The sequence below is a fragment of the Stenotrophomonas maltophilia group sp. Smal12 genome (genome assembly GCF_037079935.1).
Lineage (GTDB): Bacteria > Pseudomonadota > Gammaproteobacteria > Xanthomonadales > Xanthomonadaceae > Stenotrophomonas > Stenotrophomonas sepilia.
On the sequence record NZ_JBAWUK010000006.1, the window covers coordinates 54,156 to 110,942 of the forward strand.

The 56,787-nt window shown below is 66.6% G+C and carries 51 protein-coding genes and 4 pseudogenes (2 of these 55 running past the window's edge); 22 read left to right on the forward strand and 33 right to left on the reverse strand.

From position 1 onward, the window contains the following. The 4 genes in view from WDC87_RS04200 to WDC87_RS04215 are tightly spaced (at most 53 nt apart) and all read right to left on the reverse strand, a layout consistent with a single transcriptional unit that may run on beyond the window. A protein-coding gene (locus tag WDC87_RS04200) for a glycoside hydrolase family 3 protein (protein ID WP_252744986.1) crosses the window boundary here: on the reverse strand, positions 1–992 show its 5' portion. Its footprint begins 1,702 nt before the window's first position; 992 of the gene's 2,694 nt are visible here — the first part of the coding sequence; the start codon lies at positions 990–992; its stop codon lies beyond the left edge, outside the window. Continuing rightward, on the reverse strand, positions 989–2,683 hold the full coding sequence (locus WDC87_RS04205) for a glycoside hydrolase family 43 protein (protein WP_252744987.1): 1,695 nt from the start codon (positions 2,681–2,683) through the stop codon (positions 989–991). The genes WDC87_RS04200 and WDC87_RS04205 overlap by 4 nt, the downstream gene beginning before the upstream one ends. 53 nt (positions 2,684–2,736) lie before the next feature. Beyond that, positions 2,737–4,725, reverse strand: a complete 1,989-nt coding sequence (locus WDC87_RS04210) for a sialate O-acetylesterase (RefSeq protein ID WP_252744988.1) — start codon at positions 4,723–4,725, stop codon at positions 2,737–2,739. After that, a complete protein-coding gene (locus WDC87_RS04215; protein WP_336331286.1) occupies positions 4,722–6,881 on the reverse strand; it encodes an alpha-glucuronidase family glycosyl hydrolase in 2,160 nt (719 codons plus the stop codon). Before WDC87_RS04215 ends, WDC87_RS04210 begins: the two co-directional genes overlap by 4 nt. 107 nt (positions 6,882–6,988) lie before the next feature. Here WDC87_RS04215 and WDC87_RS04220 point away from each other — a divergent pair, with 107 nt between their 5' ends. Further along, complete coding sequence (locus tag WDC87_RS04220) at positions 6,989–8,047, forward strand: LacI family DNA-binding transcriptional regulator (RefSeq protein WP_252744990.1); 1,059 nt, start codon at positions 6,989–6,991, stop codon at positions 8,045–8,047. A gap of 8 nt (positions 8,048–8,055) precedes the next feature. Here the strand turns inward: WDC87_RS04220 and WDC87_RS04225 are convergent, their stop codons facing one another. From WDC87_RS04225 to WDC87_RS04260, 8 genes are all read right to left on the reverse strand, one after another. Then, entirely contained in the window at positions 8,056–10,614 is a 2,559-nt protein-coding gene (locus tag WDC87_RS04225) for an exo 1,3/1,4-beta-D-glucan glucohydrolase (RefSeq protein ID WP_252744991.1), read from the reverse strand. Beyond that, a complete protein-coding gene (locus WDC87_RS04230; RefSeq protein WP_252744992.1) occupies positions 10,611–12,020 on the reverse strand; it encodes a sugar porter family MFS transporter in 1,410 nt (469 codons plus the stop codon). The genes WDC87_RS04225 and WDC87_RS04230 overlap by 4 nt, the downstream gene beginning before the upstream one ends. 49 nt (positions 12,021–12,069) lie before the next feature. Next, the gene (xylA, locus tag WDC87_RS04235) at positions 12,070–13,404 is read right to left on the reverse strand and encodes a xylose isomerase (RefSeq protein WP_111128083.1); all 1,335 of its coding nucleotides are present in this window, start codon (positions 13,402–13,404) and stop codon (positions 12,070–12,072) included. 43 nt (positions 13,405–13,447) lie between these two features. Continuing rightward, positions 13,448–14,941 carry a xylulokinase gene (gene xylB / locus WDC87_RS04240; RefSeq protein WP_252744993.1) on the reverse strand — a complete coding sequence of 498 codons (1,494 nt, stop codon included), beginning with the start codon at positions 14,939–14,941 and terminating at the stop codon, positions 13,448–13,450. Between the two features lie 166 nt (positions 14,942–15,107). After that, on the reverse strand, positions 15,108–16,640 hold the full coding sequence (locus tag WDC87_RS04245; RefSeq protein WP_069138495.1) for a tryptophan halogenase family protein: 1,533 nt from the start codon (positions 16,638–16,640) through the stop codon (positions 15,108–15,110). Positions 16,641–16,651: 11 nt separating this feature from the next. Beyond that, positions 16,652–17,674 (reverse strand): cupin-like domain-containing protein, encoded by a 1,023-nt coding sequence (locus WDC87_RS04250; RefSeq protein ID WP_188240996.1) that lies wholly within the window; start codon positions 17,672–17,674, stop codon positions 16,652–16,654. 3 nt (positions 17,675–17,677) lie between these two features. Next, complete coding sequence (locus WDC87_RS04255) at positions 17,678–18,436, reverse strand: SapC family protein (RefSeq protein ID WP_252744994.1); 759 nt, start codon at positions 18,434–18,436, stop codon at positions 17,678–17,680. Between the two features lie 130 nt (positions 18,437–18,566). After that, complete coding sequence (locus tag WDC87_RS04260) at positions 18,567–21,695, reverse strand: TonB-dependent receptor (protein ID WP_188240995.1); 3,129 nt, start codon at positions 21,693–21,695, stop codon at positions 18,567–18,569. 423 nt (positions 21,696–22,118) lie between these two features. Here WDC87_RS04260 and WDC87_RS04265 point away from each other — a divergent pair, with 423 nt between their 5' ends. After that, entirely contained in the window at positions 22,119–22,679 is a 561-nt protein-coding gene (locus tag WDC87_RS04265) for a fasciclin domain-containing protein (protein ID WP_227836728.1), read from the forward strand. Between the two features lie 97 nt (positions 22,680–22,776). Here the strand turns inward: WDC87_RS04265 and WDC87_RS04270 are convergent, their stop codons facing one another. Then, a complete protein-coding gene (locus tag WDC87_RS04270) occupies positions 22,777–22,989 on the reverse strand; it encodes a hypothetical protein (protein WP_252744995.1) in 213 nt (70 codons plus the stop codon). A 106-nt stretch (positions 22,990–23,095) separates the two neighbouring features. After that, a pseudogene (locus WDC87_RS04275) lies at positions 23,096–23,326 on the reverse strand (penicillin-binding protein); the annotation flags it as partial. Between the two features lie 461 nt (positions 23,327–23,787). Here WDC87_RS04275 and WDC87_RS04280 point away from each other — a divergent pair. After that, complete coding sequence (locus tag WDC87_RS04280; RefSeq protein ID WP_072167088.1) at positions 23,788–25,035, forward strand: arsenic transporter; 1,248 nt, start codon at positions 23,788–23,790, stop codon at positions 25,033–25,035. Between the two features lie 24 nt (positions 25,036–25,059). Here the strand turns inward: WDC87_RS04280 and WDC87_RS04285 are convergent, their stop codons facing one another. From WDC87_RS04285 to WDC87_RS04305, 5 genes are all read right to left on the reverse strand, one after another. Next, complete coding sequence (locus tag WDC87_RS04285) at positions 25,060–26,493, reverse strand: porin (RefSeq protein ID WP_252744996.1); 1,434 nt, start codon at positions 26,491–26,493, stop codon at positions 25,060–25,062. A 134-nt stretch (positions 26,494–26,627) separates the two neighbouring features. After that, positions 26,628–27,404: an ABC transporter permease gene (locus WDC87_RS04290; protein WP_005409726.1), complete on the reverse strand. Its 777-nt coding sequence runs from the start codon at positions 27,402–27,404 to the stop codon at positions 26,628–26,630. Then, complete coding sequence (locus WDC87_RS04295) at positions 27,388–28,221, reverse strand: ABC transporter ATP-binding protein (RefSeq protein WP_049467258.1); 834 nt, start codon at positions 28,219–28,221, stop codon at positions 27,388–27,390. Before WDC87_RS04295 ends, WDC87_RS04290 begins: the two co-directional genes overlap by 17 nt. A gap of 14 nt (positions 28,222–28,235) precedes the next feature. Beyond that, a complete protein-coding gene (locus WDC87_RS04300; RefSeq protein WP_072167148.1) occupies positions 28,236–29,294 on the reverse strand; it encodes an ABC transporter substrate-binding protein in 1,059 nt (352 codons plus the stop codon). 75 nt (positions 29,295–29,369) lie between these two features. Continuing rightward, positions 29,370–30,491 (reverse strand): 4-oxalomesaconate tautomerase, encoded by a 1,122-nt coding sequence (locus WDC87_RS04305; protein WP_252744997.1) that lies wholly within the window; start codon positions 30,489–30,491, stop codon positions 29,370–29,372. 109 nt (positions 30,492–30,600) lie between these two features. Between WDC87_RS04305 and WDC87_RS04310 the strand changes: the two genes are divergently transcribed. Then, on the forward strand, positions 30,601–31,503 hold the full coding sequence (locus WDC87_RS04310) for a LysR family transcriptional regulator (RefSeq protein WP_010485668.1): 903 nt from the start codon (positions 30,601–30,603) through the stop codon (positions 31,501–31,503). A 61-nt stretch (positions 31,504–31,564) separates the two neighbouring features. Here WDC87_RS04310 and WDC87_RS04315 read toward each other — a convergent pair whose 3' ends face one another. From WDC87_RS04315 to WDC87_RS04330, 4 genes are all read right to left on the reverse strand, one after another. Continuing rightward, positions 31,565–31,945, reverse strand: coding sequence for a hypothetical protein (locus WDC87_RS04315; protein ID WP_111007746.1), 381 nt, complete (start codon positions 31,943–31,945; stop codon positions 31,565–31,567). Between the two features lie 108 nt (positions 31,946–32,053). Further along, on the reverse strand, positions 32,054–32,581 hold the full coding sequence (locus tag WDC87_RS04320) for a DUF6622 family protein (protein ID WP_111007747.1): 528 nt from the start codon (positions 32,579–32,581) through the stop codon (positions 32,054–32,056). A gap of 88 nt (positions 32,582–32,669) precedes the next feature. After that, positions 32,670–33,554, reverse strand: coding sequence for a methylenetetrahydrofolate reductase (locus WDC87_RS04325; RefSeq protein ID WP_252744998.1), 885 nt, complete (start codon positions 33,552–33,554; stop codon positions 32,670–32,672). Beyond that, positions 33,554–34,468: a LysR family transcriptional regulator gene (locus WDC87_RS04330; protein ID WP_072167094.1), complete on the reverse strand. Its 915-nt coding sequence runs from the start codon at positions 34,466–34,468 to the stop codon at positions 33,554–33,556. The genes WDC87_RS04325 and WDC87_RS04330 overlap by 1 nt, the downstream gene beginning before the upstream one ends. Before the next feature lie 75 nt (positions 34,469–34,543). On the opposite strand from WDC87_RS04330, the gene msuE reads away from it, so the two are divergent. From msuE to WDC87_RS04345, 3 genes are read left to right on the forward strand one after another with little or no spacing between them, the layout of a single operon-like run. Beyond that, positions 34,544–35,131, forward strand: coding sequence for an FMN reductase (gene msuE / locus WDC87_RS04335; RefSeq protein WP_252744999.1), 588 nt, complete (start codon positions 34,544–34,546; stop codon positions 35,129–35,131). Positions 35,132–35,187: 56 nt separating this feature from the next. Further along, positions 35,188–36,165: a DUF1852 domain-containing protein gene (locus WDC87_RS04340; protein ID WP_252745000.1), complete on the forward strand. Its 978-nt coding sequence runs from the start codon at positions 35,188–35,190 to the stop codon at positions 36,163–36,165. A gap of 39 nt (positions 36,166–36,204) precedes the next feature. Continuing rightward, a complete protein-coding gene (locus WDC87_RS04345) occupies positions 36,205–37,239 on the forward strand; it encodes a methionine synthase (protein ID WP_252745001.1) in 1,035 nt (344 codons plus the stop codon). Here the strand turns inward: WDC87_RS04345 and WDC87_RS04350 are convergent. Then, complete coding sequence (locus WDC87_RS04350; protein ID WP_227836732.1) at positions 37,196–37,753, reverse strand: hypothetical protein; 558 nt, start codon at positions 37,751–37,753, stop codon at positions 37,196–37,198. The two genes, WDC87_RS04345 and WDC87_RS04350, sit on opposite strands and share 44 nt — an antisense overlap. A gap of 106 nt (positions 37,754–37,859) precedes the next feature. Continuing rightward, complete coding sequence (locus WDC87_RS04355) at positions 37,860–38,072, reverse strand: hypothetical protein (RefSeq protein ID WP_111007751.1); 213 nt, start codon at positions 38,070–38,072, stop codon at positions 37,860–37,862. Between the two features lie 67 nt (positions 38,073–38,139). On the opposite strand from WDC87_RS04355, the pseudogene WDC87_RS04360 reads away from it, so the two are divergent. Both WDC87_RS04360 and WDC87_RS04365 read left to right on the forward strand, forming a co-directional pair. Further along, positions 38,140–38,406 (forward strand): annotated as a pseudogene (locus WDC87_RS04360) (arsenic transporter); the annotation flags it as partial. Continuing rightward, positions 38,396–38,748 (forward strand): annotated as a pseudogene (locus WDC87_RS04365) (LysR substrate-binding domain-containing protein); the annotation flags it as partial. The pseudogenes WDC87_RS04360 and WDC87_RS04365, both read left to right, overlap by 11 nt. A 65-nt stretch (positions 38,749–38,813) precedes the next feature. Here WDC87_RS04365 and WDC87_RS04370 read toward each other — a convergent pair. Then, on the reverse strand, positions 38,814–40,028 hold the full coding sequence (locus WDC87_RS04370; RefSeq protein ID WP_070489134.1) for a hypothetical protein: 1,215 nt from the start codon (positions 40,026–40,028) through the stop codon (positions 38,814–38,816). Between the two features lie 185 nt (positions 40,029–40,213). Between WDC87_RS04370 and WDC87_RS04375 the strand changes: the two are divergent. Then, positions 40,214–40,510, forward strand: a pseudogene (locus WDC87_RS04375) (PfkB family carbohydrate kinase); the annotation flags it as partial. A 60-nt stretch (positions 40,511–40,570) separates the two neighbouring features. Beyond that, positions 40,571–41,500, forward strand: a complete 930-nt coding sequence (locus WDC87_RS04380; protein WP_252745003.1) for a DUF6708 domain-containing protein — start codon at positions 40,571–40,573, stop codon at positions 41,498–41,500. Between the two features lie 4 nt (positions 41,501–41,504). Here the strand turns inward: WDC87_RS04380 and WDC87_RS04385 are convergent, their stop codons facing one another. Next, positions 41,505–43,079 carry an alpha/beta fold hydrolase gene (locus WDC87_RS04385; RefSeq protein WP_252745004.1) on the reverse strand — a complete coding sequence of 525 codons (1,575 nt, stop codon included), beginning with the start codon at positions 43,077–43,079 and terminating at the stop codon, positions 41,505–41,507. Between the two features lie 159 nt (positions 43,080–43,238). Between WDC87_RS04385 and WDC87_RS04390 the strand changes: the two genes are divergently transcribed. Further along, entirely contained in the window at positions 43,239–44,252 is a 1,014-nt protein-coding gene (locus WDC87_RS04390; protein WP_301655160.1) for a DUF4034 domain-containing protein, read from the forward strand. Between the two features lie 311 nt (positions 44,253–44,563). After that, positions 44,564–45,304 (forward strand): DNA/RNA non-specific endonuclease, encoded by a 741-nt coding sequence (locus WDC87_RS04395; RefSeq protein ID WP_072167103.1) that lies wholly within the window; start codon positions 44,564–44,566, stop codon positions 45,302–45,304. Between the two features lie 16 nt (positions 45,305–45,320). Here the strand turns inward: WDC87_RS04395 and WDC87_RS04400 are convergent, their stop codons facing one another. After that, on the reverse strand, positions 45,321–45,509 hold the full coding sequence (locus WDC87_RS04400; protein WP_146257819.1) for a hypothetical protein: 189 nt from the start codon (positions 45,507–45,509) through the stop codon (positions 45,321–45,323). Positions 45,510–45,640: 131 nt separating this feature from the next. Between WDC87_RS04400 and WDC87_RS04405 the strand changes: the two genes are divergently transcribed. Then, positions 45,641–46,336 carry an HAD family phosphatase gene (locus tag WDC87_RS04405; RefSeq protein ID WP_088497583.1) on the forward strand — a complete coding sequence of 232 codons (696 nt, stop codon included), beginning with the start codon at positions 45,641–45,643 and terminating at the stop codon, positions 46,334–46,336. Positions 46,337–46,343: 7 nt separating this feature from the next. On the opposite strand, the gene WDC87_RS04410 is transcribed toward WDC87_RS04405, so the two are convergent. Genes WDC87_RS04410 through WDC87_RS04425 form a run of 4 tightly spaced genes read right to left on the reverse strand, consistent with a single transcriptional unit; the run spans position 46,344 to position 48,391 of the window. Then, on the reverse strand, positions 46,344–46,574 hold the full coding sequence (locus tag WDC87_RS04410) for a hypothetical protein (RefSeq protein ID WP_005416635.1): 231 nt from the start codon (positions 46,572–46,574) through the stop codon (positions 46,344–46,346). Further along, a complete protein-coding gene (locus tag WDC87_RS04415; protein WP_005416636.1) occupies positions 46,571–46,996 on the reverse strand; it encodes a VOC family protein in 426 nt (141 codons plus the stop codon). The genes WDC87_RS04410 and WDC87_RS04415 overlap by 4 nt, the downstream gene beginning before the upstream one ends. A gap of 10 nt (positions 46,997–47,006) precedes the next feature. Then, a complete protein-coding gene (locus WDC87_RS04420; protein ID WP_252745005.1) occupies positions 47,007–47,468 on the reverse strand; it encodes an AraC family transcriptional regulator in 462 nt (153 codons plus the stop codon). Continuing rightward, a complete protein-coding gene (locus WDC87_RS04425; protein WP_252745006.1) occupies positions 47,465–48,391 on the reverse strand; it encodes a LysR substrate-binding domain-containing protein in 927 nt (308 codons plus the stop codon). The genes WDC87_RS04420 and WDC87_RS04425 overlap by 4 nt, the downstream gene beginning before the upstream one ends. A 91-nt stretch (positions 48,392–48,482) precedes the next feature. Between WDC87_RS04425 and WDC87_RS04430 the strand changes: the two genes are divergently transcribed. Beyond that, positions 48,483–49,523: a hypothetical protein gene (locus WDC87_RS04430; RefSeq protein ID WP_072167107.1), complete on the forward strand. Its 1,041-nt coding sequence runs from the start codon at positions 48,483–48,485 to the stop codon at positions 49,521–49,523. Continuing rightward, complete coding sequence (locus WDC87_RS04435; RefSeq protein ID WP_180890332.1) at positions 49,520–50,401, forward strand: PD40 domain-containing protein; 882 nt, start codon at positions 49,520–49,522, stop codon at positions 50,399–50,401. The genes WDC87_RS04430 and WDC87_RS04435 overlap by 4 nt, the downstream gene beginning before the upstream one ends. A gap of 7 nt (positions 50,402–50,408) precedes the next feature. Here the strand turns inward: WDC87_RS04435 and WDC87_RS04440 are convergent, their stop codons facing one another. Next, the gene (locus WDC87_RS04440) at positions 50,409–51,764 is read right to left on the reverse strand and encodes a sigma-54 dependent transcriptional regulator (RefSeq protein ID WP_072167109.1); all 1,356 of its coding nucleotides are present in this window, start codon (positions 51,762–51,764) and stop codon (positions 50,409–50,411) included. Positions 51,765–52,161: 397 nt separating this feature from the next. Between WDC87_RS04440 and WDC87_RS04445 the strand changes: the two genes are divergently transcribed. From WDC87_RS04445 to WDC87_RS04470, 6 genes are all read left to right on the forward strand, one after another. Further along, the gene (locus tag WDC87_RS04445; protein ID WP_227836738.1) at positions 52,162–52,692 is read left to right on the forward strand and encodes a hypothetical protein; all 531 of its coding nucleotides are present in this window, start codon (positions 52,162–52,164) and stop codon (positions 52,690–52,692) included. Continuing rightward, on the forward strand, positions 52,689–53,306 hold the full coding sequence (locus WDC87_RS04450) for a hypothetical protein (RefSeq protein ID WP_252745007.1): 618 nt from the start codon (positions 52,689–52,691) through the stop codon (positions 53,304–53,306). Before WDC87_RS04445 ends, WDC87_RS04450 begins: the two co-directional genes overlap by 4 nt. A 42-nt stretch (positions 53,307–53,348) precedes the next feature. Next, positions 53,349–54,665 carry an adhesin gene (locus WDC87_RS04455; protein WP_252745008.1) on the forward strand — a complete coding sequence of 439 codons (1,317 nt, stop codon included), beginning with the start codon at positions 53,349–53,351 and terminating at the stop codon, positions 54,663–54,665. Positions 54,666–54,765: 100 nt separating this feature from the next. Next, positions 54,766–55,470: a C39 family peptidase gene (locus WDC87_RS04460; protein ID WP_072167149.1), complete on the forward strand. Its 705-nt coding sequence runs from the start codon at positions 54,766–54,768 to the stop codon at positions 55,468–55,470. Positions 55,471–55,483: 13 nt separating this feature from the next. After that, positions 55,484–56,233, forward strand: a complete 750-nt coding sequence (locus tag WDC87_RS04465; RefSeq protein ID WP_252745009.1) for a hypothetical protein — start codon at positions 55,484–55,486, stop codon at positions 56,231–56,233. A gap of 49 nt (positions 56,234–56,282) precedes the next feature. Then, positions 56,283–56,787, forward strand: the beginning of a protein-coding gene (locus WDC87_RS04470; protein WP_252745010.1) for a transporter. 800 nt of this gene lie beyond the right edge of the window; only the first 505 of its 1,305 coding nucleotides appear in the window; the start codon lies at positions 56,283–56,285; its stop codon lies beyond the right edge, outside the window.

The following is a 56,787-nucleotide window of genomic DNA, read 5'->3' on the forward strand; positions in this document are numbered from 1 at the left end:
GCTTCGCTGATCAGCCCCTGGCGCACTGCCGCAGGCAGCGTTGCGTACTCCTGGCCGCATTCCAGCTCGGTGCCGTTCCTGACCGCCAGCGCCGCGGCGGCTTCGCGCGTGGCGACGATACGGTGGTGCTTCCAGATGTCGACGATGGCCCAGCAGTCCGAGACCACGTAGCCCTTGAAGCCCCAGTCGCGTCGCAGCAGATCACGCAGCAGGAAGCGGCTGGCGCTGGCGGACTCGCCGTAAACGCGGTTGTAGGCGCCCATGACCGCATCCACTTCGCCTTCCTTCACCAGCGCCTCGAACGCCGGCAGGTAGGTGTCGTAGAGGTCGCGCCGGCTGGGGCGTGCATCGAAGTGATGGCGGTCGGCCTCCGGCCCGCTGTGCACGGCCAGGTGCTTGGCGGTGGCGTCCAGCTTGCGGTAGACGGGGTCGTCGCCCTGCAGGCCGCGTACGAAGGCCACGCCCATGCGCGCGGTGAGGTAGGGATCCTCGCCGTAGGTCTCCTGTCCGCGCCCCCAGCGCGGGTCGCGGAAGATGTTGACGTTCGGCGACCAGAAGGTCAGGCCCTGGTAACGGCCATGCGCGCCTTCGCGGAGGAACTGGTGGTGCTTTGCGCGGGCCTCGTCGCTGATGGTCGCGGCCACCTGCCCCATCAACGGTACATCGAAGGTCGCGGCCAGGCCGATTGCCTGCGGAAACACCGTGGCCTGCCCTGCCCGTGCCACGCCATGCAACCCCTCATTCCACCAGTCGTAGGCGGGCACGCCCAGCCGTTCGATTGCCGGCGCGGCATTCTGCATCTGCGCGGCCTTCTCTTCCAGGGTCATCTGCGCGACGAGTGCGGCGGCCCGTTGCTCGAAGCTTGCCGAGACATCCAGCCAGGGCCGTGGCGCGGCCGCGGATGCGGCGGCCGCCACGCAGCTCAGGACGAACACGGTGGCCCGTCCACGCCACGTACGGCGGCGGGCCCTGGACGAAATCGACAGTCTCATTTGCTTCTCCCGGTGCGCTCGTCGCGCGCGAAGGGACCCAGCAGTGCGCCCACGAAGCCGCCTGCCCGGTCCGTACTCAGAACGGTGCCGTCCACGTCGCCTGCGAGCAGTTGCCAGCCCTGCCCGTCGCCGATGTCGAACGAGAACGCGTAGTCGCCCTCGTTGCCGGCAATCTTCAGGCGCAGCGCTGCAGACGCCGGCACGTCATGGCTGGCCAGCGTCCGCGTGCTGCCACCCCCGTCACGCGCTTCGAGGAAGAGCGAGAGGCGCCCCCCGCCAAGGTCACGAACGCCGAGGAAGTACCAGTACGCCTCGCTCTGGAACGCCGCCAGACCGGCGGCGACACCGGGGGCTGGCGGGGTCATCGCGGTGCTCGCCTCGAAGCGCAGATGCTGCTGGCGCCGGCCGAGAAATGCCGGATTGCGCAACGTGTCCAGATCCTCGGCAAGCGGGTGCACGGCCAGCATGCCGGGGCGCTTGTGCAGGTCAGCCCAGGCATGCCTGGGCACGCGCACGCGCAGCCACTGGCGATCGAGCGCTGGGCCATCAAAATTGTCGCGCGCCACGAAATTGCCGGTCGACGGGGCCTGCGATGCCTCGCCCTGCATCCATGACGGCGCCTCGGCCACGTAGGGAATGGCCTGGTCGGTCGGCAGGATCTGCGGCCAGCCATCCTGCCATCGCACCGGCAACAGGTAGGTCTCGCGCCCGGTGTTGTAGTGGCGCTTCTGATAGTTGCGGCTGGCCAGGAACACCGCCCACCACGAGCCATCCGGGCCTTCGACCAGATCGGCGTGGCCGGCATTGGTGATCGGCAGCGGACGGTCGTCCGGCAGCTCGCGCTGGGTCAGGATCGGATTGCCCGCATAGGGAACGTAGGGTCCCCACACCGCGCGGCTGCGCAGCACCACCTGCGAATGCTGCGGCCCGGTACCCCCTTCAGCGTCGGACAGGTAATACCAGCCCTCCCGCTTGTAGATGTGCGGTCCCTCGATCCAGATCGGATTCTTCGCCGGCTCCACGCCTCCATCAACCAGCACCCGGCGTGGCCCAACCGGCTTGAACGCCGGCAGATCGATCTGCTGCATCCAGATGGCGCGGTGCCCGTCGTAGCGCGGCGGACCGGGCGGTGCATCGTTGTTGATCAGGTAGACCTTGCCGTCGTCATCGAAAAACAGTGATGGATCGATGCCATCGATGCCGGGCAGCCAGTGCGGATCGGACCACGGCCCGGCCGGGTCGCGCGCCGTGGCAATGAAGTTGCCACCGCTGTCGGTGGCGGTGGTGACGACGTAGAAGGTGCCGTCGTGGTACTCGATGGTGGGGGCGAAGATGCCGCGCGACACGCTCAGCCCGTCGAAATCCAGCTGCGTGGGGCGGTCAATCACGTTGCCGATCTGCTTCCAGTGCACCAGGTCAGCACTCTCGAACACCGGAATGCCCGGGAAGTAGGTGAAGCTGGAATTGACCAGATAGAACCGGCCGTTCGCGCGCACGATGCTGGGATCGGCATGGAAGCCGGCCAGTACCGGATTGCGGTAGTGCCCGGCCGGCAGCGGCACTTCAAACGCCTGGTCATTGCCGCGGTACTCGAACCAGTCGAAGTACACCGGCGGAGCGTCCGGCGGCGCGCTGGCCCGGGCGGCTGCGGCCGACAGCAGGAACACTGCCGCCAGCAGCCGGCGCGCCATGGATCTCAGGCCGGCCCTGTCGCGGGCCACAGGGGACTGCGTGGACAACGTCATCATCGTCGGGCCTCGGCTTCGGCAATGGGGAGTTCGAACGGGCCGGCCGGCGCCCCGCTGCGATCGCGCAGCGTGCACACCGGGCCATCGGCCCAGCAGTAGCGGACGTGCGTTGCGTGCGTCGACCGCGGGCCGCGCAGCAGGATCCGGCGCGCATCCAGTTCGGCTTCGGCGTACTCGCAGTGGTGCGCATGGCCCCTGGCCTCGCACAGTTCAAAGCCGATCGGACGCAGTGCGCCGGTCGCGGTGAGCGCGCCTTCGACATCCTCGAACGCAATGGCGACGGCCGTGGGCGTCCGCACGGCGGTGACCGCCCGCGGCCCTGACGGTGCCAGACCCTGCTCGCCGTACACCACCTGGCGGGCCACGCGCGCCAGGCGGCGCCCGAGCTCCTGCTTGTTCGGTGGGTGGATGTCGTAGGCATCTCCGATGTCGATGGCGATGGCGAGCCCGCTCTGCGCATCCTCGGCGGCGACGCGCCGCTGCGACTCGCGCACCTGCGCCCAACCGCTGTCGGCGGGCGCAACCGGTGGCTGGCCATAGCTGGCCAGCTGCACGAGCAGCAGTGGCGTGCGCGCACCGAACTGACGCCGCCAATCGTCGCGCAGCGCACGCAACCGCGCCGCGTACGCCGCGCCATCACCGGTGTTCGATTCACCCTGGTACCACAGCATGCCGCGCAGCCCGAAAGCGCCGAGCGGTGCGATCATTCCGTTGTACAGCGTCGACAGCCCGGTGGCGGCCTGCCAGGGGGCAAATGGCGGCGCCTGTTGGCCCGGCGCGACCCGGTACTTCCACGGACCCTGCAGTGCCACCCGCTCACCGTTGTCGAACTGCAGGCCGTATGCCGTGGCGGGGCCGGCCAGGCCGCCTTCGCCGTAGGTGTCCAGCACGTTGACCGCAATGCTGTTGGATCCTGCCTTCAGCAGGCCACGTGGCAACGGGTAGCGCCTCTTGCCGGCGCCGTACTGGCTGCCGACGGCGACCCCGTTCACCCAGGTCACGTCCACCTCGTCGGCCGATGCCAGCTCCAGGGTCGCGCCGCGTGCAGCCTGTTCAGCGCTCAGCATCACCTGCGTGCGATACCAGACCATGCCGTTGTAGTCGGCAAGCGCGGGCTCGTTCCAACGCTCCCATGCGCCCAGTGTGGCCGGTGCGCGCGGCCATCCTCGGTCATCGGCATCCGCGCGCCATGGGGCGTCGCCGGGCGGCGTGCCCTCGCGTGTGGCCCACCAGTGCTGCCAGTAGCGGCCCCAGGCTGCGCGTGCCTCCAGCGGATCACGCGCAGACCGCGCGAGGATATCGAGGGGCTCGTCCAGGCCACCCTGCTCTCGCAGTGCACCCACGCTGGTCCAGGCCTCGATCCGAGAGCCGCCCCACGCCGCCTCGATCAGCCCCATCGGCACGTCGACGGTGCGCTGCAGTTCGCGCGCGAAGTAGAAGCAGGTAGCGGAGAAATCGCGCACCGTATCAGGCGTTGCCGATGTCCAGGCAGTGCTGCCGTTGAAGCTCTCCTGTGCCTGCACGGCGGCGTGCTGCGGCACGGTGAACAGCCGGATCCGTGGCATCGTGGCTGCGGCGATCTCGCTGGCTGCGTTGAGCGAGCGCCACACCGGCAGCTCCATGTTCGACTGGCCCGAGCACAGCCACACGTCGCCGACCAGCACGTCGCGCGCCATCTCCCGACGTGTCCCAGCGTTTACCTCCAGCGTGTACGGACCGCCCGCGGCCACCGGGGGCAGCGTCGCCTGCCAGCCGCCTGCGGCGTCCGTCCGGGTGCTTACCGCCTGCCCGGCAAACGTCACGGAAACCGGCTGCCCGGGGCTTGCGTGCCCCCAGACCGCAATGGGCCGGTCACGCTGCAGGACGGCGTGATCGCTGAACAGCGGATGCAGCAATCCCTTCACTTCCCGCGCCGCAGCCGGCACCGCAAACCCGGCCATGGCCACCAGCATCAGCGCATGACCAACCGCTCCGAACCTGCTCATCGGCCATCCCCCGGTGCGAACGGAAACTGCAACGCCTGGTAGTACGACAATGGCTGCGGCGGTGGCCGTTCGCCGACGGGCAGCGGCCGTCCGCTGAGTGACTGGAAGTACGCCACGCTGGCGTCACGCCACCATTGTGCTTCGTCGTGCTGGATCTGCAGGAACGCCGCGACGTGCCGATGCCGCTGCGGATCGATCCGGTCGCGCAGGCCGGCCCAGGTCGCCTGCATCGACTGCACCTGGCGCACGCCGCGCGAATAGCGCCCGACCAGTTCCTCCCAGAGCGTCCTGCCCGAGCGCATGCGGCGGTCCCACGGCACATGATGGAACCACAGCAGCAGCGACTCGGGCACCCGCTCGGGGTCGCCATAGACCTCGGCGACCTGCGGGGCGTACTGGCCCACGGCGTTGCTTCCGCTGGCGCTGCGGTCAAAGCCGATGCCCTTGCTATCGGCTCGGTGGTAGTAGACCGACGTCCAGTCCGCACGCGGGCCGCCGTCCACCCAGGGGCCGGGGCCGTAGTGATGGCCGCGTGCCATGAGGTGATGCAGGCCCAGCGGCGTCATGTAATCCACTGCCGCCTCGCGCGAGTCCATCATCATCCGCACGATCGGGCCGGTCACCTGCGGGTCGGGCGAGAAGGTCAGCGCTGCCCAATCTTCGGCAATCGCGCGCGCGGATTGCTGCGGGTTCCATGCCAGTCTGCCGAAGGCGTACCAGTTGGCCTGGTCGAAGTGCGAGCCACTCCAGGTACGGTCCATGCCGATGTTGGCGACGCCGGCGATACCGGTCAGTGCGTGGCCCTCCAGCGAACCATCGACCACGCGGGCAACGGTGGAGCCTTCGCCGCGGGCATGCGTGTCGGCCTGCAGCACTTCCTCGTAGAGCGTTCCCAGGTAGACCAGGTGCGTCGCAAAACCCAGGTATTCCTTGGTGATCTGCAGTTCCATCATCAGCGGCGTGCGTGGCATCGCGCCGAACAGCGGATGGAACGGCTCGCGCGGCTGGAAGTCGATGGGGCCGTTCTTCACCTGCACGATCACGTTGGGCCGGAAGGCGCCGTCCAGCCCGACAAACTCGCTGTACGCCTGCTTGGCACGATCCTCGGGGACCTCGTGCGAATACACGAAGGCCCGCCACATCACCACGCCGTTGTAGGGCGCCAGCGCGTCGGCCAGCAGGTTGGCGCCGTCGGCATGGGAACGACCGTAATCCTGCGGGCCGGGTTGCCCCTCCGAGTTCGCCTTGACCAGGAAGCCGCCGAAATCCGGAATGCGCGCATGGATCTCATCGACCTTGTCGCGCCACCAGCGCCGCACGCCGGGATCCAACGGGTCAGCCGTCGCCAGGCCGCCGAGCTCGATGGGCGCACTGAAGCGTGCGCTCAGGTAGACGCGGATGCCATAGGGGCGGAACAGGTCAGCCAGCGCGGCGGCCTTGGCCAGATAGGCCGGTGACAGGCTCAGCGCACTGGCGTTGACGTTGTTGAGGACGGTGCCGTTGATGCCGAGCGAAGCGTTGGCACGGGCGTAGTCGGTGTAGCGCGGGTCACGCCATTGCGGCAACGTCTGCCAGTCCCATAGCGAGCTGCCCGCATAGCCACGCTCGACGTAGCGGTCCAGGTTGTCCCAATGGTCGAGCACGCGCAGTGCGACCCGCGGCGACTCCCGCACGTCCAGGCCCTGCAGCGGCATGCCACGCTGCAACAGGCGCAGCAGGTGGAACATGCCATACAGCACGCCTACATCCCGGCGTGCCGCCAGCAGCAGCACATCGCGCCCCCCGGTCCGGACCTGCCGGATCAGGAAGCCCTCGTCGCCCAACGTGGCGATCTCGTTGCCGAACGCGGCAACCAGCGCCGAAGACTGCGGCGTACCCAGCACCAGGGCATGGTCAGTAGTGATTGCCGTTCGCATTGGTGGGGCCGTTCCCAGCAATCCAGAAAGGCTCCGCGCAAGCTCGTCGCGGGTGGCGCGCTGCATCGGCGTGCCATCCGGGGCCACCACTTCGGCCAGCTGCCGCCGGTAGACGGCAGCGACCGTTGTGGCAACCGGCTGGTAGCGCATCCACAGCCTGTAGCCATCCTCCGCCCGTGCCCCGCCAGCACAGGCCAGCAGTGCGAGCACGGCGCACAGGCGCGTGCCGACAGCACGCAACAACGGCGTTAACATGCGCCTTTGTAAACTACGTTCGGGCCCAGGGCAGCGCATCATCGTCCCTCGCACCCGCGCGGCAGCGCCACCAAGAACAAAGGGATCGTGCATTGGACAAGCCGAAGAAGTCGGTTCGCCGCAGAACCGCAGGCGTGACGATCGACGAGGTTGCGGCCCTTGCCGGCGTTTCGCCGATGACCGTGTCGCGGGTGATCAACCAGGGCAAGGTGCGCGACGTCACCCGCGAGCGCGTGCTGCGCGCCGTGCGTGAGCTGGGCTATACGCCCAATCTTGCCGCCAGTTCGCTGGCCGCCGCACAGCACACGCGCATTGCGCTGATCTACACCAACCCCAGCGGCGCCTACTTGCGCGAACTGCTGGTGGGCCTGCTGCGCGTCGCCTCCAGTTCCGCCATCCAGCTGGTCATCGACTACTGGGACAACCTGGATGCCGAATCCGAACGCAAGGCGGCGCGTGCGCTCGCCGGACGCGTCGACGGGGTGATCCTGCCGCCACCCCTGTGCGAATCGCAGGCCGCCGTAAGCGAACTGGTCAAGGCAGGCATTCCGGTCGTGGCCATCGCATCGGGGCGCCTGAGCGAGGCCCTGTCCTGCGTCCGCATCGACGATTTCAGTGCCGGCAAGGAAATGACCGATCACCTGCTTCGGCAGGGACACACCCGCATCGGTTTCATCCGTGGGCGCGATGACCTGAGCGCAAGTGCGCTCCGCTACGACGGCTTCGTCACCGCCCTGCGCGAGGCCGGGCTGGCGGTGGAGCCTGGCCTGGTCCAGCACGGTGACTACACCTACCGGTCCGGCCTGGCTGCCGCCGAAAAGCTGCTGTCCCAGCGCCGGCCACCGACCGCGATTTTCGCCAGCAACGACGACATGGGCGCTGCCGCGATCTCCGTCGCGCATCGGCGCGGGCTGGAAGTGCCGCGCGACCTGTCGGTCGTGGGTTTCGATGACACCTCGGCCGCCACCACCGTGTGGCCGGAACTGACCACGATCCACCAGCCCATCGCCTCGATGGCCAACGCGGCCGTCGACATCCTGCTGCGCACCATCCGCCGTCCGGCGGCGGACGCAACGGTGCTGCGCGATCATGTGATGCCGCATCGGCTGATCGCACGCGATTCGGTCACCGCGCCGCCCCGGCGGCGGTAGCGCAGGCATCATGCTCCGCATCCGAGGGTGACCTCGGCTTCGTTCAGCGCACCCAGCGCGACGCGTGACACCGAGATCGTCATCGCATCGCCCGTCACCACCGACCACGGTCGGTCGATCGCGTCCATCCTTGCACCCGCCCTGGCCAGGCACTTCAGCGGCACGCCGACACGCTTCCACTGGCCCTGTGGAAGCGCCGCCAACGCCGGCCCGATGGCGACGCGCGCCGAGCAGCCCGCACTGCAGCTCACCGACAGCCACGCTTCACCCTGCGGCGCAGCGTCCACCCGCAGCGTGGTCAGCAGCATCAGGTCGCCGTTCGATTCACGCCGCAGGTCCAACGCCGTGTGCGACTGCAGTGCCGCGGCGGCTTCGCCCTTGCCCGACCAGGCCAGGCGTCGCCCGTCCTCCTGCGCCAGATGATCCACGCCGGTGATCTTCAGCCGGTCACCGGGCAGTGCGTCCGGTACGCGGGTCACGGTCAGGCCCTGGCCAGCGGCATCCTCGAGCCGCAGTGCCATGCCAGGGCCTGCGTCACCACGCGCGAAGAAGACGCCGGTCGCGCCTTCGTTGCCGGTCACGCCCGATGCCTCCGGCAGCGCGGCCAGGTCGCCGTTATCGGCGTAGGTCAGGCCGAAGCCGAACGCAAACAATGGATCGTAGCCCTTTTGGCCCACGTTGTTGGCGTACTGGGTGGCAGTGCGCGGCCAGCTGAAGCTGAGCTTGCCCTTGAAGTCGTGCTGCACCCGGCCATCGCTCCCGCGCAGCAGCACATCGGCAATGCCGGCGCCTTCCGAGCCCGGCAGCCACGCGGCCACGAAGGCATCGGCGGCATTGATTTCCCGGTTCACCCAGAGCGGCCGCCCGCTCAGGAAAACCGCAACAACCGGTATACCTTCGGCCTTGAGCCGCTTGAGCAGCGCCAGGTCCGTTTCGTTGCCGGGCTTGTAGGCCAGCGTCGGCCGGTCTCCCTGGAACTCGGCATAGGGGTCTTCGCCAAACACCACTACCGCCACATCGGGCTTCACTGCATAGCGTCCGTCGACGGCAAGCACGGCTTCACCACCGGCCGCCCTGGCCTGGCGCGCGATGCCCTCATAGATCGTGTCCGCATTGGGGAAGTCCTTGCGGGTGGTGCCGGTGCCCTGCCAGTTGAGCGTCCAGCCGCCGGCCTGCTTGCCGACATCGTCGGCACCGTCGCCGGCCACGAGGATCCGCTGCTTCGGCGACAGCGGCAGGAGGCCGTTCTGGTTCTTCAGCAGGACCAGCGACTCGCGCACGGCCTGCCGGGCAACCGCGCGATGTGCCGGCGCGCCGATCAGTGCGAACTGCCCGCCGACGGCCCGCGTGGATGGCCTGCCGGCCTCGAACAGCCCAAGGCGGAACTTGACCCGCAGGATCCGGCGCACCGCATCGTCCAGGCGTTGCGGCGTGATCCGCCCATCCTTCACCGCAGCCAGCGTCGTCTCGTAGAACCCCTTCCAGCTGTCCGAGGCCATCGCCATGTCCAGGCCCGCGTTGATCGTGGCCGGGCAGTCTGTGGTGGTGCAGCCCTTGACCTGTCCATGACCATTCCAGTCACCCACCACGAAGCCACCGAAGTTCATGCGGCCCTTGAGCACATCGGTGAGGTAATGCCGGTGCCCATGCATCTTTTCGCCGTTGACACTGTTGAACGACGCCATCGCGGTCTGCGCGCCGGCAGCGATTGCCGGCGGATATCCGGCGGCGTGGATGCGCACCAGATCTGACTCGCTAATGCGGGTGTCGCCCTGGTCCTTGCCGTCGGTGGTGCCGCCATCACCGAGGAAGTGCTTCACCGAGGCGATCACATGGCGGCCATCGAGGAACTCCGGCGTTCCCACCCTGCCCTGCAATCCCTCCACCATGGCGGCGGCATAGCTGGCCACCACCTCCGGCGATTCGGAGTAGCCTTCGTAGGTGCGTCCCCAGCGATCATCCTGGGGTACGGCAACGGTCGGCGCGAACGTCCATTCCATGCCGGTAACGCGGGTCTCCAGCGCGGTGATGCCACCGATCTGCCGAAGCAGCTCCGGATTGCGCGTGGCGCCCAGCCCGCTGTTGTGCGGGAACAACGTGGCGCCAATGATGTTGCTCTGCCCGTGCACGGCATCGATGCCGAACAGCAGCGGAATGGCCTTGCCGCCTTTCGAAGTGTCCATCGAGGCGTCGTAGAAGGCGTCGGCCAGCGCCAGCCATTCGGCCGGCGACGCGTCATAGCGGCCACCGGGATCGGAGTTGCCACCGGCCAGGATCGAGCCGAGCCGGTAGCGGCGCACATCGTCGGGGGTGACGCTGGCGATGTCACCCTGCACCAGCTGGCCGACCTTGTCCTCCACCGTCATGCCGGCCATCAGGTCGGTGATCCGCTTCTCCAGCGCAGGATCCGCGGCCAGTGGCCAGGTGACCTGCGGCCACGGATCGCTGGCGGTTCCCGCAGTGGCGGCGGGCCGGTCCTGCCCGTGGCAACCGAGCAATCCCAGCATCACTACCGCGAGCAGCGTGCCGCTGCGGGATAAGGAGGTCTGCGATGTCATGGCGCTCATCCTTCCATCTGCTCCAGTTCCTTGCCCTTGGTCTCGTGCACATGCCGGACCACGAAAACCACCGAGATGATCGCCGCCACCAGGTAGATGCCGTAGGTGGCTGCCAGCCCTGCCGCGGCCAGCAGCATCGGGAACGTCACCGTGACCACGAAGTTGGAGGTCCACTGCGCCGCGCCGGCGACCGCCAGTGCCGAACCCCGGATCTGGTTCGGGAACATCTCGCCCAGCATCACCCACATCACCGGCCCCCAGGACAGATTGAAGAACACGACGTAGGCATTGGCCGCCACCAGCGCCAGCGTGCCCATGCGACCGGGCAGCTGCAGATGCCCGTCGGCCAGCGAACCGCTGGCAAACGCCACCACCACCAGTGCAAGCGACAGCGACATCCCGGCCGAGCCGAACCACAGCAGGGGCTTGCGGCCGATCCGGTCAATCAGCAGCACGGTGACCACGCAGGCGCCGATGCTCAGTGCGCCGGACAGCACGTTGATCAGCAGCGCGTCGTTCTCGGAAAAGCCGACCGCCTGCCACAGCACGGCGCCGTAATAGAACACCACGTTGATGCCGACCAGCTGCTGGAAGCAGGCCAGCCCGACGCCGACCCACACGATCGGGCGGATCCGCCCGGTCAGCGTGCTCTTCAGGTCCGACAGTCGCGGGCGATGATGGTCGTTGGACAGCGAGGCATCGATCTCCTCGAGCGTGGCCCTGGCCTTGTCGCTGCCCAGCAGCCGGGTCAGTATCCGCAGCGCGTCGTCCTTGCGTCGTTTCACCACCAGGTAGCGCGGGCTCTCCGGAATGGTCAGCAACAGCAGCAGGAACACCAGTGATGGCGCGGCCTGCATCCAGAACATCCAGCGCCAGGCGGCCTGCCCGCCCCACAGCGGTTCGGTCGACGCGCCCGCTGCGGCTGCCAGCAGGTAGTTGGACAGGAACGCGGCGGTGAGGCCGGTGATGATCGCGATCTGCTGCACGGTAGCCAGGCGTCCGCGGTAACGGGCCGGAGCGACCTCCGCAATGTAGGCCGGCGAGATCACGCTGGCCGCGCCGACCGCGAATCCACCCACCACCCGCGCGGCAATGAACCAGGCCGACGAGACCGCCGCGCCGGCACCGAGTGCCGACAGCAGGAACATCACTGCCGACAGGATCAGCACGTTGCGGCGGCCCAGGCGATCGGCCAGCCGGCCTGCACTGAACGCGCCCACCGCACAGCCCAGCAGCATCGACGCGATCTCGAAGCCCTGCATCCATTCACCGGACCGGAATGCTTGGTGCAGGCCATCCTGGGTGCCGTTGATCACGCCGCTGTCGAAGCCGAACAGAAAACCGCCAATCGTTGCCACCACGCTGATCAGTACGATCAGCCGCGTGTTCTCACCGCTGCCTGCTGCCTGGTTCATGCCCGTCCCCTTGAGTGCACCGTTGCCGCCGTTGGCCTGCGTGCCGCGTTCAACGCAGCAGGTACTGGTTGAGCAGGTTTTCGTAACGCTCCTGCTTGCCGCTGGCCTGGCGCGGTTCGCCGAGGCGGGCGGCCAGTGCCGCAAGGTCCGGCAGGCTGAGCGTGCCACGCTCGAAATCCTGGCCGGCGCCGGAATCGAAGCTTGCGTAGCGCTGCGCACGCCATTGCTCCCACGGCGACTCGGTCAGCAGTGCATGGGCAACCTCCAGCCCGCGTGCGAACGCATCCATGCCGCCGATATGGGCAATGAACAGATCCTCCAGGTCGGTCGACTCACGGCGCACCTTCGCATCGAAGTTCAACCCGCCCTCCAGCCCGCCCTGGCGCAGCACGACCAGCATTGCGCCCACGGTGTCGTACAGATCGCTGGGGAACTGGTCGGTGTCCCAGCCGTTCTGGGCGTTGCCGCGATTGGCATCGATGCTGCCGAGCAGGCCATGATCGGACGCGACCTGCAGGTCGTGCTCGAAGGTATGGCCGGACAACGTGGCGTGGTTGGCCTCGATGTTGAGCTTGAAGTCCTTGTCCAGCCCGTGTTCCTTCAGGAAGCCCACCACCGTGGCACTGTCGAAGTCGTACTGGTGCTTCATCGGCTCCATCGGCTTGGGCTCGATCAGGAAGTTGCCCTTCAGGCCGATGCTGCGGCCATAGTCGCGGGCCATGGTCAGGAAGCGTGCGAAGTGCTCGATCTCGCGCTTCATCTGCGTATTGGCCAGCGACGCATAGCCCTCGCGCCCGCCCCAGAACACGTAGTGCTCGCCACCGAGTTCGACCGTGGCCTCCAGGGCGGCCTTGACCTGCACGGCTGCACGCGCGACCACCGCGAAGTCGGGATTGGTCGATGCGCCGTTCATGTAGCGCGGGTGCGAGAACAGGTTGGCCGTGCCCCACAGCAGCTTGACGCCGGTGGCCTCCTGGCGTGCCTTGGCCAGGCCCACCATATGCGAGAGGTTCTTCTGGTACTGGCCGATGTCGTCGGCATCCGGCGCCAGGTCGATATCGTGGAAGCACCAGTACGGCACGCCCAGCTTGGTGAAGAACTCGAACGCCGCGTCCACCTTTGCTTCGGCCGTGGCCAGTGGCGAGGCGGCCTCCCACGGGAACTGGCGGGTGCCCGGGCCGAACGGATCGTGCCCGGCATTGCAGAAGGTGTGCCAGTAGCACACGGCGAAGCGCAGATGCTCCTGCATGGTCTTGCCACCGATGACCCGGTTGGCATCGTAGACCTTGAAGGCAAGCGGATTGTCCGAGCCCTTGCCCTCGAACGGAATGCGGCCGACGCCGGGGAAGTATTCCTTGGCGCCGATGAAGGGCTGCGTGCTCATGGTGCGTGCTCCTGTCGTTGTACGGGGTGTCGTGGAGGAGTCATCAGCCGCGCTGCAGCGGCGTGATGGCATTGAGATGACTGAGGAAGCGTGCGTAGGCCCGTGCATAGGCATCGCTGTGGTCCGGATCCGGGCGTGCGGAGCGCGCGGGATCGACGGTGACGTGGCGCGCGGTGATGTCGCAGATCAACGTGGCCTCTCCCTGCGCCCGGGCGAGCGCCCACAGCGCCTGCAGTGCCGCACCAAACGCCGCGCCTTCGGCCTGCATCGGGACCTCCACCGGCAGGCCGAACACATCAGCCACCAGCTGACGCCAGGCAGCGCTGTTGCTGCCACCCCCGGTGAGCACGATGCGATCGAACTGCATGCCCGCGCGGACGAAGGCGTCGTAGCCGTACTTCAGGCTGTAGGTCGCGCCCTCCATGGCGGCGCGGTAGAGATGCGCCGGGGTGAAATTGGCGGTATCCAGGCCAGCCAGCACACCCTTGCCGAGCGGCAGGTCAGGGGTGCGTTCGCCATTGAGGAACGGCAGCATCACCAGGCCCCCTGCCCCCGGCGGCGTTGCGCGAAGATGCGCGTCGCCGTCTCGGCTGCTGAAACCGAAGGCGCTGGCCATGCGTTCGGTGGCCACGGTGCAGTTCATGGTGCAGATCAGCGGCAGCCAGCCCCCCGTGGACGAGCAGAACGCCGCCCACGCGCCATCCGGATCGATCACCGGCGAGCCGGAATACGCAAACAGCGTTCCGGAGGTTCCCAGGCTCATCGCCAGCCGCCCTTCCGTGACGCAGCCGGTGCCGATTGCCGCCATCATGTTGTCGCCGCCACCCACGGCAATCTTCACGGCCGCCGGCAGCCCGAACTCGGCGGCTGCCTTCGGCGCGATATCGAACAGGGCATCGGGCGCAGCGATCGGCGGCAGGCAGGCAGCAAGATCACGATCAGGATCGGTTGCGCGCAGCAGTTCCTGCGACCATGTGCGTGTGCGCACGTCCAACCAGCCGGTGCCGGACGCATCGCCAAGCTCGCAGAACCGCTGCCCGGTCAACACGAAATTCAGGTAGTCGTGTGGCAGCAGGATGGTCGCCAGCCGCGCATAGGCGTCGGCACGGTGGGTCCGGGTCCAGGGCAGCTTGGAGGCCGTGTAGCCGGCCAGGATCGGATTGCCCGCCAGCGCGATGGTCCGCTGAAACCCGCCCACGGCCTCCATGATCTGGATGCATTCGACCGAGGTGCTGGTGTCGCACCACAGCTTGGCCGGCGCCAGTACCTCGCCAGCATCATCGACCGGCACGAACCCATGCTGCTGGCCCGATACCGCCAGCGCAACGATGCGTGCGCGCAGCGAGGGATCGATCCTGGCAAAGCAGTCGCGCAGGGCCGACACCCAGTCGGCCGGCGCCTGTTCACGGCTGCCATCGGCACTGCTGTCCAGCGCGAGCGGCGCGCTGGCCGAGGCCACCACCGCCTGCTTCCGCGGGTCATAGACCAGCACCTTCAGGCTCTGCGTCCCTGCATCGATCCCTGCAACCAGACCCATCGAAACCGCCTCCGATCAACAAAAAGGTAGCGCTAACATTCCGTGGACTCAAAAAGGGGGCGTGGTGTTCCGGCCCCCTCGTTGCCACCGCGCGCGTCATCGCCCGCGGTGTTGCCGCACTGTAACCAGCTGCAGCGGAAAAAGCGTGCTGCATCGCAAAACCCTGCTACGTGCTCGCCGTCGTCGAACGCCATACGTCCACGCCGGACCTGCAGTACTGCGCGATGAACTCCGCCTGCGCCGGCATCTGCGCGGCGGCCTGCTGCACAGGCCTTTGGATGCCCTTCAACAAGGTGCGCAGATCGACATCACTCACGGCCCGCGCCAGCGGGTGGGCAGGACCGGGCGCGATGCCCTGCCCGAGCAGCACGCTGGTCCAGGATTCGACACGGAACAGCTCGCCGGGGTCCTGCCACGCATGTGCACGCTCGCGCCACGCCTGCAGCCGCTGCTGCAGCGATTCCGGCACGCGCATCTCGCGACAGGCCTTCCACATCGGTTCGCTGCGCTGCGTGGCGTGGTAGTGCAGGATGATGAAGTCGCGCACGTGCTCCATTTCCTGGCGGCTGACATCGTTGTACAGCTGCACCAGCGACGCACTGATGCCGTCGAACGGGAACAGCTGGATCAGGCGCACTACCGCGCTGATCGTCAGATGGATGCTGGTCGACTCCAGCGGCTCGATGAAGCCGCTGGCCAGCCCGAGCGACACCACGTTCCTGTTCCAGGCCTTCAGCCGGCGTCCACTGCGGAACGGCACCTTCCATGGATCGCGCAAGGGTGGAGCCCCGGCATCGCGCAACAGTTTCGCGGCGGCCTCGTCATCGGACAGATGGCGGCTGTCATACACCAGCCCGCAGCCAACGCGGTGCTGCAGCGCGATGTGCCAGCGCCACCCCGCCTCGTGGGCGATCGCCCGGGTATAGGGTACCGGCGGCGCCACCGCTTCGGTCTGCACCGCCACGGCCCGGTCGCATGGCAGCCATTCGTGCCAGTCCTCGTAGCCGGTGCCCAGTGCCTGCTCGATCAGCAGGCCGCGGAAGCCGGTGCAGTCGATGAACAGATCGCCCTCGATCACCTGGCCGTCGTCCAGCACCAGCGCCTGCACCGACCCGTCGTGCGCGTGCTGCCTGACCTGGGCGATCCGGCCTTCGATCCGGCGCAGGCCGTGTGCCTCGGCCCTACCGCGCAGGAACCTCGCATACAGCCCGGCATCGAAGTGATACGCATAGCTGGCCTGCGGCTGGGTGTGCAGCGAGAAGCGGTCGCCACGCGAGGCGATGCTCTCCAGGCAGAAGTCGCCCAGGTCCGAGGGCATGCCGCGGCGCAGGCTGTCCAGCCAGAAGTGATGGAAGGGGGCCGCCCAGGTGCCATGGCCGATGGTGCCGAACGGATGGAAGAAGCGATCGCCCGGCAGGCGCCAGTTCTCGAACGAGATCGACAGCTTGAAGGTGCCGGCCACCGCGCGCAGGAACTCCTGCTCGTCGATCTGCAGGAAGCGGTGGAAGGTGCGGATCGGCGGCACAGTGGACTCACCGACACCGACCGTGCCGATCTGCTCGGACTCGACCAGCGTGATCTGCAGCTGGTCACGGAACTGGTGCGCAAGCGCGCAGCCGGCCAGCCAACCCGCCGTACCGCCACCGGCAATGACCACCTTGCGGATGCGCCCTGAAGGCGTGCTCTGGGTATCCAACATGGTGCCCTCTCTCAACGGTTGAGCCTGCCCAGCAGCATCGCGCGCATGCGGCGGGCGCGCTGCTCGTCGAACGGTGCCAGATCCCCGCGCGCGGCGTCAGGCAGGTGCTGCCCCGCGCGCTCGCCAGGGCCGAATGCGTAGTAGCGGAAGAGCCCTTCCCAGGCCTGCTTTTCGCGCGCCGGCAGATCACGCACGGCCCACATCGCGTGGTGCAGCGCCGCCAGCGCGGATCCCAGCCAAGTCGGCGAGCTTCGCCACCAGTAGTTCACCAGCACGTTGAACGGTTCCAGGCTGCGTACATGGTGCCACCACATGCTGGGGATGAAGATCGCATCGCCGGGCCCAAGCACCGCGCGGCGCGCGTGCGCCAGCGCCTCGCGGAAACGTGGATGCCGATCGAAGTCGGGCTGTTCGAAGTCCACCACGCTGACCACCTGTCCCCCCGGCGTGGGATCGAGCGGGCCCGGATACAGATTGTCGATCTGGTCGGGCGGGAACAGGGTGAACTCGCGCTGCCCCACCGCGCAGCAGGCGAGGTTGTCGGGTGTGTCGAAATGGCACGAGGCCGTCACCCGGTTGCCGATCCAGATGCTGGCGGTGGCGTCGATGCCCTGCTTGGCCAGACCGGCGTCGTTGGCCTGCGCGAATGCCGGTAGCAGTGCCCGCGCGATCGGCAGCGAGGCCACGTAGTAGGTTGGCGGTTGCGGTGCATGCAGCGTCATGGCGATCTCTTCCAGCACCTGGGCCAGCCCACCGCGCCGTACTTCGAAGTTCAACCGGGTGAAGTCCGCGCTGTAGAACGGGCGCCCCCCGATCTCGGCGCCGCCGAACGAGTACTGGATGGGCGCACCCGCATCGACGCTGCACAGGTACGCCATTGCGTCCTGCACCCCGCCCAGCCCGGCCTGGACCAGTGGCCAATCGGTGGCGATGCCGCGCAGTACGACCGGGTCACCGGCCTCCACCAGGGCCGCCAGTGGCAAGGCGGCAGGATCGATGCCTTCCAGGATCCGCATCGGCAGGCTGGCGTGCACCGGTCAGTTCCTGGCCGCCTGCGCGGTGCCGTGCTGGACGCGGAGACGGCGCTGCTTCTCGGCGATCAGGCGGCGCATGTTATGCAGAGAGGCAAGCATCAGGTATGCACCTTCCAGGTAACCGGCGCGGTTCAACGCAGCCAGGCGCGAACTGTCCAGCGCCGCCAGGCGCTCGCGGTCGATGCCGTGCAATCCGCTCACGCTCACCCGGTGGTGCGCCGCGATCTGCACGTCGAGCGTGACCGGCTGGATGAGGCCGCAGTCGTCGAGCATCGTGAACATACCGGCCGCGAAGGCACTGCCCTCGTGGATGCCGCGCAGAACGCCGGCGATGTGGTCCAGGTAGGGCGTGTTGCCGCCCTGCGGCAGGAACACCGGCACACCGGCGCCGGCGGTGACGCGCGGATGGTCCAGGTCCACGTGCATCACCGAATCCTGGGTGAGCACGCCATCCACGTAGTGCTCCTGGAAGCCGATCAGGAACGGCCCTTTGGCCGCCGCGCCTGGCAGGTAGGAAGCATTCCAGCGCCCGTCCTGCAGGAACAGGTTCTCGTGTTGTTCGAAACCCAGCAGGGCCACGGACTGCCACGCCTTCGTCCCGGTATCCCTGCGCAGGAAGATCGGATACTCACGCTGCAGTTCGGCGAACTCGCTGGGATAGGCCGGCACCATGCCCACGGCATCGCCGAACTGCGGCCCGAATCCGGTGGCGACCTTCAGGTCCCGATGCGCGATGTTGTTGAGCATTTCATAGCGGGCCATCAGGGTATCCAGTCCAGTGCGGGGTGGCTGGCCGGCAGCGTAGCGCAGGCGCGACAGGTGCGGCGACACCGTCCCGGCGCGGCAACGCTGGCGGGCAGCGGTGCCGTGCCGGACGCATCGGCAACCAGGCTCAGAACTTGTAGCGTACGCCCAGCATGTAGCGCGGGCTCTGGTCTGCCAGCTTGACGATCATCTGCGACGTGCGCGAGCGCCACCGCACATCCTCACCGGTCAGGTTGATCGCCTCCAGGCTGAAGGACCAGTGGTCATCCAGCGCGTAGTTGACGCTGAGATCCCACTGCTCGTACGGCTCCACATAGTACGGATTGCGGCTGGAGCCCTGGTTGGCCAGGATCAGGTACTGGTCGCGCCAGTTCCATGCCAGGCGCACCGACCACCCGTACTTCTCGTACATCAGCATGGCGTTGGCGGTGTCGCTCAGGCCGGTGAGCGAGAACTGGTCGATGCCCGGATCGCCGCCATTGTTGTAGCCGACATCACCTTTGACCACGGTGTAGTTGGCCAGCACGCCGAAGCCGGTGTCACCGAAGAAGTACTGGCCGCCCAGCTCCCAGCCATGCAGCTTGGATTTGTTCTGGTTGATCGGGCGATTGACGTTGAACTGGTACAGCGGATCGTTGGGCTGCCCATACAGATCGTAGGCCGCTTCGGTGGCCAGCACCTGCGCATCAGTGCCGTTGTAGGCGCCGAGGCCGGCAGGATTGTTTCGCAGCAATGCCAGCGCGGTGAACAGCGAGGTGTCGTTGGCCGAGCAGGCAGCGGCATTGGCCGGCCCGACCTGGGCGACGCAGGCGCCGCTGGTCAGGAAGTCCAACGCCGCCCGCGCATCCGGCCCGGAGGTCGGGTCGGTGAGGCCGTAGAGGCTTTCCTGGACGACGGTGTTGCCGATGAAGTTGCTGACCGACTTGTTCCAGTAGGTCAATGACACATAGCTGGCATCGGCGAAGTACCACTCCAGCCCCAGGTCGAGGTTGTCCGATTCCAGCGGCTTCAGGCTCGGGTTCTGCGAGTTGCCGCTGGCGCGCGACGAGGGGTCGATCAGCACCGAGCCGAACGGCTGCTGGGCCCCGGGTCCTGCATAGAGATTGCCGTACGGCGCGCGGGCGATGCTCTTGCCGAACGAAACGCGGCCCTTCAGTTCCTCGGTGAGGTCGATGCTGAAATCAAGGTTGGGCAGGATGTAGCTGTAGCGCGCCTTCTCTGTGAAGGGCTGCTGCTCATCGGACAGCACGATGCGGAAATCGTTGTTGGCCTGCCACTCGATGGACTCGGGGACGGCAATGACCGAGGTCGACACCACGTCAGTGGTTTCATAGCGCACGCCCAGGCGGGTGTTGGTGCGCATGCCACCCAGCTCCCCGTCCAGCTCCACCTGGAAGTACGCCGCCTTGGTCTTTTCTTCGACGAAGTTGTCGGCCGCGCGTTGCGGGTTCACACCCAGGCCGACGCCGTACTCGCGCGATGCCCATTGCGCGAGCTGCCCGGCATTGCCGCGCCAGGCGGGCCAGCTGTTGGCACTGTAGTCGTCGAACAGGCCGACGATGCTGACCGGCTGCAGCAGGTCCATCAGGCCTGCGGCGGTATCCCGGTCCACGTTGGCCACGCCCCAGTCGCCCAGGGTCGAGTAGGCCTCGGCGGCCTGGATGCGGTGGGTGGTGGACTTGTTGGTGTCCACGCCGAACTGGAAGCGCCCGTGGTCGAAGTTCCATTCGCCATCGACGCGCGCCTGCTTGATCTCGCTGATCTGGGTCTGCGCGTTGACGCGCAGCACCTGCGTGCCAACCTCGCCTTCCTGGAAGCCCGGATTGACCACGCCATTGGTCCCGGCGAGCGCATCGGCGGTGCTGGGATACCAGACCTGGGTGCCAACCGGCAGGCCATTGTTGAAGTTCAGCTCCTGCACCCAGGAGCCACCGCAATGCGGGCCACGGGTACAGTTGTTGGTGCCGGCGATGCTCATGAAGATCGAACCACCGCCGGTGAGCGGATCATTCGGGCGGCTCTCGTTCTTCGAGTTGTGCGCATCGAAGCTGAGCTTGAAGCGGTCGCTGACATTCCAGACGGCGTTGAAGCCCAGCGAACCCAGCTTGTACTCCTGCATGCTGCGCTGCTGCTCCAGGCCGAAATCCTTGGTGCCGGCGATTTCACGGATGTAGACCGGCGTCGCGACGGCGCCACCGGTGTCGAACTCGACGTTGGTGTAGTTGCTGTTCTGCAACCACATGCCCTGCTCGCCACGATTCTCGGTGATCTCGTTGGTCGAGTAGGTGTAATCCACGGTCAGAGTCAGGCTGTCCGTCGGTGCGAACTGCAGCACGGCCTGGCCGTTGACGCGTTCGCGCTCGAATTCGGAGAACGCGTAGCGCAGGTCGTTGGGCCGCGCGTAAAGCTGGCCGACGGCCGGAGCATTGACCACGGTCGGGTTGCCCGGCATCGACCCTGTCCACGGCTGCACGTTCCAGTAGTTCTCCGTGGCCTGCACCGAGCCACCCTTGCGCTTCTGCTGGCTCGCGCTGACGCTGACGCCAAAGGTCTTTTCCGGATTGCTGTAACTGAAGATGCCCGACAGCTCCGGTGTCAGGTCATTGTCGAACGGCTGGCTCTGGTCGGACACCAGCTTCGCCCCGGCGCTGGCCACGATGCCGGCGTGATCGAGCGGACGCGAGGTCAGGATGTTGATCGTCGCACCGATGCCACCGCTGGGCACCTGCGCCTGGCTGGTCTTGTAGACCTCGATACCATTGATGGCCTCGGCGGCCAGCTGCGCGAAATTGAAGGCGCGGGTGCCGCCGTCGACACCGCCGATGGCGACCTGTCCAGAGGCACCGAATGCATCGGCACCTGGCATCTGCCGACCGTTGAGCGTGACCATGTTGAACTGGGGGCCGAAGCCACGCGCGGTCACCTGCGCACCCTCGCCGTCACGGCGCTCGATGGAGATGCCGGTGATGCGCTGCAACGACTCGGCAAGATTGGTATCGGGGAACTTGCCGATGTCCTCGGCACTGATCGCGTCGACCACGCCCGCCGAGTCGCGCTTGATGTCCATGGCCTGGCTCAGGCTGTTGCGTATGCCCGTGACCTGCACTGCATCAAGCTGGGTGGGTTGCGACTGGCTCTGCGGCTGCGGCCCGGTCGCCGGTGCGGCGTCCTGCGCAAAGGCGGGATTGATGACCAGGGCACCACCCACGAAGGTGAACATGGCCCGGGACCGGAACTTCGCCAACGCGCGGCTCATGAACCGGACCTCGGGCCCGGGGTGCCACGGAAACTGCAGGTGCTCATGAAAGTCCCCTCTGACATACGATCGAATGGATGTACCGCCCCCTCCCAGGGGCACGCACGGGCGTGGCCCGCATTCCAAACCGAACAGCACGGGTGCTCGGGCACGCCGCGACTTACACTTGCTTTTCAAGCCTGCCAGGACAAACACGCGGCAAAGAAGGCAGCCTCCCGGACCCTGGATCCCCGTCCGACTGGTAGCGCTACCATCGCGTTGCAGCGGAGAGTAATCACCGAGGTTCGCCGTTGTCACCATGCAGCGCAGCAAAACCGCCTGCGCGCCAAACAGCTGATGACTCGGCCGTTGCTGCATCCGGTCACGCTCACCCGACGTAGGAAAGATGCCCGCACTTGCGGGTCATCCAGAAAGGAACGCACCGTGAACGCTCTTCAGCGCATCGCCGCCGCAGTCGGCTTCGCCGTACTCGTTTCGTCCGGCTCCTCGGTTTTCGCCGCCAACACCGTCATCGTGGGCGGGGCAGAAATGTACCCCACCAGGACCATCGTCGAGAACGCCGTCAATTCCAAGGATCACACCACGCTGGTTGCAGCGGTCAAAGCAGCCGGCCTGGTCGACACCCTCAACGGCGCCGGGCCCTTCACTGTTTTCGCGCCCACCAATGCGGCCTTCGACAAGCTGCCTGCAGGCACTGTCGATACACTGGTGAAGCCTGAAAACAAGGCACAGCTGACCCGGATCCTGACCTACCACGTCGTCCCGGGCAGCTACAGTTCGGCCCAGCTTCTGGCCGATGCCCGCAAGCACGGCGGCAAGGCCACCCTGAAGACCGTGCAGGGTGAGCCTCTCACCGTGGCGCTCCACGATGGCAAGCTCTGGGTCATCGACGCAAAGGGTGGAAAGGCAGGCATCAGCATTGCAGATGTCGGCCAGTCCAACGGCGTCATCCACGTGGTCGACACCGTGCTGATGCCCAGGTAAGCGGCCTCACGCAACGGGCATCCGGCGCGATGCCCGTTGCCCGGGCCCGGTCATCCCGACGTCACCATGCGGATCCCTGCCCGGCATGGCGTAGTAGCTACCACTCCGGCCCGAGCAGCTTGGTCACTTCGGCCTCCAGTTTCTGCGCGGCCTCGTCCTGGGAGGCGACCTTGATGCACAGCCCCGACTGCGCCGGCCCCGGCACCAGCTGGTAGCGGTTGATGGTGCCGCCACCTTCGCCGTCCAGCGCTACCCGCGCCACTACCGTTCGGCCATTGGCGTGGAAGGTCCAGTCCTGATAATCAAACATGCCTAAGTTGGTGTGCGGCCAAGATGTCATCCCACTTTACGCGGCACGCCAGTGAAGAACGCTCCAGGAAGATGTTCAGCGCGCGTGGACATGATGGCGACAGGGCCTATCGCAGTGTCCGCGCCAACTGCAGGACATCGGCGAAGAAGGAGGGATAGTCGTCCTGTGGAGCGCTGTGGGTCTCGCGCCGGTGGACCAGACGCACGGCGACCACCCGCTGTTCCGGGACGATCATCAGGTATTGGCCCAGGTAGCCGTTGGCGGCAAAGCCGACGACCGGTCCCCGTGTGATGTCGTAGAGATCGGCGCGCTTCAGTCCGCGCGCGGAGATCTGGCTCCGGCGGCGGGCTTCAACTCAAGCAGCGTCTCCCGGTCGTGCATCACCAGGACCGCGTCGGAATGCGCGCCGCGCGCGTTGCGCTTGATCGCGGCGAGGGCTTCGGCACGCGTCGCCGCTTGGGTGGCCCGGCGATGCCGAACACCAGGGCCAGGGCGCAGGACAACCAGCAGGATCCTGGCATCGCAATCTCGTCCAATGAGTGTGCGCGCAGTGTGACTACATGTGTAGTCACACTGCAGTGCCTGAAGTCATGGCGCGCTTGCGTGCTGAACGTGGGCTGGGCGCCACCCCCGGCCCACCTGCAACGCGGTCGTCCGCAGCGGTCGCCATGCAGCGCTGCACGGTATGATGCGGCGACCCGGAACCTGCGATGATTGCAGCGGCCGCCCATCCGCTGATCGCGCGCGCCAGGCCCCCCTGCGCCGGGGTCGCTGCAGGTGCCGCTGAAGCCCCACTCCATGCTTGCCTCCCAAGCCCCCCTCCTGATCTGGGCAGCGGTCGCCGTTGCCACCCTCGGCCTGCTGTTCCGTCCTTTCCGCATCCCCGAATATGTGTGGGCGCTGGGCGCTGCCGCCGTGTTGCCGCTGCTGGGCGCCGTGTCGCTGCACACTGCATGGGGCGCAGTGGCCGAAGGCCGCGACGTCTACCTGTTCCTGGTCGGCATGATGGTGCTGGCCGAACTGGCGCGGCGCGAAGGCCTGTTCGATTGGCTGGCGTTGTACGCGGTGCGGCATGCGGGCGGATCCGGGCGACGCCTGTTCGACCTGGTGTTCCTGGTCGGCACGCTGGTGACGGTGTTCCTGTCCAACGATGCAACGGCCGTAGTGCTGACGCCGGCGGTCTACGCCGCCTGCAAGGCGGCGCGCGCCAACCCCCTGCCCTACCTGTTTGTCTGTGCCTTCATCGCCAATGCGGCCAGCTTCGTGCTGCCCATTTCCAATCCGGCCAACCTGGTGGTGTACGGCCAGCACCTGCCGCCGCTGCTGCAGTGGCTGGCGCAGTTCGCGCTCCCGTCGGCGGCGGCGATCGGTGCCACCTATCTGGTCCTGCGCTGGGTGCACCGGCGCGAGATCGCCCAGCCGCTGGTGGCCGCGCCGGCGCATCGCCCGTTGACCGACGGCGGCCGGCTGAGCGCACTGGGCGTGCTGTTCACCGGCACCGTGTTGCTGGTCACGTCCGCCTTGAACGGGCCATTGGGCCTGACCACGTTCTGTGCGGGCACGCTGAGTGTGGCCGTGGTGGCGATCCGCCAGAGGCGCAGCCCGCTGCCACTGCTGCGACACGTGTCCTGGGGCGTGCTGCCGCTGGTGGCGGGACTGTTCGTGCTGGTGGAAGCGGTGGCGCAGACCGGTGTCATCCAGAGCGCGGCCAGCGCGCTGCAGGCTCTGGCGCAGGCATCTCCCCGCCAGGCCAGCTGGCTGGCCGGTGGCGCGGCTGCGCTGCTGAGCAACGTGGCCAACAATCTGCCGGTCGGCCTGGCCGCCGGTTCGCTGGGGCAGATGGCCGACCTGCCGGCGCAGACCCGTGCCGCATTGCTGGTCGGCGTGGATCTGGGGCCCAACCTGTCGGTCACCGGTTCGCTGGCGACAATGCTGTGGCTGGTGGCGCTGCGCCGCGAGGGCGAGCATGTCAGCGCGCTCGACTTCCTGCGCGTCGGCGCGCTGGTGATGCCGCCGGCGTTGATCGGAGCACTACTGCTGCTCTGATCGGCGCGCAAGCGGCATGCGCTGCTAGAAGGCCACCTGCAGGCGGGTGTTGAAGGTGGTGCCTTCATCCCTGCCCTGGCCGGTGCCGCTGCGGTTGCGGGTCTGCCAACGGATCGCCTCGAACATCACGCGGCTGAAGTCGTTGAGATACCAGTTCGCACCCAGCGTCCACGCGTGGCCGGTACCGCCACTGGGCAGCTCGGCATAGTCCACGTCTTCGTAGCGCCCTTTCAGTTCCCATGCCCCGGCGCCGCCGCGGGTGACAGGATCGGCCACTTTCACCCGGCCCCAGGTGCCGGCCTTGCCCGAATAGGCCGGCCTTGCACCGGCCAGGAACCAGCCCGCCGAGATCGCCCAGGCCTGGTGGTCCAGATCGTAGCGCCCGCTGGCGCCGGCCCCGCGCAGGTTGCGCGTACCCCATTCGCCGGTCGCCCAGGCCGGCCCGAAGAAGCCTGCCAGTTCCGCGCCATAGGACGTGCTGCGCTCGGCGCCCAGCAGTGTGCCCGGCGCAATCTTGACCAGGTCGTTGAAGTGCCCGGCGATGGCCGAACTGCGGACGACGCCGCTGGCGCTTGCGGCAATCTCCTCGTGGAAGGCCCAGGCCCCCAGGTGCACCGTGACTGCGTCGTTGGCCACCGGGTTCCAATGCACGCGCGTGGCCCAGGTCTGGCTGTCGTTGTCGGTGCCGGCGTTGTTGAGATCGTTGCCGGCCACCGACAGGCTGGCATGCCAGTTCTTGCCGTACACGCGCTCGGTCAGGCCGACACCGAACAGGCCGCGCTGCGGCATCATCAGCGTGCCGACCACGTTGCGGTCCTGGAACGGCGTGTTGGAGGTGCTGCTGGAGCCGTCGATACCCCGGTCGTTGAGGCGGTTGCCTACGGTCAGGTCGGCCGGCAGCCCGAACAGGCGGTGGTCAACGGTGGCGTAGACCGACTTCCACGCCACCGCGTTGTCGGCGAAGTCACCTTCCACCGCCCAGCCGAGGATGCCGTAGCGGCCTTCGGCGCCCAGCCGCACCGAGCGGATCTCGGTACCGGAGATGTTGCGGTCACTCACTGACGATCCATCGGTGCTGGATGCGTCGACGAACAGGCGTCCGCGCGGACGGAACACCACGCTGCCATCGGCACTGCTGAACTCCGGTGCGCCCTTGGACCAGGTGACCTTGGGCGCCTTGGCCTGGCTGGATTCCAGTGCGGCGACGCGGGTGTCCAGCGCGGGGGCCTGCGTTGCGGCCGCCGCACCGGCGGTGCTGTGCCCGCCCTCCACGGCGCGGAGGCGTGCTTCCAGTTGCTGGATCTGCAGTGCCTGCTGCTGCACCAGGCGTGACAGCTCAGCCTGGCTCAGCGGCGCGGGCAGCGAAGACGTGGACTGGGCGCCGGCATGGCCACTGGCCAACAGCAGGCCGAGCGCGACCGACAGCGCTGCCAGCGGCAGCACGGTGGAATGGTTCATGGACTCTCTCTCCGGCCAGCCGGCCCCCTGGCCCGGCGCTGGCCTGTTGCGGTGGTGCGGGGGAAGATCGGGGGAGGAAGCGCGCGCCGCCGGATCGGCCCGGCGGCGCGGCAGGCGGGCTCAGCCCGGCCCGGTCAGCTGGTGGCCTGGGCCTGGGCGTTGGGACGCCAGGTGATCAGCTTGTTCTCGACCACGTCCAGCAGCGCGTCGATGACCAGCACGAAGGCGGCAAGGATGATGATGCCGGCAAACACACCGACGGCGTTGAAGTTGCCTTCTGCCTGCGCAATCAGGTAACCCAGGCCCGCCGAGGCGCCGAGGTACTCACCGATGATCGCGCCGACCACGGCGAAGCCCACCGAGGTGCGCAGCGAGGACAGGATCCAGCTGGCTGCTGCCGGGAAGTAGACATGGCGTAGCAGGTCGCTGCGGCTTGCGCCCAGGATGCGGGCATTGGCCAGTACCACCGGATTCACCTCGCGTACGCCCTGCATGGCATTGAAGAACGTGGTGAAGAACACCAGGGTGACCGCCAGCGCCACCTTCGACCACAGGCCCAGCCCCAGCCACAACACGAAAATCGGGGCCAGCACCACGCGCGGAATTGCGTTGAAGCCTTTGATGAAGGGATCGAGGATGCGCGCCGAGCGGCGGCTCAGGCCCAACCAGACACCGCCGGCCACGCCGAGGCCGGTGCCGATGATGTAGCCCAGCGCGGTTTCGGTCAGGGTGATGTAGACGTGCTGGTAGAACGACGTATCGGACAGCCAGGTCCAGGCCTGCTGCACGATCGCCGTTGGCGAGGGGAAGAAGAACGGATCGATCACGCCCAGCGCGATGCCGCCCTCCCAGCCGCCGAACACGGCCACAACCAGGGCCAGTTGGATGAACTTGTCAGTCTTGGCGTGCATAGCTCTTCTCCACTTCGCCGCGCAGGCAGGCCCAGATGTCGCGGTACAGGTCGGTGAAACGGTCATCCAGCTTGATCTCGGCCACGTTGCGCGGGCGTTCCAGATCCACGTCAAAGCTGCGCACCACGCGGCTGGCCGGACCGGATGACAGCACCACCACGCGGTCGCCCAGGGCGATCGCTTCTTCCAGATCGTGGGTGATCAGGATCACCGAGCGCCGGTCCTCCTGCCACAGGCGCAGCAGTTCGTTCTGCATCAGGTGCCGGGTGTGGATGTCCAGCGCCGAGAAAGGTTCGTCCATCAGGATCACCTTCGGCTCGACGATCAGCGCCTGCGCCATCTGCACGCGCTTGCGCTGGCCACCGGACAACTGGTGCGGATAGCGGTGCTCGAAACCGGCCAGGCCGACCTTGGCCAGCCACGCGTTGGCCTTGGCCTTGCGTTCGGCTTCGGGCACACCGCGGAAGCGCAGGCCGAGCTCAACGTTCTGGTAAGCCGTCTTCCACGGCAGCAGCGCGTCCTGCTGGAACAGGTAGCCGACCGACTCCTGGACGCCGCTGACCGCACGGCCATCGATGCTGACCTGCCCGGACGACGGCTTCAGCAGGCCCGCCACGGAATTGAGGATGGTGCTCTTGCCGCAGCCGGTCGGCCCGACGATGGCAAGGAACTCGCCGTCCCCCACCTGGATGTCGACATCACGGACGGCGGTGAATTCGCCGAAGGACATGGTCACCTTGTTGATGGCGACCATGGTCTGTGCAGGCTCCAGCTGCGGTGCGCCATTGAGCTGGCGCACGGTGGCATTGAGGGCCATGGGGTTACCTCCGCTTACGGTTGGGCAGCCGGCGCCGCGGCGTTGGCACGCTCGACGAAGGCATTGGTGTAGGTGCGGGACAGATCGATGTTGGCCTTGGCCACATCCGTATTGAACTCGCGCAGCACCTTCAACGGCGTTTCCAGATCAGCCGGCGTGAAATGACCGTCGCGGGTGAAGATCGCGCGGGCGTTCTCCACCGCGCGCGCATAGGTGGCGCGGTCGCCGGAGACGTAGCTGTCCGGCAGCGCCGCAACGATGTCTTCAGCACTGTTGTCGGCGATGAACTTCAACGCCATCTGCTCGGCGCGGGCGATCTTCTCGGCCGCTTCGGGGCGCTTGTCCAGGAAGCTCTGGTTGGCGTACATCACCGAGGTCGGGTACAGGCCGCCATAGACCTGGCGGGCGCCGTCATCGCTGCGCGCGTCGAGGAGGATCTTCCCGACCTTGCGCTCGGTGATCAGGGTGGCGGCCGGGTCGTAGTTGACCAGCAGGTCGATCTTGCCCTGCTCCAGCGCGGCCACCGCAGCCGCGCCCGAGCCGACGCCGATCAGCGAGACACTGTCGACCGGGATATCGTGCTGAGCAAGGAAGTGACGGACGAAGAAGTCCGACGATGAGCCCGGCGCGGTGATCCCGACCTTCTGGCCCTTGATGGTTTCCGGGCGTGCCGGATCGAAGCTGGCATCCTCGCGGCCGGCCATCACCAGGCCGGAGTTGCGCGAGAGCAGCACGAAGGCCACCACGTCCTTGCCCTTGGCCTGCATCTGGATGGTGTGGTCGTAGAAGCCGACGGCCACATCGGTGGAATTGGCCACCAGCGCCTGCAATACCTTGGAGCCGCCCTGGGCGAAGTTCTCGGTCTTCACCTGCAGGCCGACGTCCTTGAAGTAGCCCTTGGCGTCGGCAATGAAGAACGGCAGGTTGTTGAGGTTGTAGGAGCCGACGCTGATGCGTACCGGTGCATGGTCACCACCGCCGGCGGATGCGCCTTCGGTGCGCCCGCTGTTGCTGCATCCGGCCGCGGCCAGACCAGCCGCGCACAGCGCGGCCATCAAGAACTGCTTGTACATCATCCCTCCCAGGAGTGAAGCATCTACGTTGTAATGGCGGGCATGCGCACCTGCGCCGGCCCGTCCGGGTTCAGATCATGCCGCTGACGTCCATTGGCGGGCTTGGGTGGAACCGGCCACGGCAAGTGCTGGCGTGGTGGCAAACACGCGTCCTTCGAACAGCCGGCGTGCGGTGCGCACGACGCTGGCAACGACCGGCGCGTCCTGCGAGCTGCGACTGAGGCCCACCTCCAGGGCCCCGCTCGGATGTTCGAGGGTAATGCTGCCGGGAACGGACAGGCATCCGACCAAAGTGTGGGCCAGCGTGCCCGGCGTAACAGCGGCGGTGGCCAGGCCGACCGCGCCGGTAATGGCCAGCGCGGTGTGGCATTGATGCGGCATGAAATAGCGCACCTGCAGATCGCCCCCATGTTGTGGCGCCGACAGCAGCACCGGCTTCGGAATGACCTTGTTGCCGGCGTCAGAGATGCCCATGCGGGCGCCCGCCTCGATGCGCAGCGCTTCCAGCCGGCGCATGAATACCGCGTCCGCGTTCAGTTCGGCGGGCGGGGTATCGCCGCGCACGCCCAGATCTTCTGCGCGCACCAGCATCATCGGCATCGCGCAGTCCACCAGGCTGACCGGCACGCCATCGATGGTTTCCTGCGCGTGGCCGCTGGGCAGCAGCTTGCCGGTGCGGGCGCCTGCCGCATCAAGGAAAGCGAGCCTGACCGGCGAGGCCGAGCCCGGCGCGCCGGCAATGCGCGTGTCACCGCGGTACACCACGTTGCCGCCGGGCGTTTCCACCGTGGCGATGATCAGCTTGCCGGTGTTGACGTTGTGGATGCGCACCTCGGTCTGCGGATCCTGCGCCTGCACCAGCCCACGCTCGATGGCATACGGGCCTACGGCCGCCAGCATGTTGCCGCAGTTCGGCGAGGTATCCACCACCTGCTGCTCTACCCGCACCTGGGCGAACAGGTAGTCGACATCGGCGTCCGGACGGCTGGAGCGGTCGATGATCGCCACCTTGCTGGTCAGCGCGTTGCCACCGCCGATGCCGTCGATCTGCAACGGATGGCCCGAGCCCATCACTTCCAGCAGCAGGCGATCGCGTTCAGCGATGTCCATCGGAAGGTCGCTGGCCAGGAAGAACGGGCCTTTGGAGGTGCCGCCGCGCATGAGTACGCAGGGAATGCTGAGCAGATCGTTGGACATACGTGTGCTAGATTGATGCGTATAGGGGATGAATGACCCCTCTGTGATTCGATACTGGCATGACCCCAATTGATCTGTGAATTGCTGATTTTTGGATGATTGATACCCCATGAGCATCAATTGCGAAATCCTGGATCTACGCGCCTTCCTGCTGGTCTCGGAGACCCGCAGCTTCCACCGCGCCGCAGAAATCCTGCACGTCTCCCAGCCAGCACTCAGCCGCCGCATCCAGAAACTGGAGCAGGCGGTGGGGTCGCCGCTGCTGGAGCGCACCACGCGCAGCGTCAGCACTACCGCCGTCGGCGAGAACCTGCTGCCGCTGGTGCGTCGCATGCTGGAGGAGTTCGATGGCTCGCTGTTCTCACTGCGTGGCCGCGAAGACACCCGCGGCGCTACCGTGACCATCGCGTGCCTGCCGACGGCGGCGTTCTACTTCCTGCCCAGCGTGATGGCGCGTTTCCACGAAGCGCACCCGAACGTGCGCTTCCGCATCCTGGATATCCCGGCCACGGAGGGTCTGCAGGCAGTGGAACGTGGCGAAGTGGAGTTCGGCATCAACTTCATGGGTGCCAACGATCCGAATCTCGATTTCGACGTGCTCGCTGAAGATCCATTCGTGCTGGCATGCCGGCGCGATCATCCTCTGGCACGCAAGCGCAAGGTGGAATGGGCCGATCTGGCCGAGCACCAGCTCATCACCGTGCACCGCACCAGCGGCAACCGCACGCTGCTGGATGGTGCGCTGGCGCGCGAGAACCTCAAGTTGAGCTGGCACTACGAAGTGACCCACCTGTCGACGTCACTGGGCATGGTCGAGGCGGGCATCGGCGTGTCGGTGCTACCGAAGATGGCCACGCCGGACGGGGATCACCCCACCCTGGTGACGCGCGCGATCGGCAACCCGGTGGTGTCACGCACGATCGGCATCGTCCGCCGCCGCGGCGCCCTGCTCTCGCCCACGGCGGAGCGATTCCTGCAGATGCTGATGAGCCAGTGGCGCGGGGAGGCGTGAGCAACTGCGCGGTTCACGCGCCTATGCGTTCCGGCGCGCCAGACGCTGGCAGGGCCGCCCTTCATGACGAAGCCGCGAAGATCGACGCAATACCTGCAAGCGATCCCACGGCCACCCACGAGAGCGTGGCGAATGCAACCAGCAACACCTTCCGGTGCACGACCTGCGCTTCGTTCCGGGGCTCCGGCCGCCGCGCATAGGGCCTGGAGAAACCCAGGAGTTCGCCGGTGACTGTCAGCGCCCCCATGAAGATCAGTGCGGTCACGCAGAAGCCAAAAATGGAACCAATGAGGGCCACATGCTGGGCATCGCCAATAGCCGGCTGAGTGCCGGCCAAACCCTCTACAAGCTGGCCCGTCCACCGTGCGGGCAGCCAGGCCAGGGCGGCGACAATACCGAAGTGACTGGCCACGTTGATCCAGAACCAGGATGTGGTCTTCATGACGTCAGCATTTCCGGTGTTGGCCAGTGGTGGGCATCGTGACGCCTGCGTCAGCCCCGCACAACCCTGCATGGGGAAGCCGGCCAGCGGCCGGCACTACCCGGGCGATCAGCCTGCGGTTTCCAGCCCCTTGCCTGCCGCATCCATCCGCAGCGAGGCCAGGTATCGGCCGTACTTGCCAACGAAGATGCCGGTGAATCCGCCTGCCAGCAGCAGGTAGGCGGCATTGAAGCCAGCATTGGCGGACAGCGACGGCGACACCGCAAATGCGACTTCGAACCCGTACTTCACCAGGAAAGTGATCAACAGCAGTGGCAGCAGGCTGAAATCCGCGTTGCGCCAGAGCTTGCCGGTACTGCGGTCCAGCGTCAGCTTCAACCGATTCAGCAGCAGCCAGGCAAGCGCGGCGCCCGTGGCGATGCCGGCCAGCCATTCGCTCCAGGCGCTCAGCGACGCGCCGAAGCGATGACTGACCGACCAGGCACCCCAGACGGCGAACAAGGCGGGTACGATCGCCAGCTTCTGCAGCGAGGTCTCGGCCGGCTTCATGGCGGCGATGCCACGGGTGACCAGGAAGGCCAGCAGCAGCCAGACCCAGATCGGCGTCTGCGAGGCGAGATGCTGGAGCATGTTCATGAGCGGTCCCCTTGGTGAGTGGTGGCGAGGTGCGCTCGCCTTGGCGCTCACTATTCGCTTCCGCCCGGGTTGCAGCCAGTGACAGCTGTCAGCCTTCGGGGATTACGCTGCGGGCACTGGAAATGCGCCGCCGGTACCGCGCCATCCACTCCAGCGACGGCGCAACGCCACCGAACGGGAAGAAATGCGGGCTGACCGGGCCATGGGCGCTGGTCAGCCCCTTCACCAGGCGGTCAACGAACACCTCCGGCCCCGCCGTTCCCAGCAGCCGGCCGATCGAGATGCCATACCGGGCCAACATCGATGCACTGGCGCCCACGCCGCACATCGCGGCGTAGCGCAGCAGCCGGGGGATGCTTGCCGGCCCCGGCACACCGACCAGCACCGGAACCGCGATGCCACGCGTGCGCAGTGCATCCAGCCAGGCCAGCACGGTATCGGCATCGAAGGCGAACTGGGTGATGATCAAGGGCGACATGCCGCGCGCTTCGATGGCGTGGCACTTGCACTCAAGCGCCTGCCAGCGATCATCACTGCTCATTACTGGATGACCTTCCGGATGCCCGCCGATACCCACGACCTTGATGCCGCACCGTTCCAGAAGTCCGGCCTCGATGATCGAAATGCTGTCTGCAAACGGTCCAGCAGGCGTGGCGAGGTCACCGGCGATCACCAGGCACTGCTCGACACCAGCCTCGCTGGCCGCGCGCTCAAGGAACCGCCCGAGTACCGCGCGCGAGCCGATACGGCGCGCAGACAGATGCGGCATCGGCTCGAAGCCGAGCGCGCGCACCGTGCGTGCGGCGGCCAGGCGTGCGTCGTCATCCTCGCTGGCCAGCCAGGGAATGGAGATGATCGTGCCGCGCGGTATGCGGTCAGCCTCGGCGCGCAGCGCGGGCATGGCCTTCGCGCTGACCTCCAATGAAAAGGTGTTAATGAAGGCTTCCGCCCGCAGTGATCCAGGTACGGGCATCAACGGGCTCCGTCTGCGTTGCCGGCAAGCGGCGAGCTGTTGCGGGCCAGCTCGATGAAGGCCTGCAGGTAATCGATGCTGGTATCGGCCTCGCGCGCACCCAGATAGATCTGCTTGGGGATGCCCTTGGCACCCAGGCGTACGGGCACCACGTCCATGCGCGCGGCGTACTCCTCCACCAGCCAGCGCGGCATGGCGGCCACGCCGCGGCCGCTGGCCACCATCTGCATCATGATGTCGGTGGTTTCAATGGCCTTGTGGCGCCGCGGGGTGATGCCGGCCGGCAGCAGGAACTGGTTGTAGATGTCCAGGCGCTCGAACGGCACCGGGTAGCTGATCAGCACTTCCTGGCTGAGCTGGCGCGGCTTTACGTGGTCCACCTTGGCCAGGGCGTGGTTGCTGGCCACCACCAGCACCTGCTCGTAGTCGAACACCGGGATGAACTTCAGGCCTGGCTTCAGCAGCGGGTCGGGGGTGACCAGCAGGTCGATCTCGTAGCCGAACAAGGCGCCGATACCGCCGAACTGGAATTTCTGCTTGACGTCCACATCCACATCCGGCCACGCGGCCAGATACGGCGAGACGATCTTCAGCAGCCACTGGTAGCAGGGGTGGCATTCCATGCCGATGCGCAGCGCGCCGCGCTCGCCCTGGGCAAACTGGCGCAGGCGCTCCTCGGCCAGGTCCAGCTGCGGCAGCACCCGGTTGGCGACTGCCAGCAGATATTGCCCGGCCTGGGTCAGCCGCAGGCTGCGGCCTTCGCGCAGCCAGACATCGGTACCCAGCTGCTGCTCCAGCTTCTTCATGCTGTGGCTGAGCGCCGACTGGGTCAGGTTGAGCACGCCGGCAGCAGCGGTGAGCGAGCCCTGCTGCTCGACCTGCTGCACGATGCTGAGGTGGATCCGCTCCAACATTAAGATGAATCTCACTCATGGATAGGTGAAGTAATACCATTTTACGTCATGGAAGGCACTGACTAGGATCGGGTCATGCTTTCACCTGCCCGCCCCCTTCGAATCGTCGCCGTCTCCGGCGGATTGCAACGCCCTTCCAGGGCCACCACGCTGGCCGAGCATCTGCTGGGCCTGATCGGCGAGGACATCCATTGCGAGCAACACCTGATCGAACTGGGCGAGCTGGCGCCGCGGCTGGCCGGCGCACTGTGGCGCTCACAGGTGCCCGACGCTGTGGAGCGGCAGCTGGTTGCTGTTGAACAGGCCGATGTACTAGTGGTGGCAACGCCGGTCTACCGGGGTTCGTACACGGGGCTGTTCAAGCACTTCTTCGACTTCATCCACCAGGACGCACTGGTCGACACCCCCATCCTTCTGGCCGCCACCGGTGGCAGCGAGCGCCACTCGCTGGTGATCGACCATCAGCTGCGCCCGCTCTTCAGCTTCTTCCAGGCGCGCACCCTGCCACTGGGTATCTACGCCACCGATCGCGATTTCGCCGACGGCCGCGTGCACAGCGACGCCCTGATCGAGCGGGCGCGACTGGCGGTACGGCGGGCCATGCCGCTGCTGGCGCTGCCCCGCCATCGTGCCACCGCCCTTGAGACCGCCGCAGCTCTTTGAATGCCGGATGCCCTCGCCCGCATCCGGATGCCACCCCGCAACACGGAACGCCGCCCATGACGACCGACGCCTTCACCTTCAGAATCACGCGCATCCCCTTCAACGAGGACTACCAGCCGGCCGAAGGCACGCGCATCACCACCAACTTCGCCAACCTGGCGCGCGGCGCGTCCCGGCAGGAAAACCTGCGCAACACCATCCGCATGATCAACAACCGCTTCAATGATCTGGCGCATTGGGACAACCCAAGCGCCGATCGCTACGCGGTCGAGCTGGACATCATCTCGGTGGAGATGCACATCGACGGCGCCGACGGCAGCGATCCTTTCCCGTTGATCGAAGTGTTGCGCCCGACCATCGTTGACACGCACACCGGCGCGCGCACCGAAGGCATCGTCGGCAACAACTTCTCGTCCTATGTCCGTGACTACGACTTCAGCGTGGTGCTTCCGGCCAGCAACGAAGGCAAGGACACCTTCGGCATTCCGGAGGGCTTTGGCGACCTGCACGGCAAGCTGTTCAAGCACTTCCTGCGCTCGGACGCCTACCGCGCCAACTTCAGCAAGGGGCCGGTGATCTGCATCAGTGTTTCCAGCAGCAGGACCTACCACCGCACCGAGAACCACCATCCGATCCTGGGCGTGGAATACCGCCAGGGTGAGTTCTCCCCCACCGACCAGTATTTCGACAAGATGGGCCTGCGGGTGCGCTATTTCATGCCTCCGGGCAGCGTCGCACCGCTTGCCTTCTACTTCCAGGGCGACCTGCTGGGCGATTACTCGAACCTGGAACTGATCGGCACCATCAGCACGATGGAGGCCTTCCAGAAGATCTACCGCCCTGAGATCTACAACGCCAATTCCGTGGCCGGCAAGGTCTACCAGCCCAGCCTGAAGCACCAGGACTACTCCTCCACCCGCATCGTCTACGACCGTGAAGAGCGCAGCCAGTTGGCCGTCAAGCAGGGCCGGTTCACCGAAGAGCACTTCATCAAGCCCTACCGCGCCGTGCTTGAGCAGTGGGCCGCCCGCTGATCCATCGACTTTCCATTCTCCCCCAGGACACACGACACAATGCCGACGAAGACGCTGCTCCCCACCTCCACTGCAGGCAGCCTGCCCAAGCCTTCCTGGCTGGCCGAGCCCGAGAAGCTCTGGTCACCGTGGAAGCTGCAGGACGAAGCCCTGGTTGAAGGCAAGCGGGATGCGCTGCGCCTGTCGCTGCAGGAACAGCAGCATGCCGGCATCGATATCGTCAGCGACGGCGAGCAGACCCGGCAGCACTTCGTTACCACCTTCATCGAACACCTCAGCGGCGTTGATTTCGAGAAGCGCGAGACCGTGCGCATCCGCAACCGCTACGATGCCAGCGTGCCGACCGTGGTCGGCGCAGTGAGCCGTCCGAAGCCGGTGTTCGTGGAGGATGCGAAGTTCCTGCGCCGCCAGACCACGCAGCCGATCAAGTGGGCGCTGCCCGGTCCGATGACGATGATCGATACCCTGTACGACGCGCACTACAGGAGCCGCGAGAAACTGGCCTGGGAATTCGCGAAGCTCCTCAACGAGGAGGCGAAGGAGCTGGAGGCCGCCGGCGTGGACATCATCCAGTTCGATGAGCCGGCCTTCAACGTGTTCTTCGACCACGTGAACGACTGGGGCGTGGCCGCGCTGGAGCGTGCGATCGAAGGACTGAAGTGCGAGACCGCCGTGCACATCTGCTACGGCTACGGCATCAAGGCCAACACCGACTGGAAGCAGACGCTGGGATCGGAATGGCGCCAGTATGAAGAATCGTTCCCCAAGCTGCAGACCTCCAACCTCGACATCATCTCGCTGGAATGCCAGAACTCGCACGTGCCGATGGACCTGATCGAGCTGGTGCGTGGCAAGAAGGTGATGGTCGGTGCCATCGACGTGGCCTCCAACACGGTGGAATCGGCGGAGGATGTGGCCCACACCCTGCGCAGGGCGCTGCAGTTCGTGGACGCCGACAAGCTCTACCCGAGCACCAACTGTGGCATGGCGCCGTTGGCGCGCGACGTGGCCAGGGGCAAGCTGCGCGCACTCAGCGCGGGGGCGAGGATCGTACGTGAGGAGCTTTCGGCGTAGCCCTGGCTGGGGATGTGTTCCCGTTTCGGCGCGGGGAGGATGGAACCTGGCCGGGTACAGACCAGGCTCCACCTCGCCCCTGCACCTCGGGCCTGGCGGCCGTCATGCGCGGCCGTGGCGCCAGTGCTTCCTTGATCCGCCCCATCTCCCCTGCCCCGGCTTCGGCCAGGCGCCGGGCCTGCTGCCGCTGTTCCCGCGTGAGCGCCGGAGGCGGTGGAGTACCGGCATCCACCAATCGCGCCACCGCATCGCGCAGAGGCAACTGCGGGCAGAGCCGTGCAGCACACCAGCGCTCGGCGTAGCGCTTGGCCTGACGGGTGCTGGTGGCGGACACGACCTTGACCTGTGACATCTTGCGTGCGTCCAGGTACAGACGGAACCCGAGCGCGGCATGCGGCACGATACTGGCCACCGAACGGCCGTTCCACCACAGATCCCAGCGCTCGCCGCTCTGCACCCAGCCCGAGGGCCGGCGGGCTATCATGAAATCGGGAGCGCTGGAGGGCGAATGCATGGCCGTAAGAATACGGTCGGCCGTCGCATGGACTGAGATTGCGGAGTGGCGCTGGCAACCTCACAACGCTTCTGCCGCAGTGAAGCCCTCTTTACCACTCCCCTCTTTACCACTCTGGGCCGAGCAGTTTCTCCACCTCGGTTTCGAGCCTCTTGGCGGCTTCCTCCTGCGAGGCCACCTTGATGCACAGCCCGGACTGGGCGGGCCCGAGGGTCAACCGGTAACGGTTGATGGTGCCGTCGCCGTCGCCATCCAGTTCCACCCGGGCCACCCGGGTTCGGCCATTGGCCTTGAAGGTCCAGCCCTGGTAGTCGAACATCGTTGAGTCCATCGCAACGCCCTGAATGGCTCCCACCTTATGCGGGGGAGGTGCGACACCCCGCCCGATGCTCGCTTCCTGTTCCTCTTTCCTCATCTGGGCGGCCGTGACCGTGGCGACCCTCGGCCTGCTGTTCCGGCCATTCCGCATTCCGGAGTACGTGTGGGCACTGGGGGCTGCTCTTCTGCTTCCACTGCTGGGAACGGTGCCGTTCGGCACGACCTTGCACGCGGTGGCCGAGGGTCGCGATGTCTATCTGTTCCTGATCGGCATGATGATGCTGGCCGGGCTGGCCCGGCTGGCCCGGCTGGCCCGGCGCGAAGGCCTGTTCGACCCGGCACAATCATTCCCTGGCACGCAAGCGCAAGGTGGAATGGGCGGATCTGGCCAAGCGCCAGTTGATCACCGTGCACCGCACAAGCGGCAACCGCACGCTGCTGAATGGTGCGTTGGCGCGTGAGAGCCTCAAGCTCAGCTGGCACTACGAAGTGGCCCACCTGTCGACTCATTGGGCATGGTCGAGGCCGGCATCGGCGTGTCAGCGCTGCCGAAGATGGCCACGCCGGACGGGGATCACCCCACCCTGGTGACACGCGCGATCGGCAACCCGGTAGTGTCGCGCACGATCGGCATAGTCCGCCGCCGTGGTGCCCTGCTCTCGCCCACGGCAGAGCGCGCCACCTCTCCTGCCCGCAGCAATTCCCTGCGGCGCCTACTGAAGGCTTCCTCGGTCCCGGTGCCTCATACCGGGTCGAGATTCAGATCGGCAACCTTGCCGAAGGGCATGACGGTCAACGCCTTGCAGCTTCCCTTCTCGATTGAATCACTGGGATTCTCAGCGGATTTTACGATCCCGTAGCCTGAGCCGCTCTTGTTGAAGACGGCGGCGCCGCTGTCACCGGACGCGCATGCAAGTTCGGAGCCTTCCACTCTTCCCCAAGTGGGTGCACAGACTGCAGCGCCACATACGCCCAACGGGGCGTGCTGCACCGATGTGACGGTTCCGCAACTGAAGCCGGTGCGAGCCCCTCGGAAGCAAAGGAGGCCATGCAGTGGAAGGTCCGCATGGATCAGTATCAATGCCTTCGTCTGGTACTCACCCTTCAATTCTGCGAACACTTCCTGGAGCGGTGTATTTCCAGCAGGAAGCGAGTGCCATTGAACATCGTGACTACCGTCGAAGAGCGCGTCCTGGAATGTCAGTGGCATCATGACCTGCGGGCCACCAACCTCATGACCGTAATTGCTGTAAAGCAACTGATCATCGCAGTGCGCTGCCGTAAGGAGCCCTTTTACCTTGGTCAGCTTGTGCCGAACCGCAAGGCCGCTTGTGCACATCCTGCCATTGGCAGTCAGGATCGCCCCACCGGCGGTGTACGCCGAATTGCGGAAGGGATCCCTCCCAAGGATGATGTTGACCTTCAGCTTCGCAGCCTCTTCAATCTTGCGCTTGGCCGCTTCATACGATTTTGCATCGGCTCCACGAACCGAAACGTCAATCATGCCCAGCTCGGGGCGGCCGTCCACACTCACTGCATCAGGTATGAGTTCGACCACAAGTGGAACGACTCTATGCATGGTTTCGGAGAACTCCTTCTCCGTGTACGGATACCCCTCCTCGAACTCGACCCTGATGGATGAGTCACTCACTCTGAAGTGCCGGACCGCCTCCATCATGTTTCCCTTCAGTCCAACAACGAGGTGTTGATCGGGCATGTTTTCGATCGAAACAAATGCGAGCCGATCACTGTATCGCCGTTTCAGTTCGGCGATGACCGAAGGTAGCTCGGATTCAACTTCCAGCCTGCGCTTGGCGGTGTCGAGTGACACGCCGTTCGCACTCATGTAGGCCTTGGCAGCGATATCCGATTCCTTCTCCGAAAATGCCTGGCCTGCCGGCATGACCGCGAGACTCTGAGCTGACGCGAGAACAAGCAGAACTGATGCTAGCGACATCTAGGTTTCCTCCATGGAATGAGTTCAGGAGCCAGTGCCGGCTCCACGGCCGAAGGTAGCAGGAAACCTCTTTGCGCTCGGCGGGGCAGGAGGGCCATTCACCGTTTCGTGATGCATTGCGCGCTTCAACGCAGGTGTGCGTCGCGCCAGATCAAGCTTAGCGCTGGTAGTTCTTCAGAAACAGCCAGGTAATCAGCGCCGACCATCACGTGCTCGGTGCGCTGCTGCTGGGACGCGATGGAACCCGCGCGCAGGCTCCTCCGAGGCCGCTGCCCGGCATCGTTGATCGCATCGGCGGTGGCGATGCCTTTGCCGCCGGCATCGTGCACGGATTGCTGTCCGGGCTGGACGCAGAAAGCACCGTGCGCTTCGGACTGGCTGCGGGCGCGTTGAAGCACGCCATTCCCGGCGACTTCAGCCCTGCCCGCGAAGCTGAAGTCCGGGCGCTGATGGAGAGCGACCAGTTCGACGTTCGTCGCTGATCTCCCCCAGGATAATCTCGCTAGAATCCAACGGGCGCTGGAATCGCGCAGGGATCGCCCATGGATTACACCGGATACACGCGCAAATTTCCCAACAACCGCCCGCTGAATGCGTTTGATCGTGAGCACCGCCTGCTGCGGAAGAAGCGACTGGATGTCGCGCCGCTGGCGCAGCTGTGCGTGGTGAAGATGAATTCGAACTGCCTGGTTTCGGTGGATCGCTGGTTCGCCGCACGTGGCTTTGCAGCCCTGCTGGGCGCGATCGGCATTGCCCTCGGGCTGGGCGGCATGCTGATGCTGCTCTGGTTGCTGGTCGTGAACAGGCTACCGAACCAAAACGGCCTGTGGGAGGCGATATTCATAGGCATGGCGATGCTGGCCGTCTTCACTGCAGCGAGCATATGGGTAGCTTGCCTCGAGCTGTTCCGTTGGACCTACTATCCGATCGCGCTTGATCGCAAGCATCGGCAGATACACGTGTTCCGGCTGGATGGCACCACCCTCAGCGCGCCCTGGGACCGGGTGTATTTCACGCTTGGCCGCGGAACCGGAACCTTCGGATGGTACAACTGGGATGTCCGCGGACTGATCCTAGACGCGGATGGCGTGACAGTACGGGAGACGTTCGCGTTCTGCATCGCGACCTCCCGCATCGAGAACGCGCATGCCCACTGGGAGTTCCTGCGGCGCTACATGGAAGAAGGACCGGCAGCCGTCGTGGACGCGGTGCACTACTGCATGCCGCTGGACGGCAAGCGCGAGAGCTTCGCGTCCGGCAAGGAGCGCATCTTCGCCGAAGACGCGCAGCTCCCGGGTTTCATGTGGCTCACGATGCTGCCACTCAACTACCTGCACACGATCATGCGCTGGGTGGTGATGCAGACCAGCAGGATTCCGCGGTTTCCACCGGACATCGAGGCGTGCCTGACACCGGACGCCGGTGATCCCTGTGTCCGCGACGCTTCGATGAATCCACCGGACCTGCGCTGACCCATCAATGCAAAGGCACCTTCAGCACCGAAGGCGCGTTGGCTGGCGAGCTGAAGGTCACCGCACCGCCCAGCTGGCTGATGCCCGCATAGCGCAGGTCCACGGTATCGACCACCAGGGTCAGCCGGCTGCCGGTCGGGAGGTTCCAGCTGCTGGCTTCCAGGCGAAGATCGATGGTTCTCGGCTGGCCGGGCGTGGCACCGCGCAGGGTGTACGGCTTGTGGCTGATCAGCTGGCCGTTGCCCAGCATATCCTCGGCATAGAGGTAGGCATACAGCGTGGTGTCGGCGCGCGTGGGCGTCACCGTCAACCGCACTTCCGGTGCGCCATCCAGGCGGCGTGCACTCCAGTAGATCGGGCCTTGCCAGACGCCTGCGGCGTTGCGGTCAACGAACGGCACATAGGCGCCGGGCGGCAGGTTGAACATCTGCAGCGCGCCGGACGCCATCACCACGCCGGAGTTGGCGGCGGTCAGCAGGCCGCTGCCGATCCGGTAGTTCCAACCGGTGCCGCCACCGCTCTCGGCCAGCCCTCCGGTGGGCAGCAGCAGCCCGGTCGGCGCGGTCAGCCCGTAGCTTACGGCGCCGGTAGAGGTGGCCTGCCAGTCCGGATAACGTCTCCAGCTGCCCTTCTGCGACTTCAACTGCACCGCCGGCTGGCGGTCGATGCCATTGGCCACGCCCTTGAGGTAGTGGTCGAACCAGTCGCCCACCGCGGCATAGACTTCATTGGGAATGCCGAGCGCACCGAAGGCTTCGTTGAGGGCGTGGTCGCCATGGCGCAGCTGCAACTGCTTGGGTCCCTTCAGGCGGGTAAAGAAGTCGACCAGCTGGCCCGGCGGGAACAGGCTGTCGTTGAAGGCGTTGGCGAGGAATACCGCGGGTTGGTTGGCATTGATCTCATCAAGGCTGCTGGCCGGGCTGCGCTGTGCCGCTACCGGCAGCAGCGAGTCCACCGCCCCCTGGTAGTTGCCGACCAGCACATTGCCGTTGATGGTGGCCAGCTCCGCCCCGGGGCGGCCAGTGGCCAGGCCGGCTGCCACCAGCAGGGCGATGCCCTGTGCGCTGGGCGTGTCATGGCTGTAGAGCGACGCCTGCAGGTCGGCCCAGCCGTTCAGCGCGGCAACGGCCTTGATGCGCGGATCGCGTGCCGCCGCCAGCAGGCTGGTGCCGGCCCCGTAGGAGATGCCAGAGACACCAATGCTGGCCGGATCGGCCCGGGTGTTGGCCAGCGCCCAGTCGATCAGGGCACTGACATCTTCGAACGTGGCGGGCCCGGCGATGTCGATGCTGCCGCCGGACTCCCAGAAGCCGCGCGAGCTGTAGCTGATGACCACATAGCCGCGCTGCGCCAGCGACTGTGCCGCGCCCACGTACTCCACGCTGGGCACTGCCCAGCTGCTGGGCATCACCAGCAGCGGATAGCGGCCACTGCCGGCATCCTGGGGTTCGATGACGAAGGCCCCGAGGGGCGTGCCATCCCAGCTGGGGATGGTGCGATGGGTGGTCTTGACCGTGGCCGCCAGGGCCGTGGGCGCCAGCCCGGTCAGCAGGATCAACAGCAGCAGAACCTTGCGCATCGTTGTCTCTCCCCGTCGGTGGTGGTGCAACGGATCGGACCGTACCAGTGCGAATGGTGGCTGGCACCTTGCGACGCAACATGCCGCAAAGCGCGCCTTGCTATGCTTCAAGGCACTGCGGGCCCTCCGCAGTCTCCCATCAAAGCAAGGACGCCCCCGATGCACAGGATGCTCGTCGCAGGCACGCTCTCCAGCGTCGCCTATCTGTTCGCCCCTTCAGTGTTGGCGGAAGATGCCCCCGAACCGGCCAACGACTGCGCGGAGATTGCGCGGCTGATGGCCAACGAAGACTTTGCGGCACTTGATGCGATGGCCGCGCGTTTCCGCAAGGGCGAGCTCAACGCCGCCGGCCAATCCCGGCTCGGCCGTTTCTACATCTGCATGTCGCGTGCAATCGGCACGTCGCGGCAGGAGGTTCAAGCCTGGAACGACTGGTCTGCATGGGCGGCGCGCTGGGTTCAGCACGCGCCGAAGTCTGCGGCGGCCCACCTGATCACCGCACGGATTCCACTCAACCTGGCCTGGAGCTACCGCGGCAACGGTTACGCCAACACCGTCAACGCCGACGACTGGGCACAGTTCCATGAGTACAACGCGGTTTCGCGGGCCTACCTGCAATCGCATGAGGATGTTGCCGGCGGCGACCCGTTCTGGCACGAGATGAACGTGCTGATCGCGCTGCGCGAAAGCGCGGATGACGACGAAATGCTGGCGCTCGTTGATCGCGCAGCGAAGGCCTTCCCCGACTACGAACCACTGCACCTCATTGCCATGGAGTACTTCACGCCGGCCTGGGGTGGCAGCGCGCAGAAGATGGAAGCCTTCGCGCGGCACTCGATGGCCAGTGCACCGAAGAAGAAGCGGGCCATGCGCTACGCACGGCTGTACTGGTCGGCCACCGAATATTCGCCCGATCACTTCCGCGCAGCGAAGCCAGATTGGCCGCTGATGCGCCAGGGGCTGGACGAAATCGCCCAGCAGTACCCGACCATCGACAACCTGGAATCGATCGTCCGCTATGCCTGCCTGGCACGCGACGGCGACGCACTGGTCCGCTGGAATCGTTTGTGGTTGAGCCGCGCCGGTTTCGACGAGGCGGCCATTGCGCACTCGACCGAGCAAAGCAAGGCCGCATGCCTGGCGCCGGACGAAGAACAGGAAACACTCCTGTAGCGCCCGCCGCCGCAGGCCCAGGGGCGCAGCTGGCAGGCCTGCCGGGCGCCTAGCACGCGCGCGTGTCATCCACGCGCCGCGTGATCTGACATATCACCAGTGCTTGCGCATGATCACAGCTTCGCCCTTTCGTCATTGACCACAAGACGCCAGCTTGTGACGCTTATGACACCGCAGGGCTGATGGCCCAACAACGCGGCCAGGCTCCACCGCAATCCGCAGCATCCGTCTCCGCAGCATCTCCGCATGACCTCGCCCCGGCCAGGTCGTGACGGGCGGCTGCGCCCTGAATCTTCTGCTGGAGAATCGAAATGCGCCTTGCAAGCTTTGTCTTTGCTTTCGTACTCAGTGCTTTTGCCGGTGCTGCACAGGCCCAGGTGGTCACCCTCAACAAGGGCGGCTTCGTGCTGACCTACGACTGCAGCATCCACAGCGCCACCCGCTACGAGTACACGCTTACTGCCGATACCGGTTCGGCCGCACGGCCGTCCAGCTTCTACAAGGACCCGGACCTGCCGGCCGGTTGCCTGGGCCAGACCAGCACCGCGTCCTACGCCAGCATCAGATCCGGCTACGACCGTGGCCACCTGGTCACGTCCAACCACATGGACTACGACGCGACCTACATCCGCCGCGCCAACTACATGACCAACATCGTGCCGCAGGTGTCCAGCTTCAACCAGGGCATCTGGGTGAAGGCCGAAAACGTGGCCGAGTGCTACCGCGACATCGCACCGGTGGACGTCTACGGTGGTGTGGTCTACGGCGACGCCGCCAACGATTACTTCCTGGCCAGCCATGGCATCCCGACCCCGGAGTTCTTCTGGAAGACGATCATCACCCGTGACCCGAACACCGGAACCGCCAAGGCGATCAGCTGGATCATTCCCAACGAGGCCAACCTGGGCAGCCTGGACAACTATCTGGTGACGATTGCCGATCTGGAGGAGCTGCTGGGCGCCAGCTATGTGGCGATCAACGCACCGACCTCGCTGAAGAACATGCTGCCGGCCAGCACCTGGCCACAGCCTGCAGGGTGTGACCTGGGCTGATCGGCAGGCAGAGGAATCACGATACCTGCACGCGCAGCCATCGTGACGCCAGCACTCTGGCAACCAGGAACTGCACTGCGGCGCCTGCGACGGTGGCAACGACAAGCAGGACAGGGAGCAGGCAGCTGCCGGCCAGCGTCACCGCGCCGGCGATGCCGGCACTGATGAGGCGATGGTGCCGGGCCCGGGATCGCACTCGGTTCAAGGGGTATTCCCGTGCAAGCGCTGGGTGGGGTGGCCCGGCAGTCTAGCGTTCCTGTGGCCAGCGTGCCCTGCCCGTCCCGCTATGGGAAAATGGCGGGCGCCTCGCCCCTTTGGCTGTTCCCGGAGTAGTTGATGTCCCGTTTCCCCTTCGATGCCGTGCTGTTCGACTGCGACGGCGTACTGGTCGATTCCGAGCCGCTGGTGGCCCGCGTGCTCTCGGAAATGCTGACCGCACGCGGCTGGCCGCTGACCCCGGCGCAGGCCGGCGAGGTCTTCCTGGGCCAATCCGTGGCCCATCTGGCCGGGCTGATCGCAGAGCGCACCGGCAAGCCGTTCACCGAGGAATGGCTGGAGGAGTTCCGCCAGCAGCGCAACCGGGCGCTGGAACGGGATCTGGAGCCGATCCGGGGGGCGCCCGAGGCCGTGCGTGCGATCGCCGCAGCGACCGGTGGCCGCATTGCCTGCGCGTCCGGTGCCGACCTGATCAAGGTGAAACTGCAACTGGGCAAGGTCGGCATCCTCGATGCCTTCGGTGACCACGTCTTCAGCGGCCAGGACATGCCGCAGACCAAACCCCACCCGGACGTGTACCTGGCCGCTGCCGCTTCGCTGGGTGTGGACCCGGCCCGCTGTGCGGTGATCGAAGACACCGTGACCGGCGCGACCGCCGGCGTGGCGGCGGGTGCCACCGTGTTTGGCTTCAGCGAGGGCGGCCCGCACCACAGCACGCCGGAGGCCCTGCGCGCTGCGGGTGCGAAGGTGATCTTCCAGCGCATGGACCAGCTGCCGGCATTGCTGGCGGCCTACGCCGCCGACGCTGCCGCCTGAGTCGGCCTCAGCCTGCGGCGTCCAGTGCGGCGCTGCGGCGCTTCCCGGCGTAATGCAGCACGAACAGGTACAGGCCAGTGAACAGCTGCAGGAACAATGGCGGCAGCGGCGAATAGGTGATCCACGCTGCCGGCTCGCCCTGTCCCAGCCCGCGGACGGCGAAATTGGCGATCACCGCCAGGGTGAAGACGATCGAGGTCCAGCGATGCACGGGCCGCGCCCAGCCCCCCCGGCTCATTGACGGCGCCTCGCTTCAGAGCGGGCTTCGATCATCTTCCAGCCATTGCCGGACGGGTCACGGAATCCGGCATCGATGGCGCCATAGCGTTCGACCGGCTCCTGGGTGAACTCGACGCCCCTTGCCAGCCATTGCGTATAGCGCGCCCGACAGTCATCGACGGCCAGCACCAGCGGCGGCATTGCGCCTTTCGCCACCAGCTGCTGCAGTGCCTGCGCGGTGGCCGCATCGTGGGTGGGCGGGCCCGGAACGAACAGCCCCAGCTGGAATCCGTCCTGGCCGGGGCTGCGTACCGTCAGCCAACGGTAGCTGCCATTGCGCACATCGGTGTGCACTTCGAAACCGAGCATGCCGACGTAGAACGCGAGTGCCTCATCCTGGTCGCGCACATACAGGCCGACCGTGTTCACAGTGTTTGTCATGGGACCTCCCTCAGGTGGGGTCCACGTTAGCAACCGCCTGGCGACGGCGCTTCTCCAAAACTGCGATGTTCAGGTCCGGTCGCTGCGCGGCACGTGCGTGGCACTCCGGCACGCAGGCCGGCGTCGCCTGGCCGGCCCGCTCACGCTCGCGCACGTTGCCCGGGCTGTCGCCGGTGATGTCACGGAAGATGCGGCCGAAGGTGCCCAGGCTGCTCCAGCCGGTCTGCGCGGCGATCTCGGTGACCGGCAGATCGGTGTCACGCAACATCGCCACGGCCCGTTCAATCCGTCGGCTCAGCAGGTAGCGATGCGGTGGCAGCCCGAAGGCCTGCTTGAACGAACGCGCGAAATGCGCCGCGGATACGGCACTCACTTCGGCCAGGCGGGCCACCGGCCAGTCTTCGTGGCTGGCATGGTCCATCCGGTCCTTGGCACGCAGCAGGCGTCGCAGCAGTTCAGGGCTCTGGTTCATGCCGCCACCGTGCGCGCCAGATGATGTCGCGCCGCATGCCTAGCCTGCGCGGCCTGCTCGCCCAACCAGTCACCGAATGCAATGACCTTCGCGCTCCGGCTGCGCGCCGTCGGTGCCACGAACCAGAAACCACGCCCGTCGCTGGCCACACCGGGATGTGCCTGCACCAGGCGCCCGCTGTCCAGTTCGGCCTGGAACAGGATTGGCGAAGCAATGGCGATGCCCTGCCCGGCAATGGCCGCGCCGACGTCCAGATGCTCTACCGCAAAGGGGCTGACCAGGCTCTCCTCGGCCGGCGGCGGAACCGCGCCATGTGCGGAAAACCACAGTGCCCACCAGTCGGGCCTGCCGAGCAGCGGAACCTCCAAGGCCCGGCGCCCGAGCCCGTCTGCCGCCGGCAGCAGCGCTGGCGCGCACAACGGGGTGAAAATGCTGGGGAACAGGGGCGTGGCCTGCAGCCCGGGCCACTCGCCATGCCCATTGCGGATGGCAGCATCAAAATGCCCGGCGGCCAGGTCCTGCGGCTCTGCCGACAGGTCCAGTTCCAGCACGATGCTCCGATGGCGGCCGCGGAAACTGCCCAGCCGCGGTGTCAACCAACTGGTGCCCAGCGTGGGCAATACGGACAGGCGCAGTCGCGCCGCATCCATGTCAGCGGCGCGCATGAAACTGGCACGAAGCGCGTCGAAGGCCCGGGTGGCCTCCTGCGCGACGCTGGCACCCGTCGCCGTCAGCTCCACATGCTGTGGATGGCGCAGGAACAGGCAGGTGCCGGTCTGGGCCTCCAGCCGGCGCACGTGGTAACTCACCGATGCCGCGCTGGTGTCGAGCTCTTCGGCGGCACGGGCAAAACTGCCCAGCCGCGCCGCCGCTTCGAAGGCGCGGATGGCGGCAAGCGATGGAAGCTGGCGTTGGGTCACCATAAGTGTGGCTTAGCCTGAGCCCGGATATCTGCGTGGTCAATCCCCCTCGCATCCGCAACGATGGAGGCACTTCCGGCAAGGGGTCACGCACATGGATCGACGGCAGTTCCTGGCCACCTTGGCCGCAGTGGCAGCCTCAAGCGCCCTACCCTCGGGGCGGCCCCTGTCCAGCCACAGCGACGACTGGAAATGGTTGCAGGGCAACTGGCAGGTCCGGCACCAACGCCTGAAGGAGCGCCTGCTGGGCGACACCCGCTGGGAAGCCTTCACCGGCGCCAGCGCGGTCTGGCTCACCCTGGGCGGGCTCGGCACCATCGATGACAACGTCATGGCGCTGCCTTCGGGCCCGTACAGAGGCCTGGGCGTGCGTGCTTTTGATCCAGTGTCTTCCACGTGGTCGATCTGGTGGATCGATGGGCGCAACCCTGCCCATATCGAAGCGCCCGTGCGCGGCGTCTTCGAAGGCGATGGCGGCAGCTTCCGTGGTCGTGATCACTTCAGGGGACGCCCCATCGACGTCTGGTTCCGCTGGCATGACATCCATGGCGAGGAGCCATGGTGGGAGCAGGCGTTCTCCGACGATGCCGGCGCGCACTGGGAAGTGAACTGGCGCAACTGGTTCCGCCGCACTGCGGCGGTCCCCTCACCGCTTCCGAAGCTGCCGGATGCACCGCGCGATTTCGATTTCCTGGTGGGCCATTGGAACGTGCGCCATCGTCGCCTGCGTGCTCGGCTGGCAGGCAGTGATGCGTGGGACGCGTTCAACGGCACCCTGCACAACTGGCCGGTACTGGGAGGATTCGGCAACGTGGGCGACAACCACATGGACGTGCCGGGAGCACCGCTGCGCGGCATGGGTATCCGCGCCTGGAACGCCGCTGAGCGGCATTGGCTGAGCTGGTGGCTGGATGGCCGGGAGCCGACCCGGATCGGCGCGCCGCTGCGCGGTGGTTTCGAGGCCGGCGTCGGCCGCTTCTTCGGCGAAGACCAGCACGACGGTCGATCAATCCAGACGCGGGTGATCTGGTCACGCATTACCCCGCGCTCGGCGCGCTGGGAACAGGCGGCATCGACCGATGGCGGGCGCAGCTGGGAAACCAACTGGGTCAGCGACTTCGAGCGGCAGGCATGAAAGCGCTGCTGGCCGTGATGCTGCTGGTTTCTGCGTCGCCCCCCGCGACTCCCTCAAGGGTGCTGCAGATCGTCGGCCCCGCCGAACGCTTTGCGCCGGGCGTTGCATCCACGCAGTACGACGAGATTCGACTGACCTTGAGCCCGGACGGAAACACCGCGCTGTGGTTCAGCCGCAACCGTCCCGGCGGTCCGGGCGGGTATGACATCTGGGTCTCCCGCCACGATGGGCAGCGCTGGCGGCCGGCGACGCCGGTCTCGTTCAACACGCCGGGACGAGACTTCGATCCCGCCTTTTCTGCCGATGGCCGCACGGTGCATTTCTGTTCGGATCGAGCAGGCGGCCAGGGCGGCGACGATCTGTACCGGGTCAGCATTGGACGTGACGGTCGATTCGGCGAACCGGAGAATCTGGGCCCCGCGGTGAACAGCGCGGCCGACGAGTTCGCGCCGATGCTCTCGCCGGACGGTCGTACGCTGTTGTTCTCCAGCGATCGCGCGGGCGGTGCCGGCGGCCATGACCTCTACAGCGCCACGATGATCGGCGGCGTGGCGCAGCTGGCGCGGCCGCTGCCGGGTGGCATCAATACCGCCGCACAGGAGTTCGATGCCACGTTCCTCGGCAACGGCCAAACGGTGGTGTTTGCCCGCGCCCTGGACTTCGCCACTGCACCGGTCCGCCAGTTCATTGCCTACGAGCGTGGAGGCCGTTATGACGCGGGCCATGCATTGCCCTCCCCGGTGAACGAAGCCTCCGGCGACAGCTACGGTGCGATGCTGGATGGCTCGCAACCTGACACTTTGACCTATTCGGCGCGGCGCGCAGACGGTGCGGGGTTGGACCTGTACCGCATCCGCTACCGTTCGGGCGAACCATGATCCGCACTCAACGCTGCGCCGGCAGTTCCAGACGATGCTTGCGGCACAGCCGGTACACGGTCACCCGCGAGATCTTCATCTGCCGTGCGCACTCGGAGACGTTGTAGCCGGTCTGGCGCAGGGTCTGCAGCAGCACATCGCGCTCGGCCTGGCCGCGGGCATCCTGCAGCATCGCGCCCGGCGGCGCATGCTCGGCCCCACCCAGTTCAAGGTCACGCTCGCTGATCAGCTCGCCTTCGGCCATGATCGCCGCCCGCTGCACCCGGTTGAGCAGTTCACGCACGTTGCCGGGCCAACCGAAGCGTCGCATCGCCTGCAGCGCAGCGGGCGCAAAGCCACGTGCACGCACGCTGTGGCGCAGGCGGAAGCAGCGCAGGAAGTGCTCGGCCAGCAGTTGCACATCGGCGCCACGCTCGCGCAAGGGCGGCATCAGCAGGCGCAGCACATTGAGCCGATAGTAGAGATCGCTGCGGAACCGACCCTGCGCCACCGCGTGTTCCAGCTCCACGTGGGTGGCGGCGAGTACCCGCACATCCACACGCAGCGGCTGGCTGCTGCCGACACGCTCGAAGGTGCCTTCCTGCAGCACGCGCAGCAGGCTGGTCTGCGCCTCCGCCGGCAGGTCGCCCACCTCGTCGAGGAACACGGTGCCGCCGTGTGCGGCTTCGAATACGCCGATCTGGCGCTTGTCGGCGCCGGTGAACGAGCCGCGCTCGTGGCCGAACAGCTCCGACTGCACCAGGCTGGCCGGAATGGCACCGCAGTTGACCGCGATGAACGGCTTGCCCGCACGGCCGGACAACGCATGCAGCGCGTGAGCCGCCAGCTCCTTGCCAGTGCCGGTTTCGCCGGTGACCAGCACCGGCAGTTCGACCGGCGCGAACTTGTGCAGCACGCTGCGCACCGCATGCAACGCAGGACTCTCGCCGATCAGTGTGCGCGGCCCCTGGCCGGCGCATACCTCGCTGGCAGAAGGATCATCCGCGTCGAACTGCTGGCGCATCGCAGCCACCAGGTCCTGCAGGCCGAAAGGCAGCGTGAACCGCGAGATGCAGCGCTGCAGCAAGGGCAGCCACGCTGCAGGCGTGGGCCCCGCGCCGGGTGGCAGCACCGCAATCCAGGGCAGATGCACGTGCTGTTCGATCCATGGCGCCAGCAACTGCAGCGCGGACGTATCCAGATGGCGAAGATCCAGCACAGCGACCAGCCGATCACGCCCGCGCAGCCCGATCGCCATCGCCGGGTCGGGATGGATGCGGCGCACGTACCAGCCTGCGGCCGCCAGCGCGCTGCGCTCGTTCGCCAGCGGCTCGCCGAACCAGAGCACGCAACGTGATGTAGAAGCCTCCGGGACCGCCGCCATGCTTCCCCCAGCATCCGGACACCGTCGGCGGACTGTCAGGCAATCGCCGGCGTGCCGCCCTCCGCCGGGACCCTCTACGGCCACCGCAGCGGCCTTTGATGGGCGGATCCTAGCGCTGCGCTAAACGGCGGCGCAATGAGCGCCACGTCAAGAGACCACCGGCTGAAGCGGCATCGTTACAGTCCGCGACGGCACCTGTAACACCCGTGTGACAGTCGGGCGCCCGCCTTGCCCTGCGGCGCGTGGTACAGCGCGATCCCAACATTTTTCCGACGCCGCTGTAACGGCGCGGCAGCAGCCCCCTGCGCCTGCCAGCGCCTGACGCCAAGGCAGCCAAGCCTTGCAGGGTTGGCACGGTTGATGCGTGCTTCCGCCGCACCCACCACGGGAGATCGGCATGGACGGCATCACCCCCATTCGCGGCTTGCTGGCAACGCTGGCTGTGGCCCTGCTGTCGGTTGGCGCGAGCGCCTCTGCCTCCGGTGCGCGCCAGGGCGTGAAGGCTCAACCGGGCGAAATCGTCCTGTTGCGTGATGTGTCCGCACGCCCGGCCTATCGCATGGCGCCGCCCGGCATGGCGCTGATCGCCGACCCGAAACCCCAGCGCGAGATCGCGGCGGCCCTCGGTGCGGGTGCCCCGGCAAACGGGATGGACGAGCTGAGCGATGAGGACTACGCAGGCATGGGGGCAGGTCACGCCGCCACAGCCACCGCACCCGCAGGCACCACGGTCGAACGTGTGACGCAGCAGGCATTGGGCGGTACGCTCGGCCGCAACGGTGACGGCATGGTCGGCAGCAGTCTCGGTGGTGCCATGAGCGGGCCGCTCGGCGCGGTCGGCAACAATACCCGCGGCATCAGCGAGACCGTGCGCGGCGCGCTCGGCCAGTTCCCGCTGCAGGGCATGGCCCCGGCAGGTGGCAAGTGAGGCGGGCGCACTGGCTGCTGCTGATCCTGCCTGCCACGCCGTTGATCGCGCAGGCCGATGACTACAGCGGCATGCTCGCCTACCTCGACGTTGCCCGCATCGACGGCCATGCACTGGCCGGCGCGAACGGCGCCATCGCGGTCAACCAGGCGGCGGGCGACCTCAATCTGCAGGCCAACCTGCGCGGCATCGCCACGGGCGAACATGCCGACGTCTCGATCGGCAACCGACAACTGCGCGGTGGCAACCGCGTGCCGGGTGTACCGCTGCACGCCACTGCCGTCATCGATGGCAAGGCGCTGGCCGGTGCCAGCGGCATCGCATCCATCAACCAGGCCAGCGGCATCGCCAACACGACGCTCAACGTCGTCAGCGCGACGCTGGCCCGACAGGGCATACGCGAAACCGACGATACGGCCTTGGCCGCCGAGGGTTCCGCGTTGGCAGGGGGGCGGGACGACGCCGGTCGCGGCGTCGCGACGGGCACCCGCAGCGCCGGTGTCACCAGCACCGCGCTGCGGGGATTCGACGGGGTCCTGCAACTCAATCAGATCGCGGGCAGCGGCAATGACACGGCCAATGTGCTGGGCCTGGTCGTGCAGGACCGCCCGTGACAACCACCCAACCGATGCACCACTGATGAGAGAGAGGGCACCATGAAAGCGACCGTCAAACGGACCATGCTCGCCATGGCGATTGCCACTGCCTCGACCGCCGCTGCGGCCAATGGCTGGGACAACCAGAACGCCAACGCGAACATCAACCACACCCACACCGTCAGCGAAACCCGCAACGAGACGCACAACCACACCGACAACGACGTGCGCAACCGCACCGTCAACGTCAATGTGCAGAAGCACAGCGCCATCCAGGCCGACGAACGCAAGGAAAAGAACAACCACGGCGTCGACGTGAACCTGGAGAAGGACCTGCGACTGAGCACCGACATCAATTTCTCCGGCGACCCGAACATCACCGGCGACATCGACCTCGACTCGGCGGCCATTGCCGTGATCGACAACCGCCAGTCGATCAGCAACAACGCCACCAGCAACAGCCTGGTCACCAACAGTGCCTCCATCGGTGACAGCGTGGGCGCAGGTGCCTCCGGCAACCTCGGCTTCAACGTGGTATCGGGCGACAACAACGCCCAGGACAATGCCGCGTCATTGTCCGCCGCCGACGCGTCCTTCAGCTTCGGCATGGCCGACGCCGAGGTGTTCGTCAACCAGGCCGGCTTCGGCAACGCGACCATGAACTCCGGCGTCACCAATGCCGCAGGTCTCGGTGGCAATGCCTTCGGCGGTGCGTCAGGCAACATCGGTGTCAACATTGCTTCGGGCAACAACAACGAGCAGAAGAACGCGCTGGCGGCGTCGGTCGCGACCACCGCGGTGGCGCAGTCGAGCATCAGCTCCAACCAGGTCTCCACCGGCAACACGGTCAGCAACGCCGGCTTCGTACAGTCCTACACCGATACCGTGCAGGTCGGCATGCGTGGCGGCGTCAGCGGCCTGACCCTGGCCTATGGCGCGGGCACCTACCGCGGTACCGGCAACGCCTACCAGATGGCCAACTACTATCTGGATACCTGGAGTGGGGAGCTGCCACACCCGGGTGGCAGCAGCACCGGCCATATCGATCTGGACGACGAAATCCAGAACGCCACGATGAACCCCAACCGGCCGGGGGTGGGTGGCCTGGGCTTCGATACGCGTGAGAGTGGCACCAGCCAGTTCGTCGAACTGGGCGTGGCCGACCTGTATGCCAGCCTCAGCGGCACGGTCAGCACCACGCGCTGGGTGAACGTCAACGCGACCAACACCTCGGCCTTGTCGGGCAGCGCCTTCTCCGGCGCCTCGGGCAACATCGGCGTGAACGTGGCCGCGGGCACCGGCAACCTGCAGGCCAACAGCCTGGCCCTGGCAGTCGCCCAGCCCAGCACCGGCGGCGGTGGTGGCAGCGGCGAGTAAGCGCAACACCCCGGCCGTCCGCCAATGGCCGGGTTCCCCGGGAGCTCCTGTTCCTCCTCCCCCTTGGGACAGGAGCTCCCCCTTGCTGCCGGAGAATGCGATGTTCGGCCACCGTCTCTCGATACGCCTGCTGGCCTGCCTGCTGTTGCTGGGCGGCGCGTCCGCGCGGGCGGGCGACGTCGGCTTCGCCGGCGTACTGCCCAATGGCGCGCTGCTGCAGCAGAAGGTGGAGAGCATGCAGGAACGGCGCTACCGCAACGTGGTACGCCAGCACACCGATTACAGCTGCGGAGCGGCCGCACTGGCGACCGTCCTGCGCCATGCCTACCACCTGGACACCGACGAGGCGACGGTGATCGAAGGGATGATGGGGGTGTCCGACCCGGCGCTGGTGGCCGAGCGTGGCTTCTCGCTGCTCGACATCAAGCGCTACGTGGAGTCGCTGGGCATGCGCGGGCGCGGCTATCGCATCGATGAGGCACGCCTGCGCACGCTTCGGGTTCCGGGTCTTGTGCTGATGGACGTGCGCGGCTTCCGCCACTTCGTGGTGCTCAAGCAGGTGCGCGGCGGTGTGGTCGAGGTGGCTGATCCCATCCTTGGCAACCGCAGCCTGGCGCTGCCTGAATTCCTCGCTGCGTGGCCATCGCGTGCCGTATTCGTGGTGATCGGCAGTGATTTCGATCGCAACACAGTCCTGCTGCAACCCAGCGAACGGCCCAGTGCCCGCGCGCTCTACGCGCGACAGGGGCCGATCACCGATGCCGAACTGGTCGATTTCGGCTTCAGCCACGCCGACCTGTTCTGAAGGAGGTTCCGCCATGTTCCGCCGCCGTCTGTTGATGCTCCTGCTGCTGGCGAGCCCCGCCCTGCCCCTGCAGGCGGCGGATGCTGCGCCGGGACGCGGCCTGAAGGAAATTCCGGATCCCGAACTGAACCTGATGCGCGGCCGCTACACCGTGGGCGGCAATACCGTCGCGTGGTTCGGGGTGACGATGGTCTCGCAGTGGCAGGCCGGCAACGGAAACGTATTGCAGGGTGCGTTGACTCTGGGCATGGACTTCCGCGGCGGCGGCAGCCCGAAACTGAGCTTCCAGCCCAGCGTGCACGTGACTGCCGCAGATTCGCCGCTGCCGGACACGCAGGGCCGCCATATCGACAGCACCGGCCTGGCCAACGCCAATGGCCTGGTGCAGAGCGTGCAGGTGGCCGGCGATGGCAACGTTGCCCGCAATGCGACCACGCTGGTGGTGCGCAACGGCACGGTGCCGGGCCTTTCGGATGACGGTGCCCATTCGCTCAGTGCGCAGGGTGCAGGCGTCTCGGCCTCCGCAGTGCTGGACGGCAACCAGGCACGCCTGCAGCTGCAGGTGGAGGGCCAGGGCATGGTCCAGCAATGGATACGTAACGGCAGCGTCGGCCAGGGCATCGCCCTGGCCGGTGACGGCCAGATCGCCAGCAACCAGCTGCGGCTGGAACTGGTGCGGGATACCGCGGGCGGCAACCTGCCGTTGAGCCAGAACGTGGCCCAGGCGATTGCGATGAACCGCGGCATGGGGCCGGGCCGATAGCACCACGGCACGGCGTTGGGGGAAGCGTTCCACAACGCAGGACACGAACATGCACACCTTGATGAGGATCACCCCGTTGGCGCTGGCGGCGCTGGCGGGCACCGCCTTTGCCGCACCGCCAGCGGCGGACGATGGCGGCGACGTGCAGGCACTTGCCAACCAGCTGGAGCAGCTCAAATCCAACTACGCACAGGAAGTGCGGCGGCTGCGCGAACTGGACATGCAGGTGCAGGCCATGCAGGCGCGATTGAGTGGACGCACGGGGCCCACCGGGCCGGCAACGGCGGCGGCAACGGGCGCAGCAGTCGAGCATGGCTCGACGCTACAGACGTCGCAGGGTAGCGAGGGCTACGCCAGCACGGCGGCCGAGGCACAGCAGGCGAAGCAGGAATCGCGGCGCAGCGTGGATGATGTGAAACAACAGCAGTCGGCGCTGTTCTCGCGCCGCTTCACCGTCGAGAACAGCCTCACCTACGCCCGCTACGACCGCAAGCAGCTCACCCTCAATGGTTTCCTGGCGCTGGACGCGATCTTCCTCGGCAACATCGCCATCG

Coding starts and splice junctions, on each gene's coding strand:
- WDC87_RS04205 (WP_252744987.1), bottom strand. CDS start 2,683: ATGGCGCGCCGGCTGCTGGCGGCAGTGTTCCTGCTGTCGGCCGCAGCC.
- WDC87_RS04210 (WP_252744988.1), bottom strand. CDS start 4,725: ATGAGCAGGTTCGGAGCGGTTGGTCATGCGCTGATGCTGGTGGCCATG.
- WDC87_RS04225 (WP_252744991.1), bottom strand. CDS start 10,614: ATGAGCGCCATGACATCGCAGACCTCCTTATCCCGCAGCGGCACGCTG.
- WDC87_RS04230 (WP_252744992.1), bottom strand. CDS start 12,020: ATGAACCAGGCAGCAGGCAGCGGTGAGAACACGCGGCTGATCGTACTG.
- xylA (WP_111128083.1), bottom strand. CDS start 13,404: ATGAGCACGCAGCCCTTCATCGGCGCCAAGGAATACTTCCCCGGCGTC.
- xylB (WP_252744993.1), bottom strand. CDS start 14,941: ATGGGTCTGGTTGCAGGGATCGATGCAGGGACGCAGAGCCTGAAGGTG.
- WDC87_RS04245 (WP_069138495.1), bottom strand. CDS start 16,640: ATGTTGGATACCCAGAGCACGCCTTCAGGGCGCATCCGCAAGGTGGTC.
- WDC87_RS04255 (WP_252744994.1), bottom strand. CDS start 18,436: ATGGCCCGCTATGAAATGCTCAACAACATCGCGCATCGGGACCTGAAG.
- WDC87_RS04260 (WP_188240995.1), bottom strand. CDS start 21,695: ATGAGCCGCGCGTTGGCGAAGTTCCGGTCCCGGGCCATGTTCACCTTC.
- WDC87_RS04270 (WP_252744995.1), bottom strand. CDS start 22,989: ATGTTTGATTATCAGGACTGGACCTTCCACGCCAATGGCCGAACGGTA.
- WDC87_RS04280 (WP_072167088.1), top strand. CDS start 23,788: ATGCTTGCCTCCCAAGCCCCCCTCCTGATCTGGGCAGCGGTCGCCGTT.
- WDC87_RS04285 (WP_252744996.1), bottom strand. CDS start 26,493: ATGAACCATTCCACCGTGCTGCCGCTGGCAGCGCTGTCGGTCGCGCTC.
- WDC87_RS04290 (WP_005409726.1), bottom strand. CDS start 27,404: ATGCACGCCAAGACTGACAAGTTCATCCAACTGGCCCTGGTTGTGGCC.
- WDC87_RS04295 (WP_049467258.1), bottom strand. CDS start 28,221: ATGGCCCTCAATGCCACCGTGCGCCAGCTCAATGGCGCACCGCAGCTG.
- WDC87_RS04300 (WP_072167148.1), bottom strand. CDS start 29,294: ATGTACAAGCAGTTCTTGATGGCCGCGCTGTGCGCGGCTGGTCTGGCC.
- WDC87_RS04305 (WP_252744997.1), bottom strand. CDS start 30,491: ATGTCCAACGATCTGCTCAGCATTCCCTGCGTACTCATGCGCGGCGGC.
- WDC87_RS04310 (WP_010485668.1), top strand. CDS start 30,601: ATGAGCATCAATTGCGAAATCCTGGATCTACGCGCCTTCCTGCTGGTC.
- WDC87_RS04315 (WP_111007746.1), bottom strand. CDS start 31,945: ATGAAGACCACATCCTGGTTCTGGATCAACGTGGCCAGTCACTTCGGT.
- WDC87_RS04320 (WP_111007747.1), bottom strand. CDS start 32,581: ATGAACATGCTCCAGCATCTCGCCTCGCAGACGCCGATCTGGGTCTGG.
- WDC87_RS04325 (WP_252744998.1), bottom strand. CDS start 33,554: ATGCCCGTACCTGGATCACTGCGGGCGGAAGCCTTCATTAACACCTTT.
- WDC87_RS04330 (WP_072167094.1), bottom strand. CDS start 34,468: ATGTTGGAGCGGATCCACCTCAGCATCGTGCAGCAGGTCGAGCAGCAG.
- msuE (WP_252744999.1), top strand. CDS start 34,544: ATGCTTTCACCTGCCCGCCCCCTTCGAATCGTCGCCGTCTCCGGCGGA.
- WDC87_RS04340 (WP_252745000.1), top strand. CDS start 35,188: ATGACGACCGACGCCTTCACCTTCAGAATCACGCGCATCCCCTTCAAC.
- WDC87_RS04345 (WP_252745001.1), top strand. CDS start 36,205: ATGCCGACGAAGACGCTGCTCCCCACCTCCACTGCAGGCAGCCTGCCC.
- WDC87_RS04350 (WP_227836732.1), bottom strand. CDS start 37,753: ATGCATTCGCCCTCCAGCGCTCCCGATTTCATGATAGCCCGCCGGCCC.
- WDC87_RS04355 (WP_111007751.1), bottom strand. CDS start 38,072: ATGTTCGACTACCAGGGCTGGACCTTCAAGGCCAATGGCCGAACCCGG.
- WDC87_RS04370 (WP_070489134.1), bottom strand. CDS start 40,028: ATGTCGCTAGCATCAGTTCTGCTTGTTCTCGCGTCAGCTCAGAGTCTC.
- WDC87_RS04380 (WP_252745003.1), top strand. CDS start 40,571: ATGGATTACACCGGATACACGCGCAAATTTCCCAACAACCGCCCGCTG.
- WDC87_RS04385 (WP_252745004.1), bottom strand. CDS start 43,079: ATGCGCAAGGTTCTGCTGCTGTTGATCCTGCTGACCGGGCTGGCGCCC.
- WDC87_RS04390 (WP_301655160.1), top strand. CDS start 43,239: ATGCACAGGATGCTCGTCGCAGGCACGCTCTCCAGCGTCGCCTATCTG.
- WDC87_RS04395 (WP_072167103.1), top strand. CDS start 44,564: ATGCGCCTTGCAAGCTTTGTCTTTGCTTTCGTACTCAGTGCTTTTGCC.
- WDC87_RS04405 (WP_088497583.1), top strand. CDS start 45,641: ATGTCCCGTTTCCCCTTCGATGCCGTGCTGTTCGACTGCGACGGCGTA.
- WDC87_RS04410 (WP_005416635.1), bottom strand. CDS start 46,574: ATGAGCCGGGGGGGCTGGGCGCGGCCCGTGCATCGCTGGACCTCGATC.
- WDC87_RS04415 (WP_005416636.1), bottom strand. CDS start 46,996: ATGACAAACACTGTGAACACGGTCGGCCTGTATGTGCGCGACCAGGAT.
- WDC87_RS04420 (WP_252745005.1), bottom strand. CDS start 47,468: ATGAACCAGAGCCCTGAACTGCTGCGACGCCTGCTGCGTGCCAAGGAC.
- WDC87_RS04425 (WP_252745006.1), bottom strand. CDS start 48,391: ATGGTGACCCAACGCCAGCTTCCATCGCTTGCCGCCATCCGCGCCTTC.
- WDC87_RS04430 (WP_072167107.1), top strand. CDS start 48,483: ATGGATCGACGGCAGTTCCTGGCCACCTTGGCCGCAGTGGCAGCCTCA.
- WDC87_RS04435 (WP_180890332.1), top strand. CDS start 49,520: ATGAAAGCGCTGCTGGCCGTGATGCTGCTGGTTTCTGCGTCGCCCCCC.
- WDC87_RS04440 (WP_072167109.1), bottom strand. CDS start 51,764: ATGGCGGCGGTCCCGGAGGCTTCTACATCACGTTGCGTGCTCTGGTTC.
- WDC87_RS04445 (WP_227836738.1), top strand. CDS start 52,162: ATGGACGGCATCACCCCCATTCGCGGCTTGCTGGCAACGCTGGCTGTG.
- WDC87_RS04455 (WP_252745008.1), top strand. CDS start 53,349: ATGAAAGCGACCGTCAAACGGACCATGCTCGCCATGGCGATTGCCACT.
- WDC87_RS04460 (WP_072167149.1), top strand. CDS start 54,766: ATGTTCGGCCACCGTCTCTCGATACGCCTGCTGGCCTGCCTGCTGTTG.
- WDC87_RS04465 (WP_252745009.1), top strand. CDS start 55,484: ATGTTCCGCCGCCGTCTGTTGATGCTCCTGCTGCTGGCGAGCCCCGCC.